We start from the raw sequence: 50,130 nt of genomic DNA, 5'->3' as shown, positions 1-50,130 counted from the left end.
CAAGCTCCTCGGCTCCTTGCTTCAGTGTCAGTATGTCTCGCTCATCACCTCAAGCCGCGCCAGATGGGGTCAGCTTGGCGCTTACACTTCAGCATGGCCAGCAGCTTGTCGGGAGCACGGAAGCGACCCGGCTTGAGCGACGGCGGAGCCATCGCGGCAAGTGCCTCGAGCTTCTCGGTCGGATCGGCCCGCAGATAGATCTCCGTGCTTTGCAGGCTGGCGTGACCGAGCCAAAGCGACACTTTGCGCACATCGCGGGTCGCCTGCAGGGTGTGCATGGCGCAGGTGTGGCGCAAGACATGCGGAGTGACGCGCTTGTCGGCGATGGACGCTTGCTTCAGCGCCGCGGTGGCCACGTGCTTGGCGAGGACATATTCGAATCCGGAGCGGGTCATCGTGCGTCCTGCGGCATTGAGGAAGAGCTCGGCATCGCCACTCGCCGGGCGGACCGCTAGCCAGGCCTTCAGCGCCGTCGTGGTCTCCTTCCACAAGGGCAGCACACGCTCGCGGCGTCCTTTGCCCATCACGTGGATGCTGGCAACCGTCTGGCGGTCGATTTGGTCGATGCGGAGACTGACGAGTTCGGAGACGCGCAACCCCGCGGCGAAGGCTAGATGCAGCATCGCTCGATCGCGGATGCCGGGCACCCGACGGGGATCCGGCGCATCGAGCAGAGCCTGCATCTCGACGCGGGTGAGATGGCTGACGAGCGCCTCGTCGACCTTCTTCATTGGGATCGCCCGGACCCGGCGCGCCTGATCCAGACAGGACGGGAGCCGGTACTCGAGGAAGCGGAAGAAGGCTTTGATGGCGGCCAGACGGGCGTTGCGGGTGCGCGCCGAGTTGCCGCGTTCCTCCTCGATGTGCTCCAGGAAGGTCAGGAGGAGCGGGGGATCGAGCTGTTCGATCTCGATGCCGGACGGGGTGGTCCCCAGTCGGGCAGCCGCGAAGCACAGCAGCAGTTGAAAGCTGTAGGCGTAGGCCTCGCAAGTGTGCCGGCTCGCCCGCCGCTCGCGCGGCAGATGCTCTCGTAGGAAGGTGGCGAGATGAGGAGCCAGCGCGGTCATGTGCGCGAGTCTGACGATGCTTGAGACGCTTGAGCTTGCCAGTGATGGCTGATGCGGTGCAGCGGTCCGCAGGAAAATCTGCTTGCAGGCGGCGTCTGGACGCGCTTCTTGCAGGTAGTCGATGATCGCGTCGCCGGCGGCCTGGGGCAGCGGAAGCCGGATCTCGCGGCGTCCTTTGCCGCGGACACGTAAGGTTCCCTCCCGCCAGTTGATGTCGTCGAGGCGCATGTCCCGAACGTCACCGGCACGTAGGCCGAGACGCGCGAGCAGCAGCAGGATCGCACGGTCGCGGATGCCCCGCGGCGTCGTGACATCGCACGATGCGATCACCCGATCTACTTCCGCGGTAGAGATGTAGCGCGGCAATGCCGATAGTCGCCATTGCGGGACCGCCGGGATGGCCTGATCAAGGCCTGGTTGGGATAAGCCTCGGGCAGAGAGATATCTAAGGTAGCCCCTCAGCGCCATCGTCATCGTCTTGAGGTAGGCCCGCGAGCTTCGTTGGGCCTCGTCAAGGATCACTTGCCGAATGAGACCAGCATCGTACAGCTTTGGATCACGACCGAGAGCGGGAAGCAGCCGCATGACCATACGGCCATGGCGGCAGATGGTGCGTTCGGAAATCCCCCGGTGCCGTCTCAGCCAGGTTTGGAATGCAAGGACCTGGTCGTCATGGGCGCGCGACGTATCCTGCCTCAACGGCGCCACCACCCCGCATTCCACCAGAAAGCGCACGAACCGCTGCGCTCGGTTCACGTATTTGGCGGAAAGATAATCGGCCCGGCGGATGCCGGGACAGCGGCATCGATGCCGCGCAAAGCGGCGAACGACATCGTCATCAACTTCAGCGACGCCGATCTTCGTGCTTCGCAACCACTGACCGAAATGACGCGCCGAGTCCTGGTAGCCTGACACCGTCAGGCGGGCATATCCCAGGATCGACAATCGTCTCGTGAATGCTTCCACAAACGGACGCATGGCGCCCGAGTCCATCAGTTGTGAACATTCCGGCAGAACTTCGTTCGACTTTGGCACGTCTGGTCTCCCTCTCGAGGTCAAAGAACGCCGAGAGACGAGAACAATTATGTCGGGTGAGGAAGCCTGCCTGGTAGGCTAAAATATTGTAAAGAAGGAAGAAGTCGCTCGAGCCGCTGCGGACTCAGCATAATCCTGCGCTCCACATAATTGCGGAAGTCGACCGGCTTCGTCGCCACCATGACCTTGACCGCTCCCGTTGGCCCGATCACGACGTTGCCCTCAGCGCACGGATCACCGCTGCAACCGTCTTCGAATCCGCCCCACGACCCACCCGCATTGCGATGCCGTCGATCTCGAGCTCGATCACACCAGCGTCTCGAGCCGGCTCCCGCTTTCTTGGCTGTGGCCGATGCTTCGCCGCAGGCTTCGGAGGCGCTGCCGTCACCACCGCCGGCACGAACATGGATTCCAATATTGCTGCCTCCCCCATCGGCCGGCGAGCAGCCCGACGCCAAGTGAACAATTGCTGCGGGGGAAAGCCCATACCGGCGTGCCACAGCACAAACCGTCTCGCCCGCCTCGTAGCTCTCCGCCACTATCCGGGCCTTCTCCTCCGGCGGCCACTCACGCCGCCGACCCGAACCAGTGAAGATCTCCAGCCGACGGACCGGCTCCTCGTCCCTGGACTTAAGCGTAAACTCTGAAATCGTCATATGTCGAAGCCCTCAAAGGCCTCGAACATCGTCCCTTACATCCACGCGCGAAAGGTGCCGCCGGGACAGCGCTTACACTCGGCCGCAATGCGCGCAGCGCGTTCCGCCAGGATCATCGCGTGGGCGGCGGCAAGGTCGGAAGGCAGCAATCGGCAGCGGTGTTCACAAGCCGAGCGAATCATGACCGCCGGCGATTTTCAGAGGCAAAATCTCATCCGACCGATGTTGGACGCCACGTTTCTTGCGGATTTCGCCAGTCGATGCCGGACAACAGATAGCCGAGTTGCGCCGCCGAGATCGTTACCGCGCCATCGGCAGGCGACCGCCACAGAAAGCGGCCTCGCTCCAGCCGCTTGTACCTCACTTGGGAATGCAGACTCTACGAACGCAGTTACGCAATTAGTGCGGATCACGCATCCGTTTCATCCTCTGTTCTCGCGGCTGCTGCCATGTGTCGGCAGGCGATACAATCGGCATGGCGAACGCCTTTTGCTGCAGGCCGACGATACTGCCGTGTGGTCTGTTCCCCCGCAATGGACTGATCTTGCGAACCCGGATCCAGAAGTTGTCATGGGGAATGGGCGGGCGCTCTTGCGTACTGTCGACTTGCTGGAGCTGGCCAGTCTGGTCGGGCGCCTTTCTGGTAAATCGGCTTCGCGATCACTCGACAAGTTGTAAGGATAATTATGCCGCATCTGTAAGGCGGATTATGCCGCAGGAGGGTTTGTATGATGAGCATGTCCAGCACTTCGGCTATACGTTCAGCATTGATCGCACAAGCGGCCTTGACATCGATGCTAATAGCGGCATAAACATGTTTACGATTATGCTTCTTTCCACACTCGGAGCCGGCGATGTCCGACAGCAAGCGCTCGAAGACGGAGGCCCTCATCGAACAAGGCACCTTCAATCCAAACCCCGAGAAGGTGGGCGATCCGAAGTTCAGCGACAGCGAGTTCTTCGATCCGCACGACGCCGTGCAGGTCAGATACGAGATGCTGCGGCGCGTCTCCATCGACAACATGTCGGTGACGGTGGCGTCCGACGAGTATGGCGTTTCCAGGCCGACCTATTACCAGGCAAGGGCGAGCTTCGACGCAGCCGGGATTGCGGGACTGGTACCAAAGAAGCCGGGCCCCCGCGGTCCCCACAAAATCGACGACGAAGTCCTGGCGTTTCTTCAGGCGCAGTTGGGCCCGGGCGAACCCGTTCGTGCTCGGGAGCTGGCAAAGCTGGTCCGCCGCGAACTCGATGTCGAGCTTCATCCCAGGACGATCGAGCGGGTATTAAAAAAAACCGGCAGGTGAACATTGCCGCGGCATCGGTGCGTTCATCGATCCTGTCGTCGGCCATTGCGGCCCAGTATGAGGTGCTGCGCGGGGCAGCCCTCGGCGAAGCTCTGCCTCTCAAGGCTCGTAGCGGCCTCATGCTCTTTCTGCGCCGGGGCATGTGGGGATGGGCACAGACGCTGGCCGCAGCAGCAAATCCCCTGCAAGAACAAAGTCATCCGACCGCCTGGCCGACGCACGGCGGGCACGCAGCCGTCGTTCACGTCTTTGCGACAATAGCCATGAGCATCCACGACCGGAGGTCACCATGAATGCGCACCTTAAAGTCCAGCCTCATCACGTCGAACGCAGCGCCTACCTGTACATCCGCCAATCCTCGATGCGGCAAGTCATCGAGAACACCGAGAGCGCCAGGCGGCAATATGCGCTTCGTGGACGTGCGGTCGCCCTCGGCTGGCGGGACGAGCAGATTATCGTCGTCGACAATGATCAGGGTGAATCCGGTGCTTCGGCGGCCTGGCGCGAGGGGTTTCAGCGTTTGGTCAGCGACGTCGGCATGGGGCGCGCCGGGATCGTGATGGGGCTGGAAGTCTCCCGGCTGGCGCGCAACAATGCCGATTGGCAGCGCCTGCTGGAGATCTGCGCTCTTGCCGACACCCTGATCCTCGATGAAGACGGCGTCTATGACCCCGCAGGCTTCAACGACCGGCTCCTGCTCGGTCTCAAGGGCACCATGAGCGAAGCAGAGTTGCATGTGATCAAGGCACGGCTGCGCGGAGGCATCCTCAACAAGGCAAGGCGCGGCGAGTTTCGCTGTCCCCTGCCAACCGGGCTGGTCTATGACCATTCCGGCAATGTGGTGCTCGATCCGGACACGCAAGTCAGGGAGACGATCATCCATTTCTTCGAGACGTTCGCTCGCGTCGGATCCGCCTCCCAGACCGTCAAGGCCTTTCGCACGGAAGGCCTTTTGTTCCCGTCACGCCTGCACAACAGTCAGACGGTGTTTCGGCCGCTGACCGCATCGACCGCGGTGCGCGTCCTGAACAATCCGCGTTACGCCGGCGCCTATGCCTATGGGCGGCGACACTATCGGCGCACCATCGACGGCAAGAAGACTGTGCGTGCGCGAACCAATGATGATTGGCCGGCCTGCATTCCCGATGCGCATCCCGGCTATATCAGCTGGGAACAACATCAGGAGAACCTGAAGATTCTCAAGGCGAACGGCCAAGGGTATGACGCGGCACGAGCGTCAATCCCAAGAGAAGGCCCGGCGCTGCTGCAAGGTCGGGCGGTGTGTGGGCAATGCGGCCGGCATTTCCGGGTTCGCTACGCTGCCCGGCGCGGCCGACAGGAAGCCTGGTACATCTGCGATCGCGCCCATACCTATCGCGGTGACCCCTTGTGCCAGTCGATCGCCGGGCCTCCTGTCGATGAAGCCATCGGCAGGCTGATTGCCGAGCAGATGACGCCGGCCGCCGTCGAACTGGCGCTCGACGTCCGTAAGGAGATCCAAGCCCGGCATGAAGAAGCAGATCGGCTGCGCTGTCGCGCGGTCGAGCGCGCCCAGATCGAGGCCGATCTCGCCCAGCGCCGTTTCATGCTGGTCGATCCCGACAATCGTCTCGTCGCCGACACGCTCGAAGGCGAATGGAACGAGAAGCTCCGTATTTTGGCCAAGGCCCGCGAAGAGCGTGAGCGTGCCCGGGAGCACGATCAATTCATCCTTGATGAAGCTGTCCGCGAGCGGCTGGTCGCAATGACGGTGGATTTCAACAAGCTCTGGGCGGATCCCGACACACCAAACCGCGAACGCAAGCGACTCCTTGCCCACATCATCGAGGATGTCACTCTCGTCAAGCTGCCGGCGGAAGGAACCACCAAGGTTCACGTGCGATTCAAAGGCGGCAAGATCCAGACGCTCACAACCTTGAGTCCAAAATCTTCCGCCCAGCAGATCAAGACGCAGCCCGGCATCGTCGAACTGGTCGGTAAACTCCTCGACGACCACATCTATTCCGAGATCGCAGAACTGCTCAACCAGCAAGGATACCGTCCCGGCGAGGCCGCACGCCGCGGTCGCCACACCGCCCGCTTCACGGCCTTGCGAGTTGCCTATCTCGTTCACCAATACAAGCTGCGCTCTCGCTATGACCGCCTGCGGGAACGTGGAATGCTGACAAAACAGGAAGCGGCCGCGTGTCTCAATATCCACGAGCACACCGTCACCCGATGGGCCAAACATGGCCTCATCGCCAGCCACGCCTACAACGGGCACTATTGCCTGTACGAACTTCCCGTTTCGGATCTACCGCAAAAACAATGCAGCCGATGGAACCGGCTCGTCGATCGCGCTGCCGCACGAAGGCAAAATGCCAGCCAGGCAAAAACTCTCAACTGAAGACGAAAGGGACGTAGTATGAATGCAGATCGTTGGTGAACAGGCATGCCCCCTGGCCGTCGTGCCAGATCACCTTCAAGAGATCACCCCTGCGTCCGCGAAAGCAGAACAGATGGCCGCTCAAAGGATCGCGCTTTAGAACCTCCTGGACCTGCAAAGCCAAAGACGGGAATCCTTTTCGCATGTCGGTGTGGCCGGTGGCCATACCCGAACACCGCTCGGAACCGGAATCATCGCCGATCAAGAACGTCAAGAACTCGACCCAGCGCATCGGCATCCACCATCCGGTCAACCCGAACGCAGCGCCCATCACCGAGGTCGATTTCAATCAACCCGCAGGCGTGGCGGGAAGCCCGAGGACTAGCCTCACTCCTAGCGGCCACATCGCCGCTCACCGGCCGCTTCGTATCCGCTTCGCTGATCGTGACCGGGACAAATCCCGTTTCCACCCCGCCGCCCCCAAGACGGCCCTCCTGGGCTTGCCGTCGCCAACTGAACACGAGGCTATTTGCAATCTCGTGCCGCCGCGCCACGTCGCAAACAACAGTACCGGGCGCGAAGCTTTCCTCAACGATCCGGATCTTGTCCTCATGCCGCCAGGGCCGGCGCCGTTCGGCATCCAAAACTTCAATCTTCATCGACCTCATGACCTTAAGCATAGGACTTAAGGTCAAAGACTCCGACGAACCCCTCAATCACGCAAGGCGGCCTCCGCCGGATGGATACGGAGAATGTGCCGCCCGCCATCTGGACGGCTATTGCGGCATCCTGCCAGGTTGATGGCTATGCCGCTTACAACCGGCTGGCCAAGCCCGATCGGGCCAACGACGGCGTGACGCTGGCGGGATGTTGGAGCCACGTGCGGAGGAAGTTCTACGAACTGCATGTCGCGGGCTCGTCCGTCGTCGCCTCGCAGACGGTGGCGCAGATGGCTCCGCTCTGGGCGACTGAGGAAACCGTCCGCGGTCACGACCCCGCAGCCCGGCCGCACCCCGGGTGACGGCGCGTCAGGAGAAATCCGCCGCCATCTTGGCCGCGCTCTTCAAGCTATGGGAAAAGGAACTGCCGAAGCTCGCTTCCTCGCCGACGGCCGCATCGAGCTCGACTCCAACACCGTCGAGCGTGCGATCAGACCGCAGACAATTACGCGAAAGAACAGCCTCTTCGCTGGCAGCGACGGCGGCGGGCGAACATGGGCTACCATTGCCACGCTGCTGGCCACCGCCAAGATGAATCAAGTCGATCCGCACGCCTGGCTTACCCAGACCCTCGAGCGCATCGCCAACGGCCGGCCCAACAGCGAAATCGACGCCCTCATGCCGTGGACCTACAAGAGCTGAACGGCCCGAGCTGCCCGCTTACGCCTGTTCACCTTGCGGCGTGAACTGAGACAGATCGAGGAGCAAGCAACACGAACAAAGCATTCGGCCGAAAGGGCGATGCCCGAATCGTTCCCTGGGGACGATGGGCGAGGCGATCTCGTTGAGAGTCCCGAACCCTGCCGGCCCAAGCGCGGCAAGGTCGTGAAACAGATTGAGACGCCTCGCTCTCCTGACCCGATCATGCGGCGGCCCAAGCGCTGACCGCGAAGAGAAGCGAGTGACCCACGGAACGTCCCAGAAAAAAGTGCAGGAGCATCTTGATCAAAACGACCCCAATCAGAGAAGGCCCTAAGCAGTCATGTTCCGTCATCTCAAGTTCGTCGCGATCTTAATGCGCTTATTAGTGCGAGGTCCCGCTCCGTCTCAAGTATTTCAATTGAGCGCCCCGCCGCTTCCTCGGCGATCCCAGAGATCAGCTTTTGGCAGACATCGCTCGTCAACCTTGGATTGCCAAGCGTCGCCCAACGCCGCTCCTGACTTGGTCCCAGATGATCGAGGTAGTACTCGATCCCACCGTTCCCACCGCCAAGGTGGTAAGCCATATGAGCGCCTATGACCGACCATCTCAATCCAGGTCCGTTTACTAGCGCCGCGTCGACATCCGACACATCAGCTATGCCTTCTGCGACTATGTGGATAGCTTCGCGCCATAAGGCTGAGGATAATCTGTTTGCGATGTGACCGACGGCGTCCTTCCTTAGCAGGACCACCTTGCGTCCCATAGCTTCATAGAAGCTCCGCGCTCTTTCGCGAATTCCATCGTCGGCCGCAAAGATTTCCACCAACGGCATCAGATGCGGAGGATTGAAAGGGTGAGCGGTGATAAAGCGCGCCTTGTGTTCCAAATCCGCAGAGAGTTCAGTCCACGTAAAAGACGATGTGCTACTAGCAATAACGGCGCTTTTTGAAGCAATCTGTTCGATTTCTTTATAGAGCGCCCTTTTTATATCGACTCTCTCAGGGATATTTTCCTGTATCCATTGCATTTTACTAACAGCTTCCTCCAAAGTTGGCGCGAAGCTCAACTTTCCAGAAGATTTAACGATCTGGCCAAGCTCATCCAAGTGTGAAAGCGATCGCCGAACCGAATCCTCAAAATTTGCCTGGACAGTCCTATTAGGATCCCAGGCAACAACATCCATCCCCCGGGCGAGAAAGAGCGCAGTCCAACTCGCGCCGATTACGCCTAGTCCGATGACAGACACTGGAGACAACTTGGCTGTCATAGCTCGCCTTTCCATTTTGAGGGTTGTGAAGGTTGCCCTACTAACAATGCCATTTTGAATTCGGCGAGGACCTTATGCCCCTGTCTCAAGATCCGGGACCACTACTCTAGTTTCCTAAGGTTTAGGCAGCCAGCACTCTCTCGACCAAACTGACCCAATATCCAATGCCATATTGCAAGGCTTCATCATTGAAGTCATATGCTGGATTGTGCAAGGCAGCAGTCGCCCCGTTGCCGATGTATATCAGGGCCCCTGGCCTTGCTTCGAGCATATAGGCGAAATCCTCAGAGCCCATGCGCGGACGCATTTTACCGTTCACTGATGCAGAGCCCACGACACCAGCAGCAGCTTCAATCGCTAGATGTGTTTCCTTTGTATGGTTGAACGTGACGGGTTCGAGCCTTCGATAGTCGAGATCGACATCCCCGCCGAAAGCGCGCGCAAGGCCCCGTGCCGTTTGCAGCATCTGTTGTTCAGCGAAGTCCCGAAGATCAGAGGAGAATGTTCGGACAGTACCGCCTATCTCAACGTGATTGGGGATTATGTTATACGCTTGTGCGGCGTTTAATTTTGTGAAGGAGACCACGAGCGAATCGAGTGGATTTAGCTTGCGCGAAACTATTGTCTGCGTACCGACGATTATCTGTCCCGCGATCACAACTGGATCGACGGCCTCGTTCGGCTTGGCTGCATGGCCACCCTTACCCTTTACTACCAAGTCGAATTCATCCAGTGATGCCAGAATTGGGCCGTCGCAAATGCCAAAGGAGCCAATCTCCATGCCCGGCGAGTTATGCATACCGAAGACTTGATTGATGTTATAGCGATCCATAATGCCTTCTCGGACCATCCTCTCGGCGCCCCTGCCATCTTCCTCGGCGGGCTGAAAAATCAAGGCAACCGAGCCTCGAAAATTTCTAGTGGCCGCAAGATACTTGGCGGCACCCAAAAGCATAGCTGTATGGCCGTCATGACCGCATCCGTGCATCAAACCTGGTGTCTCCGATTCCCAAGGCTTGTTCGAAGCTTCATGTATCGGCAACGCGTCCATGTCCGCTCGCAAGCCGATGGTCGGCCCGTCTCCGCCCTGGCCCTGAATTAGGGCGACTATTCCGGTTTCAGCAACTCCGGTTTCAATGTGATTGATACCAAACGAAGCCAGCCTCTCGATGACGAACTGCGCCGTCTTATACAAACGGTAATCGAGCTCCGGGTTTCGATGTAGGAAGCGGCGCCATTCCGTTGCTACGGCGTGGAGCTCTTGATATCCTTCTACTTTGTTCATGAATAACTCCACATGTTTCGCGACTGATTGGTCCCACTACAAGGCGATCCTCAGGAATCGCGACAAGAAAGATGCCGATGAACGGAACGGAGCGCGTCCCAATTCAGCTTGTGCCAATCGTGACTCGGTAGCCGAATTCTGCAGCCGACGCAGAAAACCAGGACCAAAAGCTGCGTGTCAGACTGCGCGCCACGAGGATTTCGAACACCGCACCATCCGGCCCGTCCTCAACTCGCCAGAACTGCACGCCAATATGCGCGAAGCTCGTCATCGCGACGGCCCCAACTGGAAAGACCGAAGGGTGTACGTCAATCATGGATCCCTTCGCGAGAACTTCAAGTACTCGCTTCCCCGAGAGGCGAAGCGCTGCCCAAGCGTGGCTCTGGTCGCTGACAGCCGCATCGGTTGATAGCGATGCGAGCAGCTCAGGGAAGCACGCTCTGTTGCGTGCAAGGAGCAACCACCGGTCCGGCCCTGACCAGACAAAACCATGTGTGTCCGACAGGATAATAGAAGGTTGCCGTGGTAGATCGAGATCAACTAGGTGTTTGGTGGCACGGTCTAACCTAGCTGAGTTGGGATTCGTGGTAACACTGGCGAATCCCAAGCCCTCCAAGGTGAGCACAGTTACACCCGGTGCGCCGCTCGCTCCGAACGAGCCCGTCTCGGCAATACCGGCCCAAGCACTGTGCGTGCGCCAAATAGAGGTCGGTTGCTTAGCCATGGAGACGTGAACCTTCGGGATCGAAGAAGACGGGAGAGCAGACCTCGACCTCCACATCGCCGTTTCGGACGGGGTCCACGGCACGGATACGTTCGCCCAAGCGCGCAGGTCCACTTTTAAGAAGCCCAAGACCGATCCAGCACTTCAAGTTTGGTGAATAGGCGACGGAGGTCATGTATCCCTCATCGTTCTCCATCACGGGGGATCGGCCGACGCCGACAAAATGGGCGCCAGCGGTCAGAGGGTCCCTAGCGTTTACCGGCCGGAAACCCACGAGGCACGGTCGGTCGGGCTGCATGAGCGCTTGCCGCTTCGCCATGAGGCGGCCAACGAAGTCTTTCTTCGACGACATCATCTTGCCAAAGCCGAGATCATGAGCAGTGGTCTGGCCGTTGAATTCAGATCCACCCACATGGCCTTTCTCGACGCGCATAACGTCGAGGGCATCCAAACCGTATGGAGTAATACCATATTGTTGACCTGCCTCCATCAAGGCTCGCATCAACGCAACGCCGTAATCAGCCGAGACCGCCAGCTCGTAGGCCAGTTCGCCCGAAAATGAAATTCGGAACAGGCGCGCCGGGATGCCGCCGCCTACCGTGATCTCGCGAGCGGCAAGAAATGGGAACCTCTCGTTCGAGATGTCGTGATCAGCATCAACCACAGCGCGCAGAACTTCGCGCGATTTCGGCCCGGCTATCGCCACTTGCGCCCACTGCTCAGTGACGGAAGCGATCTGAACTTCAAGGTTCGGCCAGAGCACCTGAAGGCAAAAATTGAGATGCTGCATCACCTTTCCGGCATTGGCCGTGGATGTGGTCATCAGGAAGTGATTCTCGTCGAGCCGGGAGGTGGTGCCGTCGTCCATGACAAAGCCGTCCTCGCGCAACATTACTCCGAACCGAGCCTTGCCAACCGGGAGCGTTCTCCAGCCGTTGATGTACACGCGTTCCAAGAATTCGCAGGTGTCGGCGCCCTGTATGTCGATCTTGCCGAGCGTTGAAACGTCGCAAATGCCAACTCCACCGCGCACCGCGAGCACTTCACGATTGATAGCCGCCTGCAAATCTTCGCCTGGCATGGGATAACACGTTGGGCGAATCCCTTGAGCCGAGACAACAAAGTCCGCCCCGAATTCGCACGACCAGTGATGCGTCGGCGGCAAGCGCATCGGGCGGAAATCTTTGCCTCGATGATGCCCTGCAAGCGCACCGATTGCGACCGGGGTATATGGTGGGCGGAATATCGTGGTGCCGACGTCGGAAACTGCCCGCCCATCCAGCTCCGCCATGATCGCTAGACCTGTAACGTTCGAGGTCTTACCTTGGTCTGTACCCATGCCGAGCGTCGTATAACGCTTGAGATGCTCAACCGAACGGAAGCCTTCGCGCGCGGCGACCTCGACGTCTTTATCCGTAACATCATTTTGCAAGTCGACGAAGGCTTTGCCCCTGCCGCCTTTCACGCGCCACACCGGCTTTACGCTTGTCGTTTCACTATCCGTACGAGGAACGGGTTCGGCCCCTGTCGGTGTCAAGCCGACCTCGGCCATCATCTCGCGGCCGAGTCGTGCGCCGTCTCGCAGAGCATCGGCAAGAGTAAAGCGGCCGGCTGCACTGCCAGCGACAGCGAGGCCTGACGGCAGGGCGCCAGGGACGAAGGCCTGGGCTGCCTCATCCCAAACCGGTTTCCCGCCCTGGTGGGAGGTTAGGTGCAGCGTCGGGTTCCAGCCATTTGCGACCGCAAGTAGATCGCAGGACACCATCGCCCGTATACCGACAGCATTGCGGACAACAACACCGCGAAGTTGATGGCCGCCCCGCGTGGCCTCTACAGCGCCGCCTGCGAACAGTCGAGCCCCGACGCGTTCCGCGAGCGTTTTGAACGCTGGATCGATGTCGCTGCGAGAATCGACAATAGACGCGACGCGGATACCGGCCGCCGCGAGTTCGGACACCGTATCCCACCCATTGTCACCTGTCGTAAATACAACAGCCTTACGGCCAGGCAAGACGCCGAATCGGTTGATGTAGGTGCGCACAGCGCCGGCAAGCATAACTCCTGGCCTATCGTTACCCGAAAAGACGATCGGCCGTTCGAGTGCCCCGGACGCGAGGATAGCGCGCTTCGCGTAAATTCGCCAGCCGCGCTGGCGCGGCTGATGCGCTGGCGGAACAATGACGTGGTCATTCACACGCTCAACTGCGCCAAAAACGCCGTGGTCGTAGAGCCCGAAGACGCTGGTGCGCGGCATGAGGCGTACTTCGGAGAGGCTGGCGAGTTCGGCCAATGTCGCGGCAAGCCAATCCGCGGCGGGACGTCCGTCGATCTCGCGCCTCTCGCTAAGCAGACGCCCGCCGAACCGAAAATCCTCATCGCAGAGAATGACACGCGCCCCGCTGCGCCCTGCGGCGAGAGCCGCGGAAAGGCCGGCAGGCCCGCCACCAATCACCAGAACATCGCAGAAGGCGAAAGCCTTCTCATAATGGTCGGGATCTTCAAGCCCAGCAGCGCGCCCGAGTCCGGCGGCGCGGCGGATCAGGGGCTCATAGAGCTTTTCCCAAAACGCTGCCGGCCACATGAAAGTTTTGTAGTAAAAACCGGCGATCAGGCTTGGCGAAGCCAGTTCATTGACCGATTGCAAATCAAACTTGAGCGACGGCCAGCGGTTCTGGCTCCTTGCCTCAAGACCCTCGAACAGCTCGACCATCGTTGCTCGCGTGTTCGGCTCACGGCGCGGGCCAGTGCGCAGCTCGACCAGGGCGTTCGGCTCCTCGGGGCCGGCCGACAAGAGACCGCGTGGACGGTGATATTTGAAAGAGCGGCCGAGCAGGCGGACGCCGTTGGCGAGCAGCGCCGACGCCAAAGTGTCGCCGGCGTGGCCCTCATAACTCTTGCCATCAAAACCGAAGCAGATCGATTGAGTGCGGTCGATCAGGCCTCCGCTGTTAAGACGAAAAGGCTGCATGCTCATGTCGCCGCTCTCGGGCTGCGAGCATTAGCCGGCATCATCACCGAATCGATCGCGTGGGTCAGTGTATCTCGGCGCACGACCAGCCAAGTATTGCAACCGGCGGCGTGATACCAGAACTCCTCATGAAGACCGCGCGGATTGTCGCGCAGATAAACGTAGTCAAACATCGCGCCTTCCGTCCCAGCGAGGCCATCTGGGCGCTGCGGGCTTGAATCGCCCTGATAGGCAAATTCCTGAATGTCACGTGGTCCGCAATGGGGGCATGCGATGCGCATCTGGTCAAAATCCATTACTGCAGGTTTGGATGGGCGCCTGCGCCCCTTTCGTCAATCAAGCTACCGGCGGCAAAACGGTCCAGCCTATATGGGGTAGCGACGGGGTGCGGCTCGTCCTTTGCTATGAGGTGGGCGAAACATAGGCCAGCAGCTGGTGTCGCCTTGAAGCCGCCGTAGCACCAGCCCGCGTTGAGATAGAGCCCTCGGACCGGGGTATGGTCCATGATCGGCGAGCCATCCATGGACATGTCAACGATGCCGCCCCAGTGACGCAGCAATCGTACTCGGCCCAAGGCGGGCCATATTCCCATTGCAGCTTCCATCACACCCTCGATCGTCGGGAGGTTCCCGCGCTGGGCGTAGGAATTATAGCCGTCAATATTGCCGCCAAAGACCAGCCCTCCCTTGTCTGACTGGCTGACATAGAAATTGCCCGCACCGAACGAAAATGCGCAGTCAACCAGCGGCTTGAGTCCTTCAGTGACGAACGCCTGCAGCACGTGACTCTCGATCGGTAAACGCATCCCTGCCATTGCAGCGAGATGCGAGGAGTTGCCGGCAACCGCGAGTGCGACCTTTTTTGCAGTGATCTTCCCACGCGTTGTCTCGATGCCCGTGATGCGGCCGTCCGCGATTTCGAAACCGGTCACTTCGCAGTTTTGCACGATATCGACCCCGCGGCCGTCAGCGGCCCGTGCATAGCCCCAGGCAACCGCATCGTGGCGCGCGGTGCCAGCACGTCTTTGCAGCAAGCCACCTTTGACGGGAAAGAGTCCTTTCTCGTAGTCGAGGAAGGGTAGCATTGCACGTACCTGCTCGAGGGTTAGCAGCTCGGCATCAACACCGGCAAACCGCATCGCGTTGCCACGTCTTGCGAAGGCGTTGCCTTGGGAGTCAGAATGGAAGAGGTTTAGCATACCGCGCTGGCTGACCATCGCGTTATAATTCAGCTCCTTCTCGAGTCCCTCCCAAAGCTTCAACGACATTTCGTAGAACGGGATGTTCTGAGCAAGGAGATAATTCGAGCGGATAACCGTCGTGTTGCGGCCGACATTACCGGAGCCGATATGGCCTTTCTCGATGACCGCTACGTTATTGATTCCATATCGGCTTGCGAGATAGTAAGCCGTGGCGAGGCCATGACCGCCGCCTCCGATAATGAGGACATCATATGCGGACTTGGGCGAGGCATCAAGCCATACCGGCTTCCAGCCGGTATGGCCCTTCAAGGCTTGAGCGATTAACGTGAAACCGGAATAGCGCATTGGACAAATTACCAATATCGAACTGCACTGACGTCATTTCGCCCCCGACAACGGTGTTGTCGAGAACAAGTCCGACGCTAAGTTAAAGGGGACGCGGATGGTCGTGAACTCGAGGGTTTTGGGTCACCAACATAGATGAAGCCGTGTCCCGATTCGGGCCGCGCTGGATAGCTGCTTGGTCGTCATAGAAAAATGCGACGTTGCCGGGCGCGAGAAAGTCTCTAATCTGCACTGCGCTTCACCTTGTTCACGGGCGGATGCAATTCGAACCACTGCTTATGCGCCATTTGGCGTTGCATTCACCAACATAAAGTCGTGAACGGTACCATCGCGTTTTCAGATGACGAGCAAGCTAACCATAGGAGGGACAAATAGGGGAGCATGTCCATTCTCTTTGGCGGCTCGCGTGTCACTGTTCAAAAGGCCCTCTTGCCCGCTTCTCGGCCTGGGTACGGACAACGGAACCGTTTTCATGAAGAGACGCTGAAGGCATATTGCGACGTCGCCCGGGCTTGGGAAAGGCTGCCTTCTATAACCGCAAGCGCCATCTCCTCTCGACGCAGCAGCGTGAGACGGGCATTCTTATGAATGTTCATTCGGACCCTCCGACGATTCTGAAGCGTGGTAACTCCAGTCTCCTCGGTCAGGTCCGAATGGACAACCTACTGAAAGCTCACATCTAGAGCAGTTCCGCTTTTGACTCAATCGGAAGGGATTCCGATCAGGGACGAGTTTGCGGCGCGTGGCGTGAAGGGTCTCGCACGACACGGTATGGCAGTTCCTGTGGCGCGAGGGGCTGCGTTTCAAAAAAACGCTGTTCGCCCTTGAGCAGGCGCGCACTGACTTTGCCCGCTGGCGCCAACGATGGCGATCCTGGCAGGTCGGCCTCGATCCGCAATGCCTGTTCCTCATCGACGATGAGTGTATAGCGCGACAATCAGAGAGCGCGAGGCTATTCGCCCTCTGATTGACGCTGCGCGACAATCTGCGGCGTATTGTTGATTGTCGCGTAAGAGGCCGGCCTGCCGCGCTGGCGTTTTGCCTCCATGGCGGATCTGCGCCTGTAGCTCTCGACGTATCGAAGATGGTGGCGTGATGGACGAGACGATCGACGGCTGCGAGCGTCATGGCGGGGTCGCCGATGGTTGCATGATGCCTTTTTCCTCGATCCTCCATTGCGCTGCGCGCGAGTGGGCAGGATGGCGATCAGCTCGTCGGTGAGCTCGATCTGCCAGGGTTGTCCTTTCATCATCTGCCGGCCTTCGAGCACGCTGCGCATCAGATATTTGAAGATGGTTTGCGGCGTGACGCCAAGAGCGGCGGCTCCTTGGACGGAATAGGTCCCGTCCGGCCATCGGGCCGGATTGGTGCTCGTGCCGTTGATCTTGACGGTGGGAGTGCCCCAGCATTTGCGCAGAAGCCAGACGTTACCACCTTTGAATGTGCAGTTTTGTGCCGCGAGGAAGCCTTCCGGATTGAGCACCGAGGCAATTTCCTTGTCCATCTTGCCGGCGGCGTTCAGCTCCGTCACCCGGTCCCGCAGCTTGTCGATTTCTATGTAGTCGTGTGAACACGTCTTTGAAGGGAGTGGTCACTTGTCGCTCCGGTCCGCCAGACGATCTTGATCCAGACCTGCCCTGGTAGGCGCTTCTGGTCGATAATGACTTCCTCAATGATAGGCGCAGGATGTGCTTGCGTTCGGTCGCCGGAAGATCAGATGCCCGGCAAGTCTTCTCCCAGCGTCAACGGGCCGTTTCGGTCCGCCTCGCTCAAGACCAGAGGTTCGTCGGAACGCCATCGTTGGTATTCCTGCTCGATAGCCTCGGCGGCGCGCAGCTTCTCCTCCCAGGCGCGCTCGAGAGAACGCGCCACGAGACGGTTCTCCGGCTCGACCGCATCGTATTGGTGTCGGGCCCTTTCTCCCTCCTAGCGGGCCCGCTCGCGGCGCACGCCCCATTGACGCTCGCTCGAGTTGGCGTGGTTCGTCCTCGACCTGAGCGAGAGCGGCCATCGCGGTGGCGGACCCCTGTCCGGCGCCACGGCCCCGAGCAGCATGCTTTCGACGTGGGCATTGACCGGCAATGCGCGCACTTCCTGACACAATTGCCCTCCGTCAGGACCGCGGTCGGCACGACATATTTAACAGGATAGTCTCCAGCTGCACCGTATGCTCATCCGGCGACCGCACCGTCCGCAGACCGCGATGGGGACCTTGGCCGTCCGCGAGTAATAGCTACCCTGGCGAATTCGCCCGCTTACCTGCCGCCGCTGGCCACAGACCTAGGCGCCAGCATAGCCGGGATTATGAAAATGCTGAGCACCCGCGGATTGGTCGCCTCACGCCACACGACATTGTGCGGAACCGGACCGAGAAACGACGCACAGGCAATGGCAGATCCTGCTTTGGCAGGTAGCGCATCACTGCCCGTGCCGTTCCAAGCTCACGGAACTTGCTGAAGATGAGGCCGAGCCTCGCCTGCACCTCCTTATCGGGATTGAGGATGATCTGGCCGGAGCGATCATGAGCTAACCCAGCGGGAAGGGAAAGGCGTAGTTCGCCACGCGCTGCTTTCTGTCTCTCGCCCTAATGGGCGCTGCTTGATCTGATGCAGTTCCGCCTCCTCATGATGCCGGACAGGCCGAGCAGCAGGCGGTCGTCATAGTCGCAGGGATCGCAGACCCGTTCGCCGTCCGCGATAATGACGTCGAACAGAGAGCACAGGTCGAGTAGTTGATGCCAGTCGCGATTGTTGCGCGCGAGCCGGGAAGCATCGGGCTGATGACCAGGCCGGCATTACCAAGTCCGATCTCAGCGATCAGCTTTCTGAAGCCTTCGCGCTCGACGGCCTGCCCCGGACTTGCCAAGGTCTTCGTCAATGACATGCACGCGCTCATGCGGCCAGCCGAGATCGATGGCGCGGTCGACGAGACGATATTGCAACTGGGTACTTTCCTGATGATGCCGCACCTGGTTTACGGAAGACTGGCGAATGTGGATATAGGCCAGCTTGCCGCGATGCTTGCCATCACACACTCGTAAAGCCTATTCGATCTGTTCAGCATGGCGGTTCGCCGCGACCGGCGCTTCCGTTGAGCGCTTGCGAAGCAGCAACGCCGCCAGCGATTGCGCGATCGCCTCTGTGTCTCCGCCGGCAGGCTGCAAGATCGGTTGCCGAGCGCCGAATAGAGCGACGACGCCCATCGGCAGGAGCGGGCAAGGAAAAGGTCCTCGCGGATATAGCGGAATGGTCGCTCGACTTTGCCCTACGCTTAAAACAAGCGGCCCTTGCATTAACTCCGGAATTGAAGTGGTCCATCTCGACCAACAACTGTTCGGTTTTAGCAGCATTGCTTTAGCAGCAGTCCAAGATGGTCGCCGGCATCAACAACGATGATCTGACCGGTAATGTTTGACGCTTCCGTCAGGAAGAACAGCGCAGCCTCGGACATCTGCTCCGGTGTACCTGCCTGGCGTAGAGGAGTTCGCTGTTCCTGGTCTTCTTTCATCTTATTGTATTCAACTTCGCCGATGCCATTTAGCATCCAACGGGTTTGGATGAAGCCGGGGCAAACCGTGTTCACCCGAACGGCTGGGCTGAGCCAGCGTGCAAGCATCACGGTGAGAGTATTTAAGGCGCCCTTAGACAGCACATAAGGCAGTGAGCTGCCGTTGCCGGTAAGGGTGGCATTGCTGGACACATTTACAATCGCGCCGCGTTCTTTCCTTTCCTCCCACCGTCTCCTCATGGCCGGAAACACAGCACGGCTCATCAGGAAAGCGCCCGTGGTGTTCACACGAAATATGCGGTCGAAATCCTCCGGTGTGACGTCTTCAAGGTCACCGGCTTTTTGGAACTTTGTGGTGGCAGCGTTATTGATAAGGCCGTCGATGCGCCCCCATTTGCGCAAGGTCTCGGCGACCAGTTTGCGACAGTCTGCATCTTGTCCTACGTCGGCCTGCACAACAACGGCTTCAGCACCTTGCGCTTTAACTCTGGCATAAGTCTCGTCGGCTTCCTTTTTGCTTCTACTATAGTTTATCGCGACGTTCCAGCCCTGCGCCGCGAGACCGACGGCACAAGTCGCCCCCATGCCCGTTGCTGATCCAGTCACAATTGCCACTTTGATCATGGTGTTTTCCTTTAGAAGTTTGACACGGTTCTCACGAAGCTCGGCGCAGTTTAGATTTTTGAGATGTGGTCCGGGTGACGCTCCTCGACCTTGAGTGTCTTGCGACGAGCTCTCTCAGTGCCTCATGTACTAAGTTAATTCAGGGAAACAATGTCGCAAACGACAGCGCATCAGGTTGGCTCTTCCTCTAATATCGCGACTTTGTGAGCAGTTTGGACAACTGGGTCCGCATTTCCATTGGCGTCACATAGACGGTAGGACACCGGACCGTGCAGTTAATATAGGCCGCCTTGGGCTTGGAGCTGGCGGCATTTCCTCTCGGGCGAGCGTTGATCGAAGCCGCTTTGCCTTATGAAGTTCTGGGCGCGGATCAGCGCATCCAGATTGTCCGTATTGACCCGGATTGCCTCAAGTTTTTCCGGCGCATGATAGTCATAGCGAGTCGGATCAGCCGACAGGGTAATTGGATGGGAGACCAAGAGGCCGAGCCGCTTTGACGTAAAGCGGGCCATTGGCCCTTGTGCCTTCAACCAGAATGAGCGCTTTTCTTGCCATTGGCGTTGACCTCTGTTGCGTGCTGTGCGGCGATCTGAGCGTAACCAGGGTTCGGTGCCTATTTATGCCTGACCTCGAACATTGCGGTGAAGGTACCATTGTCGGCGATCTGCACTCGCAAAGACTTTGTAATTTTGTTTGAAGGATCTGTTGCCTCGGGATCGTGTCCCGCCATGTAGATGCTACAGGGCGCGCGGCGACGATGTGGCACCCTTCGGCACTGTTGGATCCACCATCAGAAGGAGGCACCCGATGTCCCAGTCTTTTGACGCGAGCCGGTCCCCTTACCCGCTCTTAAACAGGATAACACGGTCATCGCCGTAAATGAGCAAGCGAAATGGCTGATTGCCGCGCTTGTACCTGGCCTCGAGCGTCAGCCCCTCAAGAAGATCGATGCCGACGCACCACTGTTGAAGCTGCTGCAGCGCCGGCGCGACGAAGCCGGCCAGGCCGGGCATAATACGATCAAGCGGATCGCCGTCGCATATGAGGCGGCCGGCGACGGCTTTTGGCTGGCACGTTGGCTGGGCGCGCGACATCGAGGCCTATGCCGCATTGCGGTGTCGCGTGAGCACCGGCGCGCCAAGACGGATCGCCTCGACACCGAGCTTTTGATGCGCGCCTTTCTGGGCTCGCTGCGCGACGAGAAGCGCCATTGCAGGATGGCGGCAATCCCGCGCTCGAAGAGGAGGACGCGGCGGCCAGGCGCATGCCCTGCGACGGAGCATTCCCATTAGAACGTCGCCGGATTGGGGCGATCCAGCGCCAGGCTTCGTTGAGACGGACCTCGTGGTGCCCATAGCGGCCCTTCGGCTCGCGGCAGCTTCATCCAAACCCTCGTACTCACCGACATCGCGACTGGCTGGACGGAATGTGCGCCGCTGCTGGTGCGAGAACAGACGCTGGTGAGCACGGTGCTCACAGAATTGCGCAGGCAACTGCCCTTCGCGCTTCTCGGCCTAGATGCGGACTACGGACAACGACAAAGTTTTGATGAACGAGACGCTGAAGGCCTATTGCGACGCCGCCAACATCGTCTTCACGCGCTGCCGCCCCTACCGCAAGAATGCCAGGCCATTGCGAGCAGAAGAATGGCGCGGTGGTGCGTTGGATGGTCGGATATCGTCGGTTCGAGGAACTTGAGGCCGCCACGCTGCTGGCGAAGCTTTGCCGGTCAGCGCGGCTGTTCGTGAACTTCTTTCAGCCATCGTTCAAGTTGATCGCGAAGCAGCGCGACGGCGCGCGTCTGCGTAAGACGTATAGGCCCCGCGGCATAAGCGGTGGTCAGTGCAGTGCGCGCCTTCAACGATGGCACCCTTCCGCGCATAGACGATGCGCTCCGGGATCTCCGCCCGGTCCAGCGTCACGCCGTAGAAGAAACGCAACGCACAGACCGTCCGGTTCAGCGCCGGCCAGGAGATGCCCTGCGACACCAGATAAACCTGGAACGCACACGTCCTCCAGCACCAGCCGATCCGGCGACAGGCCGAAATAACGGCTGAACTTCGCCACCGCATGCAGATCGGATCGTTGCCTCGCGGGCGACAGGTTGCGCAGGATCGTGTCGCCGATCATGCGAAGCGGCTTTACCGCTTCCGTGGCGATCGAGCAGGTTCTGCACGCGGCCTGTCGCGCCGCGGCCAAGCGGCGGGTTTGGTCAAGCGGGTGAGTGAGCGTGCATACGCTGCGCCACCGTCTTGCGATTCACCTGCTTGAAAGCCGGATTATCCAAGTGCTGCTCGAAACAACGACAAACTGCCCGCCAACAGCTGGAAGAAGGGCAGATTTACTTTCTTCGCAGCCTTACGGCTCCCATGCCTACACACCGGCGTGGATGACGCATCCGGCGCCGAGTCCATGGGCTTTTAGAATTTCTCCAGTCCGACTCAACGATGGAGAAAGATACGGCGATGCACTTCAAGTTGTCGGCTGAGCCGCGATTTCTCTCGGAGTTTTTGCAATCTCTGCGTGCCAACTATGTGAATTTCCGGCGCGGGCAAGACTGGCTCGAACTTGTTCCACGTCAATTCTCCTCAGGTTGCAAAGAACGGCTCGGGCGCATTTCGAGGCTGGGCAGCCCGACGTCCGAAGGCTGCACGGGTGATCTGGGCCGCGCTAACGAAAATGAGGATTACCGAGGTCCGGCACAGGCTATGACGGCGTGATCGACATGCCGCAGAACCTGCCTCACGTGGGGTAAGGGGGGGTGAGGAGGCGATGACCGAATGGGCAATGATCGAATAGATCTGGATGAGCAAAATGTTGAGAACGTGAGCAATGAAGCTCGAGAGTCTGATTTGGACCTAATCCGCAGATCACTACCGGCCAGCGGCTTCTGAAAATGCCACGTTTTAAAGCCCCTACAGAAGACCGCACTTGATCAGCCGCACACGTAGTCGGAAACCTCCTGCATCAGGGGCGGCACCACAGAAGTTTCTCAATTCGCCCGACACGACGGATTCAACCATCTAACTTCTAGATGGCTGGAATATTGATAATATTCTTGCCAACTCTTGGCCAACGGGGCATACGCTCTACCGAGTTTGGCCTGCCACATCGCTTCTGCTGCAGGCGTGGCGGAGTAGGGCCGGTCGTCGTCGTGCTTTACCCTGGGTCCATCGTGGGATCGGATCCGAAGATGCGCGTAACACGCAGGAACTCGCCACACCCAGGAAGGTCAGGATGGTCCAAAACACACCTTCACGATACCGGCGCCGTCAGAGCTTAACGGCGACCGTTGCGGCTCCGGCCACATCCGCAGGTGCGGTCTTAGCCACCCCTACGGTCCGGCGTCGAAGTGTCGCCCATTCGCCAACGACCTGCAGCGAGCCACGATAGCAGTGTTGCCTGATGCGTAGGGCTCTCCATGATCCATGCGTCGCATTTTATGCTAATTGAAAACATCTGCTGCGAACTCCGCCGCGACAAGGACAGCTCCTGATCAGGGAGTGCGCCCGTGCCAGCGAAGGAAAAAGCAACGAAAGACAGGGGAATATTTATGAACAGAATTATGGCGACGGTTGCAGCCGCGGCATCGCTTTCGGTCGGGATCGCGGCTACGACGAGCGCAGCTCATGCCGGGAGCGTGCTCGACAAGGTGCTGGAATCAAAGACGCTAACGGTGGCAGTCGGCACGGACTGGGGGAAAATGTCGTTCCTGAATGACAATCACCAGCTCGACGGCTACGACATCGACGTTGCGAGGGGTGTCGCCGAACACCTGGGCGTGGAGGCCAAATTCTTGACACCAGGCTGGGACATCATCACTTCCGGCAATTGGCAGGGCCGTTGGGATATGGCCATGGGTCAGATGACGCCAACCGCGGCTCGAGCCGAGAAACTCGACTTCTCTGCAATTTACTTCTACCAGTTGGCGGTCGCTGTTGTGCACAAGGACAGCAAAGCGACCAAGCTTGCCGATCTGGATGGCAAGACGATAGGTGTTACCGCAGGCTCCGCAGCAGAATCGTATGCAAACCAAGCCTTCACCCCGGACTGGGTAGGCGCTCGGCCGATACAATATCAATTCAAACCGGGTGCAGTGAAGACCTACGAGACAACCAATGTAGCGTTCGATGACCTCCGGCTCGGTGATGGGGTTCGGCTTGATGCTGTCATTACTAACCAAACCTATGCGGAAGACGCGATCAGCGCTGGCTATCCACTAAAGCTCCTTGGCAACCCGCTATACTCCGCGCCGGGAGTCATCCCAGTGCTTCATGGGGACAAAGAATTCAGCGACAGGATTGCCGCTGCAATCCAGAAGATGAAAGATGACGGCACGCTCTCGAAACTGTCAACGAAGTGGTACGGGGTGGACTACACCACTGAAAAATAGAGATCCTGAGGCTCTAGCGGCCGTGGCATTCTCGGTCGCTTCTTTCACTAAGAAGGCTGCATTCGTTCTCGGTCAGCTCGATCCAACGGCAGTGTCATGGATGGTGTGGAACAGTAAACGCCGCGGCAGCTCCCAAACCACGCATAGACCAAAGGTGGATCGGGAACATCCGCCAGCCGCAACCCAAACGGACCAGCTAGGCTCAGGACCTATTAAGTTCGTTTGAGATGTGATTCACGGTCTCCATTGAAGGAGGCCGTTATGGGTGATTTGTTTCTGCTGAGCGAGCGCCAGATGGCGCGGATTTCCCTGCATTTTCCGCTGTCGCACGGTGCCGAGGGTGGACGCGCTCTTCAAATGGCCGCTCTACCAGGCCTCCACCGTTCTCGAGCAGCGTCAGCGCCAGCGCGGTCGCAAAATCTACAGCCTGCATGCGCACGAGGTGGAATGCATCGGTAAGGGCAAGGCGCATGCGCCCTACGAGTTCGGGGTGAAGGTGTCGGTGGCCACCACGCTGAAGCGCTCAAAGGGTGGCCAGTTCGCCCTGCATGCAAAAGCGCTGCCCGGCAATCCCTATGACGGCCACACGCTCGCAGCGATCATCCCTGACATGGAAAAGACCATCGGCAACGAGCTCAGCCGCGTTCTCGCCGACGCCGGCTATCGCGGCCACAACGCGCCGCAAAGCCATAAGTTCAGGGTCTTCACCGCTGGTCAGAAGCGCCGCGTGACACCGGCCATCAAGCGCCAGGCGGCGATCGGCCGTCGAGCCGGTGATCGGCCACATCAAGAACGAACACAGAATGGGCCGCAATTACCTCGCTCAGGCGATGCGATCAACGCCATCCTGGCCGCAGCCGGCTATAACTTCTCCCTCCTGCTCAGGTGGCTGAAGCAATTTTTGTGGCTCTTGATCGCCGCGTTCCTGAACCGGCCGAAGCAGCTTGCCGCTTAGCGGTCAAGATTGTTCACAGTCGACGCGTTATCTGTCCAGCTGTGTGGATGAGCTTCGGCCAACAACTCTCCAAGCGGTAGCATAGCCCAAGGTTCAGTGGTTCACCATAATGTCCCGCGGAAGACTGCTCAAAGAAATCGCACCCTGGTTTGTAACGCGCACACTTTCACTGAAAATGTACCCGTCGGTCTTTTCGAATATCCCAATCAAAAGGTGAAACGTCATGTTTTCTTCAAGTGTCGTGTCATCCCCGGCCTGAAAACTTGGCCCGCCGTCGACCCAATCTATACCTATCGAATATCCAATTCTCGATTCCTTCCGAACGCCGTACGGCTCGAATGCGCGTCTGAACGCTCTTTCGACGTCATTGCTTGTCGTTCCTGCTCGTATGGCTTCGAAAGCTGCGGCAAAACCGTCGAGACACGCCCGGTGAACGTGCAGCGACCTTTCAGACGGATCACCTAGAAAGACGGTGCGGGAGACGGCGCAAGCGTATCGATGGCGAAACGCGCCAACCTCGAAGTTGGTCTGACAGCCCGTCTTATAGCGCTCATCCGTCCATTTGATATGGGGAGCGTTAGAGGGCGATCCAACCGGCATAGAGGAAGGCACTCGAGATGCCCCTCCTCCAAACTCAGGAGTACCCGCACAGAGTGCATGCGAAACCGCAGCGGCCACATCACACCCGCGGACACCTTCCGTGATCGCCAGCCTGCCTGCTAGAAGAGCCCCGTCGGCGATCTTTCCCGCCTGTTCAATATACGCCAGTTCGGCAGGAGACTTAACAGCTTTGAGTTTGTTAACTAGACCGTCCCCATCAATAAATGACGTCACTCCAAAGCCCTCCAGCAATGCTTTGTAAGACTTCATGTGTAGTGATTTGGCCGATAGTTCCACGCCAATGCGGTTCGACTTGACGCGAGAGTGAACATGATCAGCAATCGGCTGCCACGGTGAGAGGTCTTTCGATCCAACAAATTTTTCTGGATAACTCAGCACCCGAGACTCGGGAAGATAACAGCTTGCAGCTGCGCAATGAGTATCCAGCTCGCGGAAAATAACACACGGGTCTTCGTCTTCCAGCGTGACTAACGCCAGCTGCGGCACATAGTCAGAGAAGCCTTCGTAGCCAGTTAGGTAGTTCATGTTTGACTCGTTCAACACGAGCAATGCATCCATGCCCCTTTTTGACATTTCCTCTCGCAGCTTCGCAGTTCGACCGCGATATTCAGATTTTTCGAAGGCGGGCACGTCGCTTCTCCTATTTGTAACAGACCGATGACGATGTGTATTCATGGACCGGGAAACCAAGACCGGTACCGCAACAGAGGCACAGCCATTTCGCGCGTCGTGATGAGACCGAAGCAGCCGCCACAAACTATGAATCGGTTCCACATGTGTCCAATATAGAAACTAGTCTCCTTGCATCTTAGTCTCATATGGATGCATCTGGCGCCTTCCCGGGACGTCCACGAGGACACGACTTGAGGCTGCCGGTCAGGCGCAAAGATCGCGCCAATCGCACAGCCGTAGCCGGCTGATGCCGAACTCCCTTGCCAGGTCACTGACATTCTCGCCCGTCGTCGAGGACTACGAACGACGCGCAGCTGAAGACGCCGCTACCTCGACGGCGAAACGCAGCAACGCATCCGGGCACTGGCCGATGAGTTCCCGCGGGTCTGGAACGATCCCCGAGTCGACATGCGCGAGCGCAAGCGCATCTTCCGTCTGCTGGTCGCCGATGTCACGTTGGTCAAGGCCGAGACGATTGCCGTCAACGTGCGGCTCTCTGGCGGAGCGACGCGCACCTTGACGGTGGAGCGGCCTCTGCCGATCGCCCAGATCCGCAAGTTCAAGTCCGACCTGGTCGCTGAGGTCGACTGCTTGCTCAACCGACATTGCGATCGCGAGATCGCCGATATCCTCAATGAACGCGGCCTGCGGAGCTGGGAAGGCAAGCCGTTCAATCTCAAGAAGATCGCCTTCATTCGGGCAGCCTACAACCTGCTCAGTCGGCGCCAGCGACTGCGCGATCGTGGCCTGCTCACCACGCAGGAAGTGGCCGAACACTTCGCTATCGCCGAGACCACCGTGCATCAATGGGGGCGCCAGGGCCTCATCACCACAGTCTACAGCGATAATCTCAACCGTGGCCTGTGGGACGTTCCTCATGACCACGAGATCATCAAAGGCCGACCGGGCCGAAACGCCGTTCCCGCCCGCCGTGCCTCAATTACCGTGCCATCAACACTGGTAGCGTGCCGGCGTCAGTCCCAGATGCACCCCCACGGCCTGCAACGAGCCGAACCGCTCAGGCCGGTCGATCGTGGCGCGGTAGGCGAGCGCGGTGATCGGCCCGACGTCCGGCGCGCTCTTCAGCGCGCCGGCAGACTCCTTCATTGCGGACGATATCGAGAACCTGCTTCGTCAGGCGGGCGGACTCTCTCAACATGACACTGACGATTGCAAGCAGCGGCTCGACCATCGCCATCACCTCGGCGTCAGCGCCCGTGAACTCACGCACGCGGCCGGCAAACGCGCTGCGCGACGGCAGGCCCAGCTTGACGCCGGCCTCGCGCAGGATCGCCCGCACTACGTTCTCGATCGAACGCATGTCGTTCAGCACCGTGCGGCGGGCAACCAGCAGCGAACGCCACAGCCACTTGGCGCGCGCTAGCTTGATCAGCCAACGCTACGGGCGATCGCGGCTTCCACCGCATCGCCCAGACGCTCCACAATCGTGTCAATCTGGCCGGCGCTGACGATGAACGGAGGCGCGAGCAGGATGTGATCGCCTCGCACACCATCAATCGTTCCACCCGCCGGGTACACCATCAGCCCACGCGCCATAGCTTCTCGCTTTACGGCAGAGTGCATTTTCCGCGCGGGGTCAAACGGCGATTTATCAGAGAGCTCGGCCACGAGTTCTATCGCACGAAAGAGACCGCGCCCGCGGATTTCGCCGACATGATTATGCTTTTGGAAGCGCTCTCGAAGCCGACGGTTGAGCAGCTCCCCCATCTGGACGACGTTCTCGAGAAGTCCCTGCTCCCGGATGACGTCCTGCACTGCGAGGGCAGCCGCCGAAGCCATCGGGTGCCCCATATAGGTATGGCCATGCAAAAAGAAGCGCGACCCTGTAGCGAAGGCGTCGTAGATATGGCGACCCAATAGTACTGCACCGATCGGCTGATAGCCGCCGCCCAACCCTTTCGCGATCGCGATGAGGTCAGGCACTATGCCTTCCTTTTCGTATGCGTGCAGCGTTCCGGTGCGCCCCATGCCGCACATCACCTCGTCAAGAATCAAGAGAACGCCGTAGCGGTCGCAGATCTCGCGGATCTTCTTGAAATAGCCGTCTACCGCTGGCACCGCGCCCGCCGCGGCTCCAACGACCGTTTCCGCAACGAATGCGATCACTTCATCTGGTCCGAGCTCGAGGATTTTCGTCTCCAGCTCGTTAGCGACGCGTTCCCCGTACTGATGCTCGCTCTCGCCAGCCAAGCGACCGCGATATGCATAGCATGGCGCTATGTGGTGAGTTTCGATAAGCAGGGGCCTGAACTGGGCCCGGCGCCATTCATTGCCGCCGGCGGCCAGCGCTCCCAGCGTATTGCCATGGTAGCTTTGACGGCGTGCGATAATGTGCCTGCGTTGACTCTCTCCTTTCTCAACAAAGTACTGGCGCGCCATTTTCAGCGCTGCCTCAATCGCTTCCGAGCCCCCGCTGACCAGATAGACGTAGTCGATACCATCCGGCGAATCCGCAATGAGGCGATCCGCCAGCCGCTCGGCGATTTCCGAGGTAAAGAAATCCGTATGGGCATAAGCGAGCTTGTCGAGTTGCGCGTGCAATGCCGCGAGCACGTCCGGATAGCCATGACCCAGGCACGACACGGCGGCGCCACCCGACGCGTCGATATAAGTCTTGCCATCGGCATCGACCAACTCGATCCCACGACCGCCAACAGCCACTGGCAGGTCGGCGTGGATCGACCGATGCAAAATGTTGCTCATGAAAGTCTCCTGCTTGCGCTCATTGTTTGACGGGCTTACCCAACTGCAAGATCAGTCGGAAACAATCTGAATCATGACCTTTGAGGCTGAGGCGCAATTCGGCAATGCAGGATGACGGCTAGGTGTCATTCACACATGCGCCGCAGTAACACTGGAGAGCCCAAAATGAATCCGATCTGATCGCCCGTCGCAGACGCGCTGGCGCCAGGGGCTCGGTGAGAAGCAGATCGCACCCGGTCCAAGAGAGCGTGTCGGTCGTACACAAGACCGGTACGATTGAGACCAGGGACCTGAAGCGGGTGGCCGTCGGCACCAGGGTGCAGACTAAGGTGATCACCCATCCAACCCTGCCGACGCGCGCCTGCATGCCGCAAGTCAGAAATGACGCGGCCCAATCAGAGAGGTCTCTTACTTGACCCCGTCTGGGCTGGTTCGGGGAGGTGAGGTGCGACAGATTGTTCGTGTTCGGCAAGAGCTGGAAAGGGTGTGATCGACCAACCGATTAAGTCGACGGCACGCTGCAGTATCGCCTCAGTTTGAGAAAGGCTGGGTGAAGCGGCGATGACATATCCCATAGTATCTCGGAAATCGCCTTTCATGACGATCTGCGTCTTGGGTTCAACATAAAATTTGACCTCGACGACACCAGCTATGGCAGCCGCCTGACTGTCGCCATCGATCCAGTCGAGGACGCCATCGCGATCTGGGACGAGGAACCGCGCGGCCGCAGTCTGCGATTGCCTTCTGCGTAAATCCCATTCCTCGCCGATGACGAGCTTGATGTGCTCGGTGATGAGATCGATCCCGTAAGCCAGCTGAACCACTCGGGGACCGGTCCCACCCCCAAGACGCGGATTGACTTCAATGACGACTGGACCGCACTTCGTCCACCGGAATTCAATGGCCGTTGGCCCCCAGCCAAGGCCGAGAGCGCGCAAACAACTCAGTGAAACATCAGCGATGCGTTTATGCTCGTAATCGGTCAGCGGGGCCGGAAAGGTCATTTCACGAAAGACGAAATGCGGTGGGGGGCCTGAGTCAGCAGTGGCAATCCCAATGACCTCATTTCCCATTAGGTCGGCGTAATAATAGGGCCCCTGTGCGAATTCTTCGACAAGGATCCTCGGCGAAGTCCCCCGTATCGGCTCCCGAGCCAGCAGATAGGCCGTGTGTTTGGCCAACTCGTCGACATTGCGGCACAATCGCACACCGCAGCTGCCGCTACCGACGGCTGGCTTGGCAATCACCGGTAGGCCGATCTCCATTGCAGAGCTTTCCACTTCCGTCGCATCCATTGCCAAGCGATAAGCAGGCATCGGAATGCCGGCCTCCGCGAGGAGTTGACGTTGAGTGTATTTATCGCAGCATCGTTCAATGGATGCCGGGTCCGGTCCGGGCAGACCGAAATACCGGCAGAGCTTGCCAACTGTCGCATAGATCGACTCGTCTAGCCCCGAAAAGCCTGTAATGCCAGCAATGTCATAGGTTGCACGTAGCCGGGAACATTCGCCGGTCAGTGCATCGAAATCGTCTGTATCGACACGGATGGCCTCAAGACTTTCCGCCGCAAGATAGTCGTACTGAGCTGGATCAGCCGACAGGGTAATTGGATGCAGGCCAAGACGCTGGGCCGCATTCACGTATCGGAGACCAATACTCCTGTGGCCTTCAACCAGGATGAGCGCTCTTCTTGCCATTGGGGTCGACCTCCGTAGGGTGCTGTGCGGCGGCCCGAGCATAGACACGCGTCGGCTTTTATTCGTGCCTGACCTTAGACCTTGCGGTGAAGGTACCATTGTCAGCGATCTGCGCTTGCAAAGGTTCTGTGAATTTGTTTGAAGGATCTGTTGCCAACTGTAGGTTTGCTTGTGGTGTCGCGCGGAGCGTCTAGCAGGCTTCTCTGATTGGGGTCGGTGAGGTCAAGCTTTTCCTGTCTTTTCCGGACGATGTCGCCCCATGGGTCACTCGCTTCTCTTCGGTCGGCGACCGGCCTCGTCGATAAACACCAGCCGATGTGGCTCGAGCCGCATCCGCGGCTGGCGTTTCACCGACGGTGCCGACCTTGAGCCCAAAGTTGCGCAACAAACCGCGGATGTCGTTCTCGAAGACGACTGCCTTCTCCTCAGTAACTTACGGGCGCTCAAAAGGACACGGCGTTTCTGGCTCGTCAGCGTCTTGACGTGCACCGGCCGGAACAGATTGACCCGCATCATCTGTGCAATGCCGCGGGCATCATTGCGATGGGACTGTCAGGAATTCTGTGCGCGAGGCCGGTTTCGTCATTGGCTGACGAACCTCTCGCCGAAGACGACGGCGAACTGGGTCTTGGCCTCGAACCACTCGCGCGGCGGTCGTTTCCATTCCTCGGCCGCGTGGTTCAGCACCAGATATAGCAGCTTCATGGCCGCATCGTCACTCGGGAAGTGTCCCCGTGTGCGGACGGCGCGGCGCAGCTTGGAGTTCAGCGCCTCTATGGCGTTCGTGGTGTAGATGTCCGACGCACGCTTTCGGGATAGGCGAAGAATGGGACGACGTGCTGCCAGTTGCACCGCCAGCTTTGCGTGATCGCCGGATATCGCTGCCCCCAGTAGCCGGGCTCGAAGTCCTCCAGGACCTTCATGCCGGCGTCGGCGTCCTTGGCCCGGTAGATCGCGCGCAGCGCCGGCAGGACGGGCTGCGGTCCTTTCAGGACACGAACTCCAGGGAATGGCGGATCAGGTGCACGATGCAGGTCTGGACGACGGTTTGGGGAAAGACGGCGTTGATCGCCTCGGGAAAGCCCTTCAGTCCGTCGACGACGGCGATCAGAATGTCGCCGACGCCGCGGCTCTTCAGCTCATTGATGACGCGCAGCCAGAACTTGGCGCCCTCGGTCTGCTCGATCCAGATGCCCAGAATCTCCTTCGTGCCATCGGGCAGGATGCCGAGCGCGATGTATACGGCCTTGTTCCTGACGAAGCCCTCGTCGCGGATCTTGACCCGGATCGCGTCGAAAAAGACCAAGGGAAAGCAGGCATCGAGCGGCCGGTTCTGCCATTCGGCAACCTCCTCCAGGACGGCATCGGTGACAGTCGAGATCAGGTCCGGCGATACGTCGATACCGTAGAGCTCCTCCAGGTGGCCGCGGATCTCACGCACCGTCATGCCGCGCGCATACATGGAGATGATCTTGTCGTCGAAGTCTGGGAAGCGGCGCTGATATTTGGCGATCAGCTTCGGATCGAAGGTTCCGGCACGGTCGCGCGGGATCGTCAGCGTCATCTTCGATGTGCCCGTCAGCACCGACTTCCGCGAATGGCCGTTGCGACGATTGGCGTTCCCCTCGGTGCTCTCGTCCTCGAGGTGCTCGTCGAGCTCGGCGTTCAAAATGCGCTCCGAAAGCGCCTTCTTCAGGTCGTCAAGCAGACCCTCCTTGGCGAAAACCTCGTTCGGATCACGACCGAACTCTCAAACCAGATCCGGGGGCTCATGAAACATTCGGACTGCTTGTTCCCGCCCGCAACGGAAGCACGTTCGAGAAGAATGTCCGCAATCTCCTTGTCGACCAGGACGGGCTCGCTCCTATCGTACTGCCGATGCTGGAAGCCTGGCGTAGCATGCGCGTTCGGGCCGCTGAACTCGGGCGTCAGCTTGTCGCTGGTGGGCGTCAAAGCCGAGCGTGTCAGATTCTCATGTCGATCCCCGGTGTCGGTGCGATCACCGCGACTTCGTTCGTGACCGCCATTGAGGAGCCGGGACAACTTCAAGAAATCCCGCTCCGTCGGCGCCTGGCTTGGCCTGACGACCCGACGATACCAATCGGGAGAGGTCGACTATGATGGCCACATATCCCGACGGGGCGATCGTCATTTGCGAGGGCTTCTCTACAAAGCTGCGACGGTCATCCTGACCCGCAGCTGCACCGACAGCAGCCTGCGGACATGGGCCTGCGACTCCGGGAGAGGATCGGCTTCAAACGAGCCGCCGTTGCCATAGCCCGCAAACTGGCGGTGACAATGCATGCGATGCTCAAGACCGGCGAGTTCTTCGACCGGACCGCCGGAGCGACAGCATGACAGCTTTGAGGATCGCGTTCAGTCTCTGAGCGCGCCGAGACGTCCCTGCCGGGGCGTGGACAGAGCCATTCCGCTAGATGGGGTCGCACCGCTGGCTCAGCTGAGTGCGTCGAATACATTGAAGGCTCCTCCCCGCGAAGCTCCATCATGCGGCAACTGATGTTGACCGCGAAGACAACCCTGCAACCGGCACACGCGTCTTCGAAGTGCAAGATACTTGACGTCACCTTTGCGATTAGACAACCCCATCTACAGTCCCGACTTCAATCCGATTGAGAACGCCTTCGCCAAACTCAAGGCGCTGCTGCGAGCAAAGGCCGAGAGAACCATCAAGGCTCTGTGGGACGCGGTCGGCGCGATCGTCGACCTCTTCACCCCAGCCGAATGTGCCAACTACTTCAAAGCCGCAGGATATAACCGGATTAAACAGGACGTGCTTCTAGCAGGCTTCTCTTCGCGGTCGGCGCCGGGCCGCCGCATGATGGGGTCAGGAGGGGCGAGGCGTCTCAATCTGTTAAGCGACCTTGGGAGAATCTATCCAGGATCTAGCCTGCCAACGAGATCGCCTTGCCCATCGTCCCCACGGGAACGATCCGGATCACCCTCTCGGGTAAATCACTGTGTATGTTCCTCTTCGTTTATCTGTTGTCCTATTTCATGCCGACGCGGGGCCGCCGGCTTCCTTGCCAAAGCGGAACGCGGTTGCATCGCTCCACATGCGATGCAGGATGACGGCGAGCTTGCGGGCAACCGCGACCCGGCTATCGCCATACCGCGCCGTTTGGCGACATTCATGCCCCATGCCCTGAGGCTCGACCATTTGTTGCTGAGCACAAGCAGCGAATGCGCCGCCTCATAGAGGGCCGTGCGGGCGAGTTCGTCGCCGCATCGGCTGACCTTGCCCTGAATGTCCGTTTCACCGGATTGATAACGTGCCGGGGTCAAGCCCAGATGCGCACCCACATCCCTTGACCGGCGAAAGCGGTCCGGCTGATCGCCGGCGTTTGCAGAATGAGGTCGTCTCAACTCCTTCTGAAAGCGATCCATGCATATGACTACACGACCCGCACAAACGACCGCCATCCGCACCGACCTTGGCGCAATTTTCGTTTCGATTGAACTCAGTCGTTCGAGCTGACTTATGACGTTGTCGCCGGGGAACGGCGAGAAGATGTCGAAGCATTCCGTGCCGGCTGGAGACCTGGTCTGTCGACGCTGTTTGGGAAGCTGCGAGGAAGATGCCAAGCAAAAACCGGGTGCGATTATCCGATCGTGTCCATTCAGGAGGCAGGTCTCGACGGCTTTTGAATTCACCGTGTGCTTGAGAAGTAAGGGATCGAAAGTCATGTCGTAGACCCGGCGTTGATCGCGATATCGCGCCGACGCAAACGGGCGAAAGCCGACCGCATTGACGGTGAGGCGTATAGGACGTTGATTGCCGGATGTGGATGATGGCGCTGGGGCAAAGGTGCTCAGCGGTAATCTTGCTCATCACCCGCCTCCTTCCGGTTCGGGATCGACAGTCCGGCCCCCGGCATGGAACGCTGCTTCGACGAGTAGAGACTGCAACAGCACCACCGCCTTTACCCGTTCCTCGCCCGACATCTTGGCCGGCGGTATGGTGGGGCACAAACAAATCCAGTGGGTGCCCAGCGGATTCTTCATCGGCATGTCCTCCTCAGGAGATCGAGTGTCTTGGAAGAGAGCCTGCGAGATGATCGAGAAGTGCGCGAAGTTCGAGGAGGTGTGTGAGCGAAAGTCGGGGCGCGGAAACGATCGCAACCGAACCGGCCTGTTGGGGCGGCCATGCAGTCCGGAAGATGGAAGGTTCCGCCGTGCGGCTGCCGAACCAAAAGGTGGCGGATGCCGTCATAATCATGCTCCCCGACCACGGCAACGGCCTGCCCAACCAACGGATGGAATAGATTGGTGACGACAACGTCGAAGCCTGGGTTCCCATTGTGACGCTGCTTCCGAGGGCGGTGGACGAACTTGAGCGACCGTGGCCACACTTCTGCAGACGGCCAAAATGAAAGGGGGTCGATCCGCTCGCCTGGCTCTCCTTGACCCGGCATCGCTCAGCGCTGGCCCGTAGACGAAATCGAAATGCTCATGCTCTGGAAACTTCAAGCCAGACGCCATCAGCTAACCGCTCGTACCGGCAGCATCGTCGGATTTGACGGTTTCCCGGCGACATGACGGCTCTGGAACAGCCCTGCGACATCCTCATCCCGGCGGCATTGGAGAATGCCATTCACGTCGAGAATGCCGCGCGCATCAAGGCAAATCTCATCGTCGAGGCCGCCAACGGCCCGGTTACTTTCCAAGCTGATCGCATGCTGCGCTCACGCTGGCGGGGCGAGATCATCGATGAGGTTGATTTGCAGTCCCTGGCCGAGAGCGAAGAACGTTCTGACGAGCCGGTTGGCCCAACGATAGCCTCGGGCGAAATGGGCCCGACTGCATGACTTCCGCTTATATGCACCAGGGGATGTCTCGGTCGATCAAGCGTGAAGGGCGACAAGGGAGGCTATCGGAGAAACAGGCGATAGGGCTGATCGGGTGAACGCGTTCCGAGCGCGAGGCTCGACGCGACCTAGCGGGAGACGCACAATATGATCAACGACAGCTACGCCCGGTGGATCAGGAACGAGCGGGGCGAACTGGAGAAGCGCTACCTCGCCACAGATCCGGCTGACGGCGCCATCGTCTGCACATGTGGCAGTCCCGGCTGCCATCGAGCAATGCTGCTGCCGTTCCGCGAGCATGTTGCCGAGCTGTATCGGGTCATCCTGCGGCTGAACGAAGAGGACCTCCACGTCTCCGAGCCTTCCCCCTGGTCCAGCGTGCTCTACGGTCTGCGGATGGCCGCAAGTATCGAGGACGTTGAGGCCGACACCGGCTTCGTGGAGGATCCTATGGTGTTCGCGCGCTGCGAGCCGACCATCGATTACGAGCGCGGCCAGAGCGAGATGGCGTCGAAGTACGTCGCAGCGGCAGCGATATTCAATTTCCTTTGGCTTGCCTACGAGGCTGTCGTGGACACTACGGTGCCCGACGAGCTCAGGCGCTTGGGCAAAGAAGGACGGCTCGGCGAGCGCGGGAGGCGACTTCTAGAGGCAAAATCCGAGATGAGTGCCCGTTTCCGGGGCCTTGGTGATCTCGTGAAGCTTGCGCTGCTCCAATGCCGAAGGGTGGTCGGATACTCGACCGATGCGCACGTATTGAGCAACGATACGCGGATCGGGATCTCGTGACCGCGGCGGAGCTGTGCCGGGAGTTTAGAAACTTTCTATACCATGGTGAGGACGAGGTGCCGCATCATCAGGATTGGGGCGACGCAGTGACTTCACGTTGCCGGATCTACCGATTTTACTCGGTCTCCCGACTTCTGCTCTACCTAATCCAGGCGATGTGCTGGATCGGACATAGCAACTCGGAGAGGCTTCATGAATATGGTGCAGATGACGACGAGCTCACAGGGCGCGAAATCTTCGAGCGCCTACAATTCAATGAACTCTGGCCGCCCGTCGCGCGCTGAGGTGGTGGCGGTGATCCGTCACGCGTACGATAGGCCTGCTGCACCGGTGACACGGTTGGGGCTAACAACAGTCACGCGGTGGGTCGCACCTGGCTTCTGAATCGCCGCACTTTCGCCATCTCGCCGCTAGATGGGGACGATACAAAAACTGCATTTGACGCAACCCACCGGGACGGTTGATGTCTGCCTGACCCAAAGCCCGGAACGTTGAGCGACAGCCTCTAACTTCGGGCCGATCCATACTGTTGCGAACGAAACCACTGCATGGCAAATCATTGAGGTGAGATATGGCGACGATGTCCGCAGCTATTCCTCTGACGGGTGTTCCGTTCCCGAGATCCGAGTACGAGCGCCGGCAGCGTAACGTGCTGGCGGCAGTGGCGAGCGCGGGGTTAGACGCTCTTGTAGTGACCGCCCATGGCCATCTCCGGTATCTTAGCGGATACGATGGCAGTGGCGGCTACTTAGCACCATTTCCTTTGATCATGGTGCCCGGTCGATCGCCAACATATGTCGTACGACAGTATGACGAGCAAGCGGTTCGTTCGTATAGTTGTATTGATGAGATCGTTACTTATACGCACCAGCAAGATTTTGGGAAAGAGTGTGCCGACGTCCTTCGTCGGTATGGCTTGCAAAGCAAGAGGATCGGTTTTGAGCTTGGCTGCTGGAACCTCTCGTTGGCAGATGTCAATGCGCTTCAGGCGCAGCTTCCCGGCTTAAAGATCGCGGATGCGACCCGGTTGGTTTCTTCGGTGGCAGCGGTAAAGGGCGAGCTAGAACTCGAGTGCATGCGCGACGCAATGCGCATGACTGACCTGGCAGTGCGAACCTTCCAAAGCTCGCTCCGGGAAGGTGTTACCGAACTGGAGATGGCAGCGACTATGGCGGCGGCCGTCAGGGCAGACGCCAGCAACGCTGGCGGGGAGGTTGGGCTTTCTGGCGGTACCATTTTGTTCGGGGAACGGACGAAGTTGCCGCATGCCCCACCATCTCAGCATCCAATTAGTAATAACGAGCCGGCTTTTCTGGAAATCGGCGCATCAAAACACGGGTACACCGTAGGGATGGTCCGGTGCGCTGTGCTTGGCCGACATCCTGAGGCTGAGTCTTTGCACAGCTTGGCTGAGGAAGTCATTGAGGCCCTGGTTGCCGCAGTTAAGCCGGGTATCTCCGCGGCGGCAGTCGACGCTGCTGGCCGTGAGGTGCTGAAGCGGTCTGGGAGAAAGGGAGTCTTTCGCCAACGAACCGGATACCAGACTGGCATTAATTGGACTGAACGCGGTGACCTGAGCTTGGAGCCGGGCGCGAATGATATCCTGCAAACCGGCATGACTTTGCACATCCCAAATATATTGCGCAGTGAAAACGGCTACTTATTCGGGGCTGGCGCTCACGTGCTGGTGACAGAACGTGGTGCGGGGCTACTGAGCCAAACGCCACCTACGCTCTATCGCGCATGATGCTTAGGCCTGTCGAATCAAGCCGAAGATGAAGGGCGGGGGCGCGCGGCGCAACTCGAGGGTCTGCGGGAATTCTCTCCGAGCATGGCTTGAAGACCTTGTAGAAGCCATCGCCTACTTCACGATTTCTTGAATCTGAGCCTTCTGAGCTCCAGCCTGGGGCTATTTTCGCCCTGGCCGGAGCCCGACTCAAGGCTAATTTCCGGCGACCTCATTTCTCCTGAGCGTCGCCCAAATCTAGAGGGCGCCTAAAGTCCCTGCATGGCAGCTGCGTGAGCGATTAGTTGGACGACGCGCAATCGTGAAAAGCGCGGAGTCGCTTCACCTGGCACAGGGAAGTGGTGGCCGCAACGATGACTGTCCCGCTGCGCTGTCCGCTTGCGCCCAACGCCCACTCAGATCCTGAGCTACCTCACGCTGCCAAGCTGTGGTGACGGTTGACTCGACAACTGCAAAAATTTGCTCGGCCGACGATCCGACCGATCGGGCGAGGGCGGTCATTGGCGCCATTGAGAGCAGCAAGCTGCCAAACGAGTTCGCGCGGCCCCCCAACTAGACCGATCTCGGCTCACCCGCGTCCATTGTCTTTTCAATAGCTCAGCTTCCTTTGGGACGAAGCGATAGGGTGTCCCATCGGGACGAACGGTCTGGAAGCAAGCCGTACGCCCGGAGCGCAATACGGGACTACAGGCCGCCGGGTATGCGAACGAGGAAGGGGCATGCTGGCCGTATCGGCGATCTCTAGGTGCAGCGACCAATCGCGATCCGAGTTCATTTTCGCTAGACCTTACTCCAGCAAGGGCATCGTCGGCCGCGTCTACGCCTCACAAATCTCCTCTTACACCCGAACTTATGGGAGCTGTCGCATCGGCTACCACCACCATCAACGTCATCACGACAACGAGTCCGGACCACATGAGTCCTCGCAGATGTAGGGTCCATCTCGCTTTTAGATGACGACATATCCAATCTGTATTTGACGAAAACACCCGTGCCATTGACCATCGCTGATAATGTGTGATTTTTCATGGAATGAGGACCCCCGTTTGAGGGGTGCTTTTCGTCCAAACGGGACCCCCTTAACGTGGGGTCATCAAGATGCCTCCGGTTTGATCGGAGGCATTTGTGTTTTGGATGTTGGTTGTGGAGACGATTGCAAAGATACGCCGGCTGTCGCTGGTGCAGGGGAAGTCGATCAAGGCGATCTGCCGGGAGTTGAAGATCTCCCGGCAGGTGGTGCGCAAGGTGCTACGATCGGACGAGACGGAGTTCTGCTACGAGCGGAAGCATCAGCCCTATCCCCGCATGGGAGCCTGCCGTGAGAAGCTGGACCGGCTGCTGTCGGCAAACGCGGCCAAACCGCAGCGTGAGCGGCTGACGCTGATCCGGATCTTCGAGGAGCTTCGCGGCCTCGGCTATGACGGCAGCTGCAGTTCGGTGTGGCGGCACGCGCAGGATTGGGATGAGCAACGCGGCGCCACCACGGCCGAAGCCTACATTCCGCTGAGCTTCGCGCCTGAGCGAGACCTACCAGTTCGACTGGAGCCACGAGGTTGTCCTGCTGGACGGCGTGACGGTGACCGTGAAGGTTGCCCATATGCGGCTCTGTCACAGCCGCATGTTCTTTGTTCGAGCCTATCCCCGCGAGACGCAGGAGATGGTGTTTGACGCTATGATCGGGCGTTCGCCTTCTTCCGCGGAGCGTGCACGCGCGCCATCTACGATAATATGAAGGCGGCTGTGCACGCGATCTTCATCGGCAGGGATCGCCTACAACCGCCGCTTTGCGCAGATGTGCGGGCATTATTTGTCGAGCCGGAGGCCTGCACGCCGGCGTCGGGTTGGGAGAAGGGGCAAGTCGAGAACCAGGTCGGGCTGGTGCGGGAGCGCTTCTTTACGCCGAGGCTGCGCTTCAAGACGTTGGAGGACCTGAACGGCTGGCTGGCCGACAAGTGCGTCAGCTACGCCAAGGCACACCGGCATCCCGAACAGGGCGAGCGCACAGTCTGGGAGGTGTTCGAAGAGGAGCGGGCCAGCTTCATTCCCTATGCCGGACGCTTCGACGGGTTCCACTGCATTCCGGCTTCCGTCTCGAAGACCTGCACGGTGCGCTTCGACAACAACAAATACTCGGTGCTCTCGAGCGCCGTCGGCCGGCCGGTCGAGATCCATGCTTATGCCGATCGGATCGTCATCCGCCAGGATGGCGCGGTCGTTGGAGAACATACCCGCTGCTTCGGCTGCAACGAGGTGATCTACGATCCCTGGCACTACGTGCCGGTTCTGGCCCGCAAGCCCGGTGGACTGCGCAACGGCGCGCCGTTGCAGGGCTGGGTTCTGCCGTCAGCCATGGAGAAGGTGCGCCGCAAGCTCAAGGCTGCCGATGGCGGCGACCGTCAGATGGTGTCGATCCTCACCTGTGTGTTGAGTGACGGATTGAACGCGGTCGAGGCGGCCTGTCAGGAAGCCCTCGATCATGGTGTCTCGTCGGCGGCGGTGATCCTCAACATCCTGGCCCGTAGCCGAGATCCGGCGCCGGGCACGATCCTTTCCATTCCCCACGCGTTGAAGCTGGCTCATGAGCCGATCGCCGACTGCGCCCGCTATGACAGTCTCAGGAGGACGAACAGCCATGGAACGCACCGAAGTGCTGGACCTGATGGGAGTGCTGAAGCTCTACGGGATGCGCTCGGCCCTATGACGAGATCATGGGCGTTGCCATCAAGCGGCAGCACGAGCCGCCGAGGATCGTCGGTGATCTGCTCCAGGCCGAGATATCGGAGAAGCAGGCCCGCTCCATCAAATACCAGCTCACCGTCGCCAAGCTACCGCTGGCGAAAGACATCGACGACTTCGACTTCACCGGTACGCCGGTCAACGAGAGCCTGATCCGTGATCTCGCCAGCGGCGCCTTCGTTGCCGATCAGCGCAATGTTGTCCTGGTCGGTGGCACCGGCACGGGCAAGTCGCATCTAGCCATTGCCATTGCCCGATCGTTGATCCGCAATGGTGCGCGCGGGCGCTTCTTCAATGTCGTCGACCTGGTCAACAGGCTCGAGACCGAGACCCGTGCCGGCCGACAGGGACGTATCGCCGACCATCTCACTCGGCTCGACTTCGTCGGGTTCGATGAACTCGGCTATCTTCCCTTCGCCCAGGCCGGCGGGCAGTTGCTCTTCCATCTCGTCTCCAAGCTCTACGAGCGCACCAGCGTCATCATCACCACCAATCTCGCCTTCGGCGAATGGCCGAGCGTCTTCGGTGATGCCAAGATGACCACCGCGCTGCTCGATCGCCTTACGCATCATTGCGAGAATCGTCGAGACCGGAAACGACTCCTGGCGCTTCAAAAGCCGATCTCAAAGCTGAAGTCGAAAAAGCCAATCAGCCGCGCCCGATCAGGCTGTGCAACCCCGACCACTTCGCCTGATCGGGCGCTCACCGGCGTGCCCTTCATCACCCCAAACCGGGGTCCCTTTTACGCGAAAATGCGGGGTCCGGATTCCACGGTCATTGACACCTTCGCCCCAAGCGGGGAGCAAAATGGACGAGGCAACGCTCGCATCTAGCATCGTTACGTGAGGCAATACGGCTTCTCTCCCAAATTGATGTCGCGCTACAGTTGTGAGGGAGCCCCGCCATTCGCCGCGATTCCAGTTCTGTTGTGAACATCGAGCAGCGGTAATTTCCAGCAAGCCGGGCGGCGGCCATCTAAGAACGCGATGGTACCGTCCGGGACATTATATTGGCGAATTGAAGACAGGCTGGCGCATACTTGTGCAAAGCGGGGAACCGCAATCCCGCCGCCAAGGTCGCCCGTTACTCACAAATAGGTTGAACAATGAGCACAGCACCACATCTTACGTTCGATCTTGATAGGCCCGGCGTGAGCAGGGGGCATCTTGTTGTCCCGGGAGGTGCCGACCGTGGGGAGCTTTCGCTCCCTGTCTTCAGTCTCAATAAAGGAGAGGGACCGCGTCTTCTTGTCACCGGTGGAAATCATGGCAATGAATTGGAGGGGTCAATTGTTGCGCGACGGCTTGTTAATTGGCTGCCAGAAGCGCAAATCTGTGGAAGGGTCATCGTCCTACCGGTGCTCAATCCATTGGCCGTGGAGGCCTGGAGCCGCAATACTCCGCTCGACGGGTTGAATCTCAATCGCGTGTTTCCGGGCCGCGCCGACGGGTCAGTGACACAACGAATCGCGGATGCGGTTTCGCGCATATTGTTGCCAATGGCCGACACCGTATTTGACCTGCACAGCTTCGGACCAACGTGGGATTTTCCACCGGCGGCCACGACGCATCCCATTGCCGATCCCGATCTCATGGCCAGGACGGTGGGAATGGCGGAAGCGTTCAAATTGCCCTTGACATTGGTCTGGCAACACAACGACACGGCTGGAATGTTTGATATCACGGCTCAAAACCAGGGCAAGGTATTTGTTTGCACTGAATTCGGTGGTGGCACGGTCGGCGCGGATAATCTTGCGATCTACGAGGCTGGAGTGCGCAACGCGCTCATCGCGCTCGGGCTGGTCGAGGGAAAAGCCGAGTATCCAACTTTCCGTCAACAGAAGTTCGGCCAAACGCTCGAAACGCGCCCGTCCGATGAGTTAAAATCGCCTGCGCCTGGCATCTTCGAACCTCGCTGCTCGGTGCTGGATGAAGTGAAGCAGGGAGATCTCATAGGTATCCTGCATTCGATAGATTCGCTGTCCGCTGAGTCCATTGATATCCGCGCGCCTGAAACGTGCATTGTCTTGGCCATAGCATCGGGGATGCATGTCGACGCCAACAAAGTGGTAGCGCTCGTTGCGCGGCCGCTGAAGATCTAAGAATCAGGCAGCTTGCGCCCTCGCGTGCCAGTAGCGGAACCAATTTCAACCCCGTCCGGGTGGGTCGAGTGACCGAATTGCAGATCAAAGACGTCCTCCTTGCGCCTGGCAACGGCGCATTCTTCTATGACGATCAGGCTGCCATTAGGTCGGGCGTGACCCAGGACGGCTTCATCTATGTCGGCGAACCGACAACGCCTGGGTTCAATTCCATTCGCATTCCAGCATCTTCGCTCAGCATCGGGCTAGTCCTCGCCGACGAAACGGTTGTTTGGGGCGACATGATGAACGTGCAGTACTCTGGTGCTGGCGGGCGCGATCCTGTGTTTGAAACCGCTCAAATATCAGATTTGACGTCGCGCGTTGTGACGCCACGGCTTCTTGATGCCGATGCTTCTCGTTACCTTGATGCCTGTGCGACGGTTCTCGAGCCTTTCGAACATAAGCGGCTACCTCTCGCTATTGAGTATGGCGTGAGCCAGGCGCTCCTTCGCGCAGCGGCTCATCTTCAACGTACAACGATGGCGGAGATCATATGCAGTGAATTTGATCTACCGCTGCCAATACGTAAGGTCCCGATTTACTGCCAGAGCGGCGACGCTCGCGAGATCAACGTCGACAAAATGATCCTGAAGGCTGTGGATGTGCTTCCCCACGGTCTGATCAACTCGCGGCAGAAATTCGGCTTTGACGGGCAGACGTTCATGGAGTTTGTGAACTGGGTTGCAACGCGCACGCGCCAAATCGGCCGCCCAGGGTATCATCCGGTGCTGCATTTCGATGTGTATGGCTGGATCGGCCAGGAAATCGGCCTGGAGCCGCAAGTGATTGCCGACTTTATCTGCAAGGTTGCAGATACCGTCCCGGATTTCACGCTCAACATCGAGTCCCCGGCGGATTTTGGTTCGACGCAAGCTCAAATTGAGAACTACGCCAAGATCGTGTCGATTTTGGACAAGCGGGGTTCTAGCGCGCGCATTGTCGTGGATGAGAGATGCAATACGCTTGAGGATATTCGGCTCTTCGCGGAGGCCAAGGCCACGCATCTCGTTCAAATCAAGACGCCAGACGTCGGCTCAATGGCCGATACGACGCGCGCAGTTCTCATCTGCAAGGCGAACAAGGTAGGGGCGTATGTCGGGGGAAGCTGTACCGAGACGGATCTCTCCGCCCAGGTTTCAGTCCACGTTTCGGTAGCGACCCAGGCCGATATGATGCTCGCAAAGCCCGGAATGGGTGTTGACGAGGCATTCTCAATTGTTGGGAACGAACAAAACCGGTTGCTAGCGACGCTGAACCGTCGTCGGACTCAAAACGAAAACCTTGGATGAAAAGCACGGTGTCGCATGCAGAACTCTCTTGACGGGATCACTGTCGTAGCCGTGGAACAGGCCGTCGCCGCGCCCTATGCTTCGTCTCGTCTTGCTGACTCGGGCGCCCGGGTAATCAAGATCGAACGGCCGGAAGGGGACTTTGCCCGAAACTACGACAAGTTGGTTCGAGGGCAGAGCGCTTACTTCGTCTGGCTCAATCGGGGTAAAGAGTCGGTGTGTCTAGACCTGAGGTTGGAGGCGGATCGCGAAGTCCTCGACACGCTCATTGCCGATGCCGACGTCTTTATCCAGAATCTGAAGCCGGGCAGTATCGAAAAACTGGGTTTCGGGTCTGCTGATCTGCGCCGACGCTTTCCGCGGCTGATCGCCTGCGACATCTCGGGTTTCGGGGAAAAAGGGCCGTATTCCCATTTGAAGGCTTATGATCTCATCGTCCAGGCCGAAACCGGTCTATGCGCAATCACCGGCAACCAACAAGGGCCCGCGCGTGTAGGGGTCTCGGTGTGTGACATCTCGGCGGGCATGACAGCGCATAGCGCCATTCTCCAGGCCCTCTATCACCGCGAGGTCACCGGCGAAGGCACCAGCATCCAGGTGTCACTGTTCGATGCCATCGCCGACTGGATGAACGTACCGGTGCTGCAAAGCGACTACAGCGGCTATCACACAGTACGCGCCGGCGTGAAACACCCGTCGCTGGTACCCTATGGCGCCTATCGTTGCGCTGACGGCAAAGAGCTCATCTTTTCGGTTCAAAATGACCGCGAATGGGTAAACTTCTGCGAGAAATTCCTGAAGCAGCCGGAGCTTACGCGCGCACCTGGTTTCGCTGATAACATGGAGCGCCTCGGTCACCGTGCGCAACTTGATGAGGTCATTGAGAGGCGCTTTTGTGAACTGTCCTGCCATGAAGCGATGCGGGAGCTCGAGGCCGCCGGCTTGGCATATGGCCGACTGAACGAAGTGGTGGATGTTTCAAACCATCCCCACATTCGTAGGGTTGAGGTTGGAACACCCGAAGGAACCGTCGAGACCATAGCGCCGGCGGCGATTTTCAACTCTGAGCACCCCTCACTGCGCCCCGTTCCGGCTCTAGGCGCTCACACTAACATTGTCCGCGAGGAAATCCTGGGGCGTTTGCGCGCGCGAGCCGCGTCAGCGTGAGCGCGAGTGTTGTCGGTAAGGTTGGTGCGCTCGCGATTTACACGGACCGCCCATACTTCGGTCACCTAATCGCATAGGCCACCCAGCAAGCTCACTGGCACCTCCCTCGCTAAAATCAACCGCAGAGTCCCCTATGATCAAGGACCCCGTTCCGGCCGTTGAAAGCGCGATGTCTGTACCCCGCTGGAGATCGCTGCTCTTCGTTCCTGCTCACGTTCCCCGCTTTGTGGAGGCGGCTCATGAGCGGGGGGCAGATGGCGTTATACTGGACCTCGAAGATTCCGTTCCCCAGGACCAAAAGAGAGAGGCACGGCGACAGCTTTCTGCATCCGTGGCAAAGGTGGCCCGCAAGGGCACATCTGTTTTGGTCCGCGTGAACCGTGGTTTGCGTGCCCTAGCGGCCGATCTCGATGCCGCCGTGATCGCAGGCGTTGACGCACTTGTTCTTCCGAAGACCGATTCGGGAGAGTGGGTATTGGAGATCGCGCATGCGGTTTCGGACCTTGAACGAGAAAGAAGTCTTCCACTGGGACGCATCCGGTTCCTTGCCCAGATCGAGACGCCGGGCGCCTTGCAAGGGCTGGCGGCCATTGCGACCGCGCATCCAAGGATGGTCGCAATGGCGCTTGGCCCTGAAGACTTCAGTGCCGCTGTCGGCGGCGCTCCGGAATTTGACTTGCTCCTCGCCCCGAACCTTGCCGTGCTGTTCGCTGCCCGTGCGGCCGGATTGCTCCCGCTCGGTTTCATCGGAAGCATCGGCGAGTTCTCGGACATTGATAAACTTCATGAAGCCGCGGCGCATGCGCGACGGCTTGGCTTCGCCGGAGCCTTGGCGATCCATCCGACACAGGTGGCCATTTTCAACAAGGCTTTCTCTCCAAGTGCACAGGAAGTCGAGTGGGCCCGCGCTGTTGTTGCAGCGGAGAACGATGCCGCCGCCCGCGGACTGTCTGCATTCTTGTTGGATGGTCGGATGGTTGATCCGCCTGTGGTGCGGCGCGCCCACGAAATCCTGACCCTCGCCGGTAGCAACTGACCTAACTCCGGTCAATGGTCCGACCGGGAACCTTTCCCTGCTGGGCGCTAAGTACTTGCGGCCCATCTCGTTTCGAGATAAACGCAAAGGACTGGGGGAGTCGCCTCAGTTGGGTTATAAGCCGTGGATATCAGGCAGTTAAAATACTTTGTCGGCGTAGTGGAAGCCGGCAGTTTCACGAAGGCCGCTTCGCTCCTGCATGTCGCTCAGAGCGCCCTTAGCCTCCATGTGCGTCAACTGGAGGAAGGCTTCGGCACTCAGCTGCTGGTACGCGACAGGACCGGCATCAGTGTGACCGCCTCTGGAACCAAACTGCTTGAGCGGGCGCGGACGATTCTCAGGGAAATTCGACTAACCGAGATCGAACTGACCAACACGGTGGCTTCTCCTTCCGGAGAGGTGACCATAGGCATTCCGTCCGGGGCCGCGCGTGTCCTTAGCGGTCCGCTGCTTGAATCGGTAAGAAACGAGCTGCCAAGGATCTCCCTTAAGATGATCGAGGGCATGACGGGACCGCTGGAGGAGTGGATGGCTGCCGGCCGCTTCAATCTGGCTGTCCTCTACCGCACTGCCGAGAGCGCGGGGCGGATGACGGTGCTGGCACGCGAAGAATTTTGCCTTGTGGTGCCGCCGGGTGAACCACCGTTCGAAGACGAGATACCGCTCGCCGATCTACATGCGTTCCCGCTAGCGGTTCCCATGCGCAACAACAATGTCAGGCGTTCGGTGGCTGATGTCGTTGCGCAGCACGGTTGTGTGCTTGACGTCAGCTTCGAAGTCGACTCCCTTTCTACGATTATTAATATGGTCATGGAAGGAAAAGCGTATTCTATCCTTGCCCCGTCGGCCCTTCAGAGAGAAGCCTCTCAGGGACAGGTCCGGACAGTCAAAATTATTGATCCAGTGATTACCCGCTCCGTTGTGCTTGCCGTCAACCCCAAAGATGAGCAATCTCCCGCTGTCTCTGCTGTCCGCAAGCTGATCCCCAATGTCACCAGGACATTAATCGAGAGCGGGCAGTGGCCGGCCACGGCTCCGGCCCGGGCTTAGGCATACCCGTCAAACTGAGTCCCAGTGCTATCACCCTCCACGGCGGACCCGAGCCGGCCATCAATCTGGATTCGAGATGGTTTTGGGCGACATTCCATATTTGACCCGGCGTGACCATCGCGATGAGACTGCAGAGAAGTGAGCCCATGGTCGGAGATCGGCTGGTCTCGCATTGGCAGAAATACTCAAGCGGAGCATGGGATGTCCAACGCCACGAGCTATCAGCTTTTCATCAATGGCAGATGGCGAGCCGGTGGTAGCGGAGCCACTCTGCCGGTAATCAATCCGGCGACGGAGATGGTATTTGCCTCGGTGGCCTCGGCGACGATACCGGATCTGGATGAGGCCCTCGCTTCGGCAGAGCGCAGCCGCAAGGCCTGGTCCTCACGGCCTGCAAAAGATCGTGGCGAGATTCTCGTAGCAGCCGCCAAAATTCTGGCAGCGAAGGTTGAAGCGGCGGCTAGGGACCTGTCCGCCGAACAGGGAAAGACGATTGCCGAAGCGACAGGTGAGTACGCGCGCGCTGTCGAAACGTTGGAGTGGAACGGAACGCACGCCGAAGAATTGTCGGCCGCTATTCCGGTGGGCCCGAACCGGATGATCGTCCCCGAGCCACTTGGCGTCGTTGCTGCCTCTACGCCTTGGAACTATCCCGCCGTTCTCATCGCCCGCAAGCTCGCCCCTGCTTTGGCGGCAGGCTGCCCCGTGATCCTCAAGGGGGCTGAAGAGACACCAAGCGCGGCTGTCCGTTTTGTCGAAGCCTTGCAACAAGCGGGTATTCCGGACGGCGTGGTCAATCTCGTCTTTGGCGTTCCGGTGCAAATATCCCGGCATCTCCTCAGCTCGCCGATCGTCAAGGTCCTAACGTTCACGGGCTCTACCGAGATTGGAAAACAGCTCGCCAAGCTCGCCGCGAATAACTTGCAGCGATGCATCCTCGAGCTCGGTGGGCACTCCCCCGTCATTGTATGCGAGGATGCCGATCTGGCAAACGCCATACCGGCAATTTCGGAATACAAGTTCGAGTGCGCTGGCCAGAGTTGCAATGCGCCGAGCAGGATCCTCGTCGCGCGGCCTGTCTATGAGGAATTCCTGTCCCGGATGACCGAAGTCGCCCGCAAGATCAGGATCGGTCCACCGGACGACCCGGCGACGGAGATGGGTCCAATGGCAAATGCACGGCGAATCGAGGCCATGCAGCGTCTTATCAAAGATGCGGTCGATCGCGGCGCCACCGTCGAAACCGGTGGCACCCGCCTCGACCAACCGGGTTTTTACTGGCCGCCAACGATCCTGACGGGCGTGCCAAAGGATGCCAGAGTGCTTCATGACGAGCCGTTCGGACCAATCCTCACCGTGGCGCCGTTCGACACGATCGAGGAGGCGATCGAAGAAGCCAACGCCACTGACTATGGCTTGGCCGCCTACTTCTTCACCTGTGCTGACGATACCAAACGGGCGCTGATCGGCGGTCTTTCGGTCGGCGCTCTTAGTGTAAATTATCTTAAAGGGGTTTCAGCAGATGCGCCGTATGGAGGCGTTAAACAGAGCGGGTATGGATATGAAGGAGGGGAGCAGGGGGTGCGGAGCTTCCAGAGTCTGAAACTGGTCAACGGGTTCGGTTCATTCGGATGAGATTTCGTGAATAAGACAAGACGGACCATTGCCGGGGAGGATGTCACAAAGAGCGTCGCAGACGCCCTTCAGTACATCTCCTATTACCATCCTCCCGACTATATCCGGTACCTTTCGCAGGCATACACTCGCGAACAGAGCCCGGCGGCGAAGAACGCCATCGGGCAAATCCTGCTGAACTCCCGCATGGCGGCCTTCGGACGGCGTCCGATCTGCCAGGACACCGGTCTCGTAGTTGTCTTTGCCAAGGTCGGTATGGACGCCCGCATCAAATCAACGGCCAGTTTCGCTGACCTCGTGAATGAGGGCGTCCGCCGGGCATACGTTGACCCTGACAACCCGCTTAGGCCATCGATCGTCGCTGATCCGCTCGCCGGACGGATCAATACCCGCGACAACACGCCAGCGGTCATCCACGTCGACCTCGTGCCCGGCAACGGAATCGAGATTACCATCGCAGCAAAAGGGGGCGGGTCCGAAAACAAGGCGCGTTTCACCACCCTGAACCCCAGTGCGTCCGTTGCCGACTGGGTAGTCGACACCGTTTCGACGCTGGGCAGCGGATGGTGTCCGCCCGGCCTGATCTCGGTCGGCATCGGTGGCAGCGCTGAAAAGGCGATGCTGCTTGCTAAGGAGGTCATGAACCAGCCGATTGACATGTCGGAACTGATCGCCAGGGGGCCCTCAAGCGCGGAGGAGACACTGCGGATTGAGCTTTATGAGCGGATTAACGCGCTGGGCATTGGCGCCCAGGGCCTTGGTGGTCTAACGACAGTCGTTGACGTCAAGGTTGCTACCTATCCCACCCACGCCGCGTCCAAGCCCGTCGCGCTCATTCCGCAATGCGCGGCTAACCGACACCTGAAGTTCACCTTGGACGGAACAGGGCCGGCACAGTTCCAGCCGCCCAACCTTTCCGAATGGCCCCAGATTGGTC

The 50,130-nt window shown here is 59.2% G+C and carries 37 protein-coding genes and 20 pseudogenes; 26 read left to right on the top strand and 31 right to left on the bottom strand.

What is annotated here, in order from left to right; genetic code table 11:
- Window positions 1-44: 44 nt before the first annotated feature.
- The 4 genes and pseudogenes from NKH04_RS27315 to tnpB (NKH04_RS27300) form a co-directional block, all read right to left on the bottom strand.
- A complete protein-coding gene (locus NKH04_RS27315; protein ID WP_353045258.1) occupies window positions 45-1,067 on the bottom strand; it encodes a tyrosine-type recombinase/integrase in 1,023 nt (340 codons plus the stop codon).
- Window positions 1,068-1,109: 42 nt separating this feature from the next.
- Window positions 1,110-1,535: pseudogene (locus NKH04_RS27310) on the bottom strand (tyrosine-type recombinase/integrase); the annotation flags it as partial.
- 614 nt (window positions 1,536-2,149) lie between these two features.
- A complete protein-coding gene (locus NKH04_RS27305) occupies window positions 2,150-2,758 on the bottom strand; it encodes a transposase (protein ID WP_353045252.1) in 609 nt (202 codons plus the stop codon).
- A gap of 211 nt (window positions 2,759-2,969) precedes the next feature.
- Window positions 2,970-3,122 carry an IS66 family insertion sequence element accessory protein TnpB gene (tnpB, locus tag NKH04_RS27300; protein WP_353045251.1) on the bottom strand — a complete coding sequence of 51 codons (153 nt, stop codon included), beginning with the start codon at window positions 3,120-3,122 and terminating at the stop codon, window positions 2,970-2,972.
- Window positions 3,123-3,160: 38 nt separating this feature from the next.
- Here tnpB (NKH04_RS27300) and NKH04_RS27295 point away from each other — a divergent pair, with 38 nt between their 5' ends.
- From NKH04_RS27295 to NKH04_RS27280, 4 genes are all read left to right on the top strand, one after another.
- Window positions 3,161-3,436 carry a DUF5372 family protein gene (locus tag NKH04_RS27295; protein WP_352496118.1) on the top strand — a complete coding sequence of 92 codons (276 nt, stop codon included), beginning with the start codon at window positions 3,161-3,163 and terminating at the stop codon, window positions 3,434-3,436.
- Window positions 3,437-3,612: 176 nt separating this feature from the next.
- On the top strand, window positions 3,613-4,065 hold the full coding sequence (locus NKH04_RS27290) for a helix-turn-helix domain-containing protein (protein ID WP_352930109.1): 453 nt from the start codon (window positions 3,613-3,615) through the stop codon (window positions 4,063-4,065).
- On the top strand, window positions 4,062-4,358 hold the full coding sequence (locus NKH04_RS27285) for a hypothetical protein (RefSeq protein ID WP_353045250.1): 297 nt from the start codon (window positions 4,062-4,064) through the stop codon (window positions 4,356-4,358). Before NKH04_RS27290 ends, NKH04_RS27285 begins: the two co-directional genes overlap by 4 nt.
- Complete coding sequence (locus NKH04_RS27280; RefSeq protein WP_353045249.1) at window positions 4,355-6,451, top strand: recombinase family protein; 2,097 nt, start codon at window positions 4,355-4,357, stop codon at window positions 6,449-6,451. Before NKH04_RS27285 ends, NKH04_RS27280 begins: the two co-directional genes overlap by 4 nt.
- Here the strand turns inward: NKH04_RS27280 and tnpB (NKH04_RS27275) are convergent.
- Both tnpB (NKH04_RS27275) and tnpA read right to left on the bottom strand, forming a co-directional pair.
- Window positions 6,444-6,635: an IS66 family insertion sequence element accessory protein TnpB gene (gene tnpB, locus NKH04_RS27275; protein WP_353045257.1), complete on the bottom strand. Its 192-nt coding sequence runs from the start codon at window positions 6,633-6,635 to the stop codon at window positions 6,444-6,446. The genes NKH04_RS27280 and tnpB (NKH04_RS27275) overlap by 8 nt on opposite strands.
- Before the next feature lie 46 nt (window positions 6,636-6,681).
- A complete protein-coding gene (gene tnpA / locus NKH04_RS27270) occupies window positions 6,682-7,089 on the bottom strand; it encodes an IS66-like element accessory protein TnpA (RefSeq protein WP_353045248.1) in 408 nt (135 codons plus the stop codon).
- A gap of 91 nt (window positions 7,090-7,180) precedes the next feature.
- Here tnpA and NKH04_RS27265 point away from each other — a divergent pair.
- A pseudogene (locus NKH04_RS27265) lies at window positions 7,181-7,791 on the top strand (IS66 family transposase); the annotation flags it as partial.
- Window positions 7,792-8,144: 353 nt separating this feature from the next.
- On the opposite strand, the gene NKH04_RS27260 reads toward NKH04_RS27265, so the two are convergent.
- From NKH04_RS27260 to NKH04_RS27230, 7 genes and pseudogenes are all read right to left on the bottom strand, one after another.
- Window positions 8,145-9,059: a 3-hydroxyacyl-CoA dehydrogenase NAD-binding domain-containing protein gene (locus NKH04_RS27260; protein ID WP_353045247.1), complete on the bottom strand. Its 915-nt coding sequence runs from the start codon at window positions 9,057-9,059 to the stop codon at window positions 8,145-8,147.
- A gap of 121 nt (window positions 9,060-9,180) precedes the next feature.
- Window positions 9,181-10,344 carry a M20 aminoacylase family protein gene (locus NKH04_RS27255; RefSeq protein WP_353045246.1) on the bottom strand — a complete coding sequence of 388 codons (1,164 nt, stop codon included), beginning with the start codon at window positions 10,342-10,344 and terminating at the stop codon, window positions 9,181-9,183.
- Between the two features lie 103 nt (window positions 10,345-10,447).
- The gene (locus NKH04_RS27250; RefSeq protein WP_353045245.1) at window positions 10,448-11,068 is read right to left on the bottom strand and encodes a sarcosine oxidase subunit gamma; all 621 of its coding nucleotides are present in this window, start codon (window positions 11,066-11,068) and stop codon (window positions 10,448-10,450) included.
- Window positions 11,061-14,042: a sarcosine oxidase subunit alpha family protein gene (locus NKH04_RS27245; RefSeq protein WP_353045244.1), complete on the bottom strand. Its 2,982-nt coding sequence runs from the start codon at window positions 14,040-14,042 to the stop codon at window positions 11,061-11,063. Before NKH04_RS27245 ends, NKH04_RS27250 begins: the two co-directional genes overlap by 8 nt.
- Window positions 14,039-14,317, bottom strand: a complete 279-nt coding sequence (locus NKH04_RS27240) for a sarcosine oxidase subunit delta (protein WP_353045256.1) — start codon at window positions 14,315-14,317, stop codon at window positions 14,039-14,041. Before NKH04_RS27240 ends, NKH04_RS27245 begins: the two co-directional genes overlap by 4 nt.
- 14 nt (window positions 14,318-14,331) lie before the next feature.
- Complete coding sequence (locus NKH04_RS27235; protein WP_353045243.1) at window positions 14,332-15,582, bottom strand: sarcosine oxidase subunit beta family protein; 1,251 nt, start codon at window positions 15,580-15,582, stop codon at window positions 14,332-14,334.
- Between the two features lie 482 nt (window positions 15,583-16,064).
- Window positions 16,065-16,178: pseudogene (locus tag NKH04_RS27230) on the bottom strand (IS481 family transposase); the annotation flags it as partial.
- 124 nt (window positions 16,179-16,302) lie between these two features.
- Between NKH04_RS27230 and NKH04_RS27225 the strand changes: the two are divergent.
- Window positions 16,303-16,510: pseudogene (locus NKH04_RS27225) on the top strand (IS630 family transposase); the annotation flags it as partial.
- Between the two features lie 24 nt (window positions 16,511-16,534).
- On the opposite strand, the pseudogene NKH04_RS27220 reads toward NKH04_RS27225, so the two are convergent.
- Both NKH04_RS27220 and NKH04_RS27215 read right to left on the bottom strand, forming a co-directional pair.
- Window positions 16,535-16,719, bottom strand: a pseudogene (locus NKH04_RS27220) (hypothetical protein); the annotation flags it as partial.
- Window positions 16,720-17,295: 576 nt separating this feature from the next.
- Window positions 17,296-17,454 (bottom strand): hypothetical protein, encoded by a 159-nt coding sequence (locus tag NKH04_RS27215; RefSeq protein ID WP_353045242.1) that lies wholly within the window; start codon window positions 17,452-17,454, stop codon window positions 17,296-17,298.
- A gap of 862 nt (window positions 17,455-18,316) precedes the next feature.
- On the opposite strand from NKH04_RS27215, the gene NKH04_RS27210 reads away from it, so the two are divergent.
- A complete protein-coding gene (locus NKH04_RS27210) occupies window positions 18,317-18,622 on the top strand; it encodes a hypothetical protein (RefSeq protein ID WP_353045241.1) in 306 nt (101 codons plus the stop codon).
- 3 nt (window positions 18,623-18,625) lie between these two features.
- Here NKH04_RS27210 and NKH04_RS27205 read toward each other — a convergent pair whose 3' ends face one another.
- The 4 genes and pseudogenes from NKH04_RS27205 to NKH04_RS27190 form a co-directional block, all read right to left on the bottom strand.
- Window positions 18,626-18,784, bottom strand: coding sequence for a hypothetical protein (locus NKH04_RS27205; RefSeq protein WP_353045240.1), 159 nt, complete (start codon window positions 18,782-18,784; stop codon window positions 18,626-18,628).
- Between the two features lie 137 nt (window positions 18,785-18,921).
- Window positions 18,922-19,713 carry an SDR family NAD(P)-dependent oxidoreductase gene (locus tag NKH04_RS27200; RefSeq protein WP_353045239.1) on the bottom strand — a complete coding sequence of 264 codons (792 nt, stop codon included), beginning with the start codon at window positions 19,711-19,713 and terminating at the stop codon, window positions 18,922-18,924.
- Window positions 19,714-20,060: 347 nt separating this feature from the next.
- Window positions 20,061-20,268, bottom strand: a pseudogene (locus tag NKH04_RS27195) (ATP-grasp domain-containing protein); the annotation flags it as partial.
- Window positions 20,269-20,552: 284 nt separating this feature from the next.
- Window positions 20,553-20,807 (bottom strand): hypothetical protein, encoded by a 255-nt coding sequence (locus NKH04_RS27190; protein ID WP_353045238.1) that lies wholly within the window; start codon window positions 20,805-20,807, stop codon window positions 20,553-20,555.
- A gap of 169 nt (window positions 20,808-20,976) precedes the next feature.
- Between NKH04_RS27190 and NKH04_RS27185 the strand changes: the two are divergent.
- Window positions 20,977-21,529: pseudogene (locus NKH04_RS27185) on the top strand (ISNCY family transposase); the annotation flags it as partial.
- 3 nt (window positions 21,530-21,532) lie between these two features.
- Here the strand turns inward: NKH04_RS27185 and NKH04_RS27180 are convergent.
- Window positions 21,533-21,843, bottom strand: a pseudogene (locus NKH04_RS27180) (phage integrase N-terminal SAM-like domain-containing protein); the annotation flags it as partial.
- A 410-nt stretch (window positions 21,844-22,253) separates the two neighbouring features.
- On the opposite strand from NKH04_RS27180, the pseudogene NKH04_RS33290 reads away from it, so the two are divergent.
- The 3 genes and pseudogenes from NKH04_RS33290 to NKH04_RS27165 all read left to right on the top strand — a co-directional run.
- A pseudogene (locus NKH04_RS33290) lies at window positions 22,254-22,363 on the top strand (transposase); the annotation flags it as partial.
- A 903-nt stretch (window positions 22,364-23,266) separates the two neighbouring features.
- Complete coding sequence (locus NKH04_RS27170; RefSeq protein WP_353045255.1) at window positions 23,267-24,106, top strand: transporter substrate-binding domain-containing protein; 840 nt, start codon at window positions 23,267-23,269, stop codon at window positions 24,104-24,106.
- Between the two features lie 352 nt (window positions 24,107-24,458).
- Window positions 24,459-25,061, top strand: a pseudogene (locus NKH04_RS27165) (transposase); the annotation flags it as partial.
- A gap of 93 nt (window positions 25,062-25,154) precedes the next feature.
- Here NKH04_RS27165 and NKH04_RS27160 read toward each other — a convergent pair.
- From NKH04_RS27160 to NKH04_RS27125, 8 genes and pseudogenes are all read right to left on the bottom strand, one after another.
- Window positions 25,155-26,312 (bottom strand): M24 family metallopeptidase, encoded by a 1,158-nt coding sequence (locus NKH04_RS27160; protein WP_353045237.1) that lies wholly within the window; start codon window positions 26,310-26,312, stop codon window positions 25,155-25,157.
- Window positions 26,313-26,651: 339 nt separating this feature from the next.
- On the bottom strand, window positions 26,652-27,161 hold the full coding sequence (locus NKH04_RS27155; RefSeq protein ID WP_353045259.1) for a hypothetical protein: 510 nt from the start codon (window positions 27,159-27,161) through the stop codon (window positions 26,652-26,654).
- A gap of 150 nt (window positions 27,162-27,311) precedes the next feature.
- A pseudogene (locus tag NKH04_RS27150) lies at window positions 27,312-27,720 on the bottom strand (transposase); the annotation flags it as partial.
- 23 nt (window positions 27,721-27,743) lie between these two features.
- Window positions 27,744-29,078, bottom strand: a complete 1,335-nt coding sequence (locus tag NKH04_RS27145) for an aspartate aminotransferase family protein (RefSeq protein WP_353045236.1) — start codon at window positions 29,076-29,078, stop codon at window positions 27,744-27,746.
- A 395-nt stretch (window positions 29,079-29,473) separates the two neighbouring features.
- Window positions 29,474-30,775: an ATP-grasp domain-containing protein gene (locus NKH04_RS27140; protein WP_353045235.1), complete on the bottom strand. Its 1,302-nt coding sequence runs from the start codon at window positions 30,773-30,775 to the stop codon at window positions 29,474-29,476.
- Window positions 30,776-31,124: 349 nt separating this feature from the next.
- Window positions 31,125-31,327, bottom strand: a pseudogene (locus NKH04_RS27135) (IS110 family RNA-guided transposase); the annotation flags it as partial.
- A 30-nt stretch (window positions 31,328-31,357) separates the two neighbouring features.
- A pseudogene (locus tag NKH04_RS27130) lies at window positions 31,358-31,698 on the bottom strand (transposase).
- Between the two features lie 65 nt (window positions 31,699-31,763).
- Complete coding sequence (locus NKH04_RS27125; RefSeq protein WP_353045254.1) at window positions 31,764-32,471, bottom strand: IS256 family transposase; 708 nt, start codon at window positions 32,469-32,471, stop codon at window positions 31,764-31,766.
- A 30-nt stretch (window positions 32,472-32,501) separates the two neighbouring features.
- On the opposite strand from NKH04_RS27125, the pseudogene NKH04_RS27120 reads away from it, so the two are divergent.
- Window positions 32,502-33,133: pseudogene (locus NKH04_RS27120) on the top strand (IS110 family RNA-guided transposase); the annotation flags it as partial.
- A gap of 244 nt (window positions 33,134-33,377) precedes the next feature.
- Window positions 33,378-33,551 (top strand): annotated as a pseudogene (locus NKH04_RS27115) (IS630 family transposase); the annotation flags it as partial.
- 237 nt (window positions 33,552-33,788) lie between these two features.
- On the opposite strand, the pseudogene NKH04_RS27110 reads toward NKH04_RS27115, so the two are convergent.
- Window positions 33,789-34,129: pseudogene (locus tag NKH04_RS27110) on the bottom strand (transposase); the annotation flags it as partial.
- Between the two features lie 55 nt (window positions 34,130-34,184).
- On the opposite strand from NKH04_RS27110, the pseudogene NKH04_RS27105 reads away from it, so the two are divergent.
- Window positions 34,185-34,573: pseudogene (locus NKH04_RS27105) on the top strand (IS110 family transposase); the annotation flags it as partial.
- A 51-nt stretch (window positions 34,574-34,624) separates the two neighbouring features.
- On the opposite strand, the gene NKH04_RS27100 reads toward NKH04_RS27105, so the two are convergent.
- On the bottom strand, window positions 34,625-34,798 hold the full coding sequence (locus NKH04_RS27100) for a hypothetical protein (RefSeq protein ID WP_353045234.1): 174 nt from the start codon (window positions 34,796-34,798) through the stop codon (window positions 34,625-34,627).
- Complete coding sequence (locus tag NKH04_RS33285; RefSeq protein WP_502913451.1) at window positions 34,795-35,208, bottom strand: DUF5372 family protein; 414 nt, start codon at window positions 35,206-35,208, stop codon at window positions 34,795-34,797. The genes NKH04_RS27100 and NKH04_RS33285 overlap by 4 nt, the downstream gene beginning before the upstream one ends.
- Before the next feature lie 79 nt (window positions 35,209-35,287).
- Here NKH04_RS33285 and NKH04_RS27095 point away from each other — a divergent pair.
- From NKH04_RS27095 to NKH04_RS27040, 12 genes and pseudogenes are all read left to right on the top strand, one after another.
- A pseudogene (locus NKH04_RS27095) lies at window positions 35,288-35,484 on the top strand (glutamate dehydrogenase); the annotation flags it as partial.
- Window positions 35,485-35,748: 264 nt separating this feature from the next.
- Window positions 35,749-36,390, top strand: a complete 642-nt coding sequence (locus NKH04_RS27090) for a hypothetical protein (protein ID WP_353045233.1) — start codon at window positions 35,749-35,751, stop codon at window positions 36,388-36,390.
- A gap of 571 nt (window positions 36,391-36,961) precedes the next feature.
- Window positions 36,962-38,137: a M24 family metallopeptidase gene (locus tag NKH04_RS27085; protein ID WP_353045232.1), complete on the top strand. Its 1,176-nt coding sequence runs from the start codon at window positions 36,962-36,964 to the stop codon at window positions 38,135-38,137.
- Between the two features lie 1,134 nt (window positions 38,138-39,271).
- Window positions 39,272-40,768: pseudogene (istA, locus tag NKH04_RS27080) on the top strand (IS21 family transposase); the annotation flags it as partial.
- A gap of 1 nt (window position 40,769) precedes the next feature.
- A pseudogene (gene istB / locus NKH04_RS27075) lies at window positions 40,770-41,506 on the top strand (IS21-like element helper ATPase IstB).
- Window positions 41,507-41,978: 472 nt separating this feature from the next.
- Complete coding sequence (locus NKH04_RS27070) at window positions 41,979-42,974, top strand: succinylglutamate desuccinylase/aspartoacylase family protein (RefSeq protein ID WP_353045231.1); 996 nt, start codon at window positions 41,979-41,981, stop codon at window positions 42,972-42,974.
- A 77-nt stretch (window positions 42,975-43,051) separates the two neighbouring features.
- A complete protein-coding gene (locus NKH04_RS27065) occupies window positions 43,052-44,305 on the top strand; it encodes a methylaspartate ammonia-lyase (protein ID WP_353045253.1) in 1,254 nt (417 codons plus the stop codon).
- A 15-nt stretch (window positions 44,306-44,320) separates the two neighbouring features.
- The gene (locus tag NKH04_RS27060; RefSeq protein ID WP_353045230.1) at window positions 44,321-45,472 is read left to right on the top strand and encodes a CaiB/BaiF CoA transferase family protein; all 1,152 of its coding nucleotides are present in this window, start codon (window positions 44,321-44,323) and stop codon (window positions 45,470-45,472) included.
- Between the two features lie 133 nt (window positions 45,473-45,605).
- A complete protein-coding gene (locus NKH04_RS27055; RefSeq protein ID WP_353045229.1) occupies window positions 45,606-46,508 on the top strand; it encodes an HpcH/HpaI aldolase/citrate lyase family protein in 903 nt (300 codons plus the stop codon).
- Between the two features lie 123 nt (window positions 46,509-46,631).
- A complete protein-coding gene (locus tag NKH04_RS27050; protein WP_353045228.1) occupies window positions 46,632-47,558 on the top strand; it encodes a LysR family transcriptional regulator in 927 nt (308 codons plus the stop codon).
- Window positions 47,559-47,759: 201 nt separating this feature from the next.
- Window positions 47,760-49,193 carry an NAD-dependent succinate-semialdehyde dehydrogenase gene (locus NKH04_RS27045; RefSeq protein ID WP_353045227.1) on the top strand — a complete coding sequence of 478 codons (1,434 nt, stop codon included), beginning with the start codon at window positions 47,760-47,762 and terminating at the stop codon, window positions 49,191-49,193.
- 6 nt (window positions 49,194-49,199) lie between these two features.
- The coding region (locus NKH04_RS27040; protein ID WP_353045226.1) for a fumarate hydratase at window positions 49,200-50,130 on the top strand (931 nt) is incomplete at its 3' end.

Origin of the sequence: Mesorhizobium sp. M1365 (assembly GCF_040317865.1) — a bacterium.
In the GTDB taxonomy this organism is placed as follows: Bacteria; Pseudomonadota; Alphaproteobacteria; order Rhizobiales; family Rhizobiaceae; genus Mesorhizobium.
Note: the sequence above shows the minus strand (reverse complement) of the source record. Positions and strands in the feature narration are given on the sequence as shown.

Coding starts and splice junctions, on each gene's coding strand:
- NKH04_RS27315 (WP_353045258.1), bottom strand. CDS start 1,067: ATGACCGCGCTGGCTCCTCATCTCGCCACCTTCCTACGAGAGCATCTG.
- NKH04_RS27305 (WP_353045252.1), bottom strand. CDS start 2,758: ATGACGATTTCAGAGTTTACGCTTAAGTCCAGGGACGAGGAGCCGGTC.
- NKH04_RS27290 (WP_352930109.1), top strand. CDS start 3,613: ATGTCCGACAGCAAGCGCTCGAAGACGGAGGCCCTCATCGAACAAGGC.
- NKH04_RS27280 (WP_353045249.1), top strand. CDS start 4,355: ATGAATGCGCACCTTAAAGTCCAGCCTCATCACGTCGAACGCAGCGCC.
- tnpB (WP_353045257.1), bottom strand. CDS start 6,635: ATGCGAAAAGGATTCCCGTCTTTGGCTTTGCAGGTCCAGGAGGTTCTA.
- tnpA (WP_353045248.1), bottom strand. CDS start 7,089: ATGAAGATTGAAGTTTTGGATGCCGAACGGCGCCGGCCCTGGCGGCAT.
- NKH04_RS27260 (WP_353045247.1), bottom strand. CDS start 9,059: ATGACAGCCAAGTTGTCTCCAGTGTCTGTCATCGGACTAGGCGTAATC.
- NKH04_RS27255 (WP_353045246.1), bottom strand. CDS start 10,344: ATGAACAAAGTAGAAGGATATCAAGAGCTCCACGCCGTAGCAACGGAA.
- NKH04_RS27250 (WP_353045245.1), bottom strand. CDS start 11,068: ATGGCTAAGCAACCGACCTCTATTTGGCGCACGCACAGTGCTTGGGCC.
- NKH04_RS27245 (WP_353045244.1), bottom strand. CDS start 14,042: ATGAGCATGCAGCCTTTTCGTCTTAACAGCGGAGGCCTGATCGACCGC.
- NKH04_RS27240 (WP_353045256.1), bottom strand. CDS start 14,317: ATGCGCATCGCATGCCCCCATTGCGGACCACGTGACATTCAGGAATTT.
- NKH04_RS27235 (WP_353045243.1), bottom strand. CDS start 15,582: ATGCGCTATTCCGGTTTCACGTTAATCGCTCAAGCCTTGAAGGGCCAT.
- NKH04_RS27210 (WP_353045241.1), top strand. CDS start 18,317: ATGCCAGTCGCGATTGTTGCGCGCGAGCCGGGAAGCATCGGGCTGATG.
- NKH04_RS27205 (WP_353045240.1), bottom strand. CDS start 18,784: ATGGGCGTCGTCGCTCTATTCGGCGCTCGGCAACCGATCTTGCAGCCT.
- NKH04_RS27200 (WP_353045239.1), bottom strand. CDS start 19,713: ATGATCAAAGTGGCAATTGTGACTGGATCAGCAACGGGCATGGGGGCG.
- NKH04_RS27190 (WP_353045238.1), bottom strand. CDS start 20,807: ATGTCGCGCGCCCAGCCAACGTGCCAGCCAAAAGCCGTCGCCGGCCGC.
- NKH04_RS27170 (WP_353045255.1), top strand. CDS start 23,267: ATGAACAGAATTATGGCGACGGTTGCAGCCGCGGCATCGCTTTCGGTC.
- NKH04_RS27145 (WP_353045236.1), bottom strand. CDS start 29,078: ATGAGCAACATTTTGCATCGGTCGATCCACGCCGACCTGCCAGTGGCT.
- NKH04_RS27140 (WP_353045235.1), bottom strand. CDS start 30,775: ATGGCAAGAAGAGCGCTCATCCTGGTTGAAGGCCACAGGAGTATTGGT.
- NKH04_RS27100 (WP_353045234.1), bottom strand. CDS start 34,798: ATGAAGAATCCGCTGGGCACCCACTGGATTTGTTTGTGCCCCACCATA.
- NKH04_RS33285 (WP_502913451.1), bottom strand. CDS start 35,208: ATGCCGGGTCAAGGAGAGCCAGGCGAGCGGATCGACCCCCTTTCATTT.
- NKH04_RS27090 (WP_353045233.1), top strand. CDS start 35,749: ATGATCAACGACAGCTACGCCCGGTGGATCAGGAACGAGCGGGGCGAA.
- NKH04_RS27085 (WP_353045232.1), top strand. CDS start 36,962: ATGGCGACGATGTCCGCAGCTATTCCTCTGACGGGTGTTCCGTTCCCG.
- NKH04_RS27070 (WP_353045231.1), top strand. CDS start 41,979: ATGAGCACAGCACCACATCTTACGTTCGATCTTGATAGGCCCGGCGTG.
- NKH04_RS27060 (WP_353045230.1), top strand. CDS start 44,321: ATGCAGAACTCTCTTGACGGGATCACTGTCGTAGCCGTGGAACAGGCC.
- NKH04_RS27055 (WP_353045229.1), top strand. CDS start 45,606: ATGATCAAGGACCCCGTTCCGGCCGTTGAAAGCGCGATGTCTGTACCC.
- NKH04_RS27045 (WP_353045227.1), top strand. CDS start 47,760: ATGTCCAACGCCACGAGCTATCAGCTTTTCATCAATGGCAGATGGCGA.